The 57,671-nt window shown below is 63.9% G+C and carries 44 protein-coding genes (1 of these 44 running past the window's edge); 37 read left to right on the plus strand and 7 right to left on the minus strand.

The features are described from left to right. The first annotated feature begins 367 nt into the window (after positions 1-367). On the plus strand, positions 368-1,165 hold the full coding sequence (locus tag Q0044_RS14730) for an enoyl-CoA hydratase/isomerase family protein (protein WP_298163218.1): 798 nt from the start codon (positions 368-370) through the stop codon (positions 1,163-1,165). A gap of 7 nt (positions 1,166-1,172) precedes the next feature. Here Q0044_RS14730 and pcaF read toward each other — a convergent pair whose 3' ends face one another. Next, entirely contained in the window at positions 1,173-2,375 is a 1,203-nt protein-coding gene (pcaF, locus tag Q0044_RS14735) for a 3-oxoadipyl-CoA thiolase (RefSeq protein ID WP_298163219.1), read from the minus strand. A gap of 86 nt (positions 2,376-2,461) precedes the next feature. Between pcaF and Q0044_RS14740 the strand changes: the two genes are divergently transcribed. Genes Q0044_RS14740 through Q0044_RS14755 form a run of 4 tightly spaced genes read left to right on the plus strand, consistent with a single transcriptional unit; the run spans position 2,462 to position 6,129 of the window. After that, complete coding sequence (locus Q0044_RS14740) at positions 2,462-3,070, plus strand: glutathione S-transferase family protein (RefSeq protein WP_298163220.1); 609 nt, start codon at positions 2,462-2,464, stop codon at positions 3,068-3,070. Next, positions 3,067-3,972 carry an amidohydrolase family protein gene (locus Q0044_RS14745; protein WP_298163221.1) on the plus strand — a complete coding sequence of 302 codons (906 nt, stop codon included), beginning with the start codon at positions 3,067-3,069 and terminating at the stop codon, positions 3,970-3,972. Before Q0044_RS14740 ends, Q0044_RS14745 begins: the two co-directional genes overlap by 4 nt. Before the next feature lie 49 nt (positions 3,973-4,021). Then, a complete protein-coding gene (locus Q0044_RS14750) occupies positions 4,022-5,335 on the plus strand; it encodes an MFS transporter (RefSeq protein ID WP_298163222.1) in 1,314 nt (437 codons plus the stop codon). After that, positions 5,332-6,129 (plus strand): enoyl-CoA hydratase-related protein, encoded by a 798-nt coding sequence (locus tag Q0044_RS14755; protein ID WP_298163223.1) that lies wholly within the window; start codon positions 5,332-5,334, stop codon positions 6,127-6,129. The genes Q0044_RS14750 and Q0044_RS14755 overlap by 4 nt, the downstream gene beginning before the upstream one ends. 1 nt (position 6,130) lies before the next feature. On the opposite strand, the gene Q0044_RS14760 is transcribed toward Q0044_RS14755, so the two are convergent. Beyond that, a complete protein-coding gene (locus tag Q0044_RS14760) occupies positions 6,131-6,871 on the minus strand; it encodes a GntR family transcriptional regulator (RefSeq protein ID WP_298163224.1) in 741 nt (246 codons plus the stop codon). Positions 6,872-6,937: 66 nt separating this feature from the next. Here Q0044_RS14760 and Q0044_RS14765 point away from each other — a divergent pair, with 66 nt between their 5' ends. The 5 genes from Q0044_RS14765 to Q0044_RS14785 are packed head-to-tail and all read left to right on the plus strand — an operon-like array spanning position 6,938 to position 11,985. Continuing rightward, entirely contained in the window at positions 6,938-7,453 is a 516-nt protein-coding gene (locus Q0044_RS14765) for a Zn-ribbon domain-containing OB-fold protein (protein ID WP_298163225.1), read from the plus strand. A 9-nt stretch (positions 7,454-7,462) separates the two neighbouring features. Continuing rightward, positions 7,463-8,605, plus strand: a complete 1,143-nt coding sequence (locus Q0044_RS14770) for a thiolase family protein (RefSeq protein WP_298163226.1) — start codon at positions 7,463-7,465, stop codon at positions 8,603-8,605. Between the two features lie 2 nt (positions 8,606-8,607). After that, entirely contained in the window at positions 8,608-9,816 is a 1,209-nt protein-coding gene (locus Q0044_RS14775) for a CaiB/BaiF CoA transferase family protein (protein ID WP_298163227.1), read from the plus strand. Next, the gene (locus tag Q0044_RS14780) at positions 9,813-10,493 is read left to right on the plus strand and encodes a carboxymuconolactone decarboxylase family protein (protein ID WP_298163228.1); all 681 of its coding nucleotides are present in this window, start codon (positions 9,813-9,815) and stop codon (positions 10,491-10,493) included. Before Q0044_RS14775 ends, Q0044_RS14780 begins: the two co-directional genes overlap by 4 nt. Before the next feature lie 19 nt (positions 10,494-10,512). Further along, entirely contained in the window at positions 10,513-11,985 is a 1,473-nt protein-coding gene (locus tag Q0044_RS14785; protein ID WP_298163285.1) for a 3-hydroxyacyl-CoA dehydrogenase, read from the plus strand. A 4-nt stretch (positions 11,986-11,989) separates the two neighbouring features. Here Q0044_RS14785 and Q0044_RS14790 read toward each other — a convergent pair whose 3' ends face one another. Continuing rightward, on the minus strand, positions 11,990-12,748 hold the full coding sequence (locus Q0044_RS14790; protein ID WP_298163229.1) for an alpha/beta fold hydrolase: 759 nt from the start codon (positions 12,746-12,748) through the stop codon (positions 11,990-11,992). Between the two features lie 500 nt (positions 12,749-13,248). On the opposite strand from Q0044_RS14790, the gene Q0044_RS14795 reads away from it, so the two are divergent. The 13 genes from Q0044_RS14795 (at position 13,249) to Q0044_RS14855 (ending at position 35,321) form a co-directional block, all read left to right on the plus strand. Then, positions 13,249-16,056: a TonB-dependent receptor domain-containing protein gene (locus Q0044_RS14795; RefSeq protein WP_298163230.1), complete on the plus strand. Its 2,808-nt coding sequence runs from the start codon at positions 13,249-13,251 to the stop codon at positions 16,054-16,056. Positions 16,057-16,119: 63 nt separating this feature from the next. Continuing rightward, complete coding sequence (locus tag Q0044_RS14800; RefSeq protein WP_298163231.1) at positions 16,120-18,297, plus strand: nuclear transport factor 2 family protein; 2,178 nt, start codon at positions 16,120-16,122, stop codon at positions 18,295-18,297. A 113-nt stretch (positions 18,298-18,410) separates the two neighbouring features. Continuing rightward, positions 18,411-20,492: a nuclear transport factor 2 family protein gene (locus Q0044_RS14805; protein ID WP_298163286.1), complete on the plus strand. Its 2,082-nt coding sequence runs from the start codon at positions 18,411-18,413 to the stop codon at positions 20,490-20,492. A 476-nt stretch (positions 20,493-20,968) separates the two neighbouring features. Continuing rightward, positions 20,969-23,077, plus strand: a complete 2,109-nt coding sequence (locus tag Q0044_RS14810) for a nuclear transport factor 2 family protein (protein ID WP_298163232.1) — start codon at positions 20,969-20,971, stop codon at positions 23,075-23,077. A gap of 298 nt (positions 23,078-23,375) precedes the next feature. Next, a complete protein-coding gene (locus tag Q0044_RS14815) occupies positions 23,376-25,415 on the plus strand; it encodes a TonB-dependent receptor plug domain-containing protein (protein WP_298163233.1) in 2,040 nt (679 codons plus the stop codon). Positions 25,416-25,459: 44 nt separating this feature from the next. Then, the gene (locus Q0044_RS14820) at positions 25,460-25,963 is read left to right on the plus strand and encodes a c-type cytochrome (RefSeq protein ID WP_298163234.1); all 504 of its coding nucleotides are present in this window, start codon (positions 25,460-25,462) and stop codon (positions 25,961-25,963) included. A 2-nt stretch (positions 25,964-25,965) separates the two neighbouring features. Then, a complete protein-coding gene (locus Q0044_RS14825) occupies positions 25,966-26,682 on the plus strand; it encodes a cytochrome b/b6 domain-containing protein (RefSeq protein ID WP_298163235.1) in 717 nt (238 codons plus the stop codon). Positions 26,683-26,890: 208 nt separating this feature from the next. Further along, positions 26,891-27,424, plus strand: a complete 534-nt coding sequence (locus tag Q0044_RS14830) for an RNA polymerase sigma factor (protein ID WP_298163236.1) — start codon at positions 26,891-26,893, stop codon at positions 27,422-27,424. 2 nt (positions 27,425-27,426) lie between these two features. After that, the gene (locus Q0044_RS14835; protein WP_298163237.1) at positions 27,427-28,443 is read left to right on the plus strand and encodes a FecR family protein; all 1,017 of its coding nucleotides are present in this window, start codon (positions 27,427-27,429) and stop codon (positions 28,441-28,443) included. Positions 28,444-28,574: 131 nt separating this feature from the next. Beyond that, entirely contained in the window at positions 28,575-31,628 is a 3,054-nt protein-coding gene (locus Q0044_RS14840) for a TonB-dependent receptor (RefSeq protein ID WP_298163238.1), read from the plus strand. An 80-nt stretch (positions 31,629-31,708) separates the two neighbouring features. Then, positions 31,709-33,181, plus strand: a complete 1,473-nt coding sequence (gene yfcC, locus Q0044_RS14845; RefSeq protein ID WP_298163239.1) for a putative basic amino acid antiporter YfcC — start codon at positions 31,709-31,711, stop codon at positions 33,179-33,181. After that, the gene (locus Q0044_RS14850) at positions 33,181-34,449 is read left to right on the plus strand and encodes a cyanophycinase (protein ID WP_298163240.1); all 1,269 of its coding nucleotides are present in this window, start codon (positions 33,181-33,183) and stop codon (positions 34,447-34,449) included. The genes yfcC and Q0044_RS14850 overlap by 1 nt, the downstream gene beginning before the upstream one ends. After that, positions 34,446-35,321, plus strand: coding sequence for an isoaspartyl peptidase/L-asparaginase family protein (locus tag Q0044_RS14855; protein ID WP_298163241.1), 876 nt, complete (start codon positions 34,446-34,448; stop codon positions 35,319-35,321). The genes Q0044_RS14850 and Q0044_RS14855 overlap by 4 nt, the downstream gene beginning before the upstream one ends. A 255-nt stretch (positions 35,322-35,576) precedes the next feature. Here Q0044_RS14855 and Q0044_RS14860 read toward each other — a convergent pair whose 3' ends face one another. After that, the gene (locus tag Q0044_RS14860; protein WP_298163242.1) at positions 35,577-36,476 is read right to left on the minus strand and encodes a LysR family transcriptional regulator; all 900 of its coding nucleotides are present in this window, start codon (positions 36,474-36,476) and stop codon (positions 35,577-35,579) included. Between the two features lie 97 nt (positions 36,477-36,573). Here Q0044_RS14860 and Q0044_RS14865 point away from each other — a divergent pair, with 97 nt between their 5' ends. The 7 genes from Q0044_RS14865 (at position 36,574) to Q0044_RS14895 (ending at position 46,201) form a co-directional block, all read left to right on the plus strand. Next, positions 36,574-38,127, plus strand: a complete 1,554-nt coding sequence (locus Q0044_RS14865; RefSeq protein WP_298163243.1) for a bifunctional 3-(3-hydroxy-phenyl)propionate/3-hydroxycinnamic acid hydroxylase MhpA — start codon at positions 36,574-36,576, stop codon at positions 38,125-38,127. After that, positions 38,115-38,567: a GlcG/HbpS family heme-binding protein gene (locus tag Q0044_RS14870; protein WP_298163244.1), complete on the plus strand. Its 453-nt coding sequence runs from the start codon at positions 38,115-38,117 to the stop codon at positions 38,565-38,567. Before Q0044_RS14865 ends, Q0044_RS14870 begins: the two co-directional genes overlap by 13 nt. Next, on the plus strand, positions 38,564-39,457 hold the full coding sequence (locus tag Q0044_RS14875; RefSeq protein WP_298163245.1) for a VOC family protein: 894 nt from the start codon (positions 38,564-38,566) through the stop codon (positions 39,455-39,457). Before Q0044_RS14870 ends, Q0044_RS14875 begins: the two co-directional genes overlap by 4 nt. Positions 39,458-39,470: 13 nt before the next feature. Then, on the plus strand, positions 39,471-40,307 hold the full coding sequence (locus tag Q0044_RS14880; RefSeq protein ID WP_298163246.1) for a fumarylacetoacetate hydrolase family protein: 837 nt from the start codon (positions 39,471-39,473) through the stop codon (positions 40,305-40,307). A gap of 53 nt (positions 40,308-40,360) precedes the next feature. Then, on the plus strand, positions 40,361-41,707 hold the full coding sequence (locus Q0044_RS14885; protein ID WP_298163247.1) for an MFS transporter: 1,347 nt from the start codon (positions 40,361-40,363) through the stop codon (positions 41,705-41,707). A gap of 10 nt (positions 41,708-41,717) precedes the next feature. Beyond that, positions 41,718-43,685, plus strand: a complete 1,968-nt coding sequence (locus Q0044_RS14890; protein ID WP_298163248.1) for a glycoside hydrolase family 3 protein — start codon at positions 41,718-41,720, stop codon at positions 43,683-43,685. Positions 43,686-43,840: 155 nt separating this feature from the next. Beyond that, the gene (locus Q0044_RS14895) at positions 43,841-46,201 is read left to right on the plus strand and encodes a TonB-dependent receptor (protein ID WP_298163249.1); all 2,361 of its coding nucleotides are present in this window, start codon (positions 43,841-43,843) and stop codon (positions 46,199-46,201) included. Positions 46,202-46,486: 285 nt separating this feature from the next. On the opposite strand, the gene Q0044_RS14900 is transcribed toward Q0044_RS14895, so the two are convergent. Next, the gene (locus Q0044_RS14900) at positions 46,487-47,098 is read right to left on the minus strand and encodes a hypothetical protein (RefSeq protein ID WP_298163250.1); all 612 of its coding nucleotides are present in this window, start codon (positions 47,096-47,098) and stop codon (positions 46,487-46,489) included. A 621-nt stretch (positions 47,099-47,719) separates the two neighbouring features. On the opposite strand from Q0044_RS14900, the gene Q0044_RS14905 reads away from it, so the two are divergent. Both Q0044_RS14905 and Q0044_RS14910 read left to right on the plus strand, forming a co-directional pair. Beyond that, positions 47,720-48,412, plus strand: a complete 693-nt coding sequence (locus Q0044_RS14905) for an IS6 family transposase (protein ID WP_298163251.1) — start codon at positions 47,720-47,722, stop codon at positions 48,410-48,412. A 184-nt stretch (positions 48,413-48,596) separates the two neighbouring features. Continuing rightward, entirely contained in the window at positions 48,597-49,574 is a 978-nt protein-coding gene (locus tag Q0044_RS14910; RefSeq protein WP_298163287.1) for an alpha/beta fold hydrolase, read from the plus strand. On the opposite strand, the gene Q0044_RS14915 is transcribed toward Q0044_RS14910, so the two are convergent. Then, positions 49,575-50,648 (minus strand): 4-oxalomesaconate tautomerase, encoded by a 1,074-nt coding sequence (locus Q0044_RS14915; RefSeq protein WP_298163252.1) that lies wholly within the window; start codon positions 50,646-50,648, stop codon positions 49,575-49,577. Beyond that, complete coding sequence (gene ligK / locus Q0044_RS14920) at positions 50,641-51,315, minus strand: 4-carboxy-4-hydroxy-2-oxoadipate aldolase/oxaloacetate decarboxylase (protein ID WP_298163253.1); 675 nt, start codon at positions 51,313-51,315, stop codon at positions 50,641-50,643. The genes Q0044_RS14915 and ligK overlap by 8 nt, the downstream gene beginning before the upstream one ends. 96 nt (positions 51,316-51,411) lie before the next feature. On the opposite strand from ligK, the gene Q0044_RS14925 reads away from it, so the two are divergent. The 5 genes from Q0044_RS14925 to Q0044_RS14945 form a co-directional block, all read left to right on the plus strand. After that, positions 51,412-52,563 carry a LysR family transcriptional regulator gene (locus Q0044_RS14925; RefSeq protein WP_298163254.1) on the plus strand — a complete coding sequence of 384 codons (1,152 nt, stop codon included), beginning with the start codon at positions 51,412-51,414 and terminating at the stop codon, positions 52,561-52,563. A 25-nt stretch (positions 52,564-52,588) separates the two neighbouring features. Next, entirely contained in the window at positions 52,589-53,515 is a 927-nt protein-coding gene (locus Q0044_RS14930; RefSeq protein WP_298163255.1) for an NAD(P)-dependent oxidoreductase, read from the plus strand. Further along, complete coding sequence (locus Q0044_RS14935) at positions 53,512-54,534, plus strand: amidohydrolase family protein (RefSeq protein ID WP_298163256.1); 1,023 nt, start codon at positions 53,512-53,514, stop codon at positions 54,532-54,534. The genes Q0044_RS14930 and Q0044_RS14935 overlap by 4 nt, the downstream gene beginning before the upstream one ends. Next, on the plus strand, positions 54,531-56,195 hold the full coding sequence (locus Q0044_RS14940) for a GMC family oxidoreductase (protein WP_298163257.1): 1,665 nt from the start codon (positions 54,531-54,533) through the stop codon (positions 56,193-56,195). The genes Q0044_RS14935 and Q0044_RS14940 overlap by 4 nt, the downstream gene beginning before the upstream one ends. A gap of 189 nt (positions 56,196-56,384) precedes the next feature. Beyond that, positions 56,385-57,671, plus strand: partial view of an aldehyde dehydrogenase family protein gene (locus Q0044_RS14945; RefSeq protein WP_298163258.1) — the 5' portion only. 180 nt of this gene lie beyond the right edge of the window; the window shows 1,287 of its 1,467 coding nt (coding positions 1-1,287); its start codon is at positions 56,385-56,387; its stop codon lies beyond the right edge, outside the window.

The following is a 57,671-nucleotide window of genomic DNA, read 5'->3' on the forward strand; positions in this document are numbered from 1 at the left end:
GTGGTCGGCATGGACCTCGGCCCAGTAGTCGGTAGCCCGGGGCAGGACCTTGTCGTCGAGGAACCGGTTGACCCGATCCTGCCAGTGCAGGGCCTTGTCGCTGTGCTTGAAATCCATGGAAAGCCTCAAGAGCAATAACTACGATCTATTACCCTATATGCCTTCGCAGGGCCCTGTCAGCCCAAACTTCGCTTGGTGCCAAGGACCTCGACCTGGCGTCGTGGTCATGCCGGCGACGCCAGGTGCCTCGGCGAAAACCAGCAATCAGTTTAGGCTGACAGAGCCGCCTGACAGGGCCATCGGTTGACATGCTGTCTTTGGTCAGCGACGCGTCAGCGACTGTCCCCGCAGCGTCGAGACCCGTGCAATGACGACTTTGAAGACCGAGTTCGCCCTGTTCGAGCGCCTCGCTGTGGATGTGTCCGATCATGTCGCGACGATCGAGCTGGCAGCTTCTCCGGTGAATGCCCAGGATCGTCGAATGAGAGAGGAACTCGTTCGGGCGTTTGACGTGCTCGGCGCTTCAGATGCGGTCAGTGCGATCGTCCTGACCGGGCGCGGAAAGACCTTCTCGGCCGGGGCGGAACTGGGCGAGCGCCCAAAACTGGCCGATGAACCGGGCGGCTATGCAAGGCATAATCGGCTTGTTCGTGCGGCCTTCGATGCCCCGATCGAGTGTCCCAAGCCAGTCATCGCCGCGGTCAACGGCGCAGCGATCGGGGCCGGAGCCGTCCTGGCCCTGTGTTGCGATATCATGGTCGTGTCCGAGGACGCCTTTCTGGCGATGACCGAGGTCGACGTCGGCATGGCCGGCGGAGCGCGACATGTGTTGCGCAGCTTTTCCCCCTCAGATGCCCGATTGGTAGTTCTGACTGCCAGGCGTATTTCCGGTGCCGATCTTTATCGGATGAATGTCGCTTCGATACTGGCGACGCCAGATCAGTTGATGGAGACCGCGCTGGGGTTGGCGCGTGAGATTGCGTCCAAAGCCCCGCTCGCGGTGATCGCCGCAAAACGATCCTTTGACTTTACCGAAGCCATGTCCATGCGCGACGGCTATCGATACGAGCAGTCACAGACAGCAGCCCTGGCTCTGACTGAAGACACCCGAGAGGCCTTCAAGGCCTTCGCGGAGAAGCGGAAGCCGGTGTTTCAGGGACGCTGAGCGCTGGTCACACGCGTTCCAGCGCAAGGGCGACGCCCTGGCCCACGCCCACGCACAAGGTGCAGAGCGCGCGCCGGCCACCGTTCATTTCGAGGGCATGGGTTGCGGTCAGGGCGAGGCGGGCGCCGCTGGCCCCGAGGGGATGTCCAAGCGCGATCGCGCCGCCATGCGGATTCACATGGGGCGCGTCATCGTCCAGGCCGAGTTGACGAAGAACGGCGAGCGCCTGGCTTGCAAAGGCCTCGTTCAGTTCGAGGATATCGAAGTCGCGAATCTCCAGGCCGAGCCGGTCGAGAAGTTTCCGGGTGGCGGGAACCGGTCCGATACCCATGACGGCGGGTTCAACGCCTGCGGTCGCCATACCCAGGATACGGGCCCGAGGGACAATGCCGTGCCGGACAGCTTCAGCCTCCGAAGCGATGATCAGGGCCGCGGCCCCGTCATTGACGCCTGACGAGTTCCCGGCGGTGACCGATCCGCCGTCACGAAAAGGTGCCCGGAGCTTCGCAAGGCCCTCCAGGGTCGTGTCCGCGCGCGGATGTTCGTCTTCGCCGAACAGACGGGTTCGGCCTTTCGCATCAGGAGCCTCGATGCCAATGATCTCCGAAGCGAAGAAGGCCCTCGAGTTTGCTGCCCGCTGCTGGCTTCTCAATGCAAAGGCGTCCTGGTCCTCGCGGCTGATCTCGTAGCGAGCGGCGACATTCTCGGCCGTCTCCGGCATGGAATCGACGCCATGGGCGGCGCGCATGGCCGGGTTGATGAATCGCCATCCGATCGTGGTGTCGTGGATTTCGGCGGTGCGTTGAAAGGCGCTCTCTGCCTTGCCCATGACGAGGGGCGCCCGCGTCATGGACTCGACCCCCCCGGCGATCGCGAAACCGATCTCTCCGGAGCGGATGGCCCGCGCCGCTGACCCGACGGCGTCGAGTCCAGAGGCACAGAGACGGTTGATGGTGGTGCCGGGAACCGATGTCGGGAGTCCCGCCAGCAAGGCGGCCATCCGGGCGACATCGCGGTTGTCCTCACCGGCCTGGTTGGCGCATCCGAGGAAGACCTCATCGAGCCGTGACCAGTCTGCAGACGGGTTTCGCTCTACCAATGCCTTGACCGGCGCGGCTGCGAGATCATCCGCTCGTGTGAATGCCAGGGCTCCGCCGAAGCGGCCAATCGGTGTACGGACGGCGTCGCAGATGTAGGCGTGGGTGCTCATGGTCCACTCTTTGTCCTTGTCCCGGCGATCATCTAGCAGCAAAAGGACAAAAGACTAGGCTTTGTTCATCGGAGGGGTTTGGCGTCATGATTCTGCATTGGTCTCCAAAGTCACCCTTCGTCCGCAAGGTCATGATTGCCGCCCACGAAAAAGGGCTCGTGGACCGGATCGAACTGGTCCGGAATCCCGTTGCGATGACCAAGCCGAATGCCGAACTGATGCGGGTCAACCCGCTCAGCAAATTGCCAACGCTGGAATTGCCGGACGGGATCGTCCTTCAGGACTCGGGGCTCATCTGCGCCTACCTTGATACGCTGGAAGGCCCGGCGACCCTGTTCCCCGCCGGAGGCCGGGCGCTCTGGCAAGCGTCGGCAAGGCATGCGCTGGTGAGCGGGTTGCTTGACGTTCTCATCCTGTTGCGAAACGAGCGAGAGCGGCCAGACGGCGCCCGGTCACAACCTCACATCGATGCTTTCGAGGTCAAGAAGGCCGCCTCGCTGCGGGAGATCGCCTCCTGGCCGCCGGAGGCCTGCGGCGAGCAGATCGACATCGTTCAGATCACGACCGGATGCCTGCTCGGCTATCTGGACTTTCGCTTCGCAGATGAGGACTGGCGCGCTGCCTATCCGACGCTGGCGGAGTGGTATGAAACCTTTGCTGCGCGACCGTCGGCGATCGCGACCGTGCCGTCATGATCCTCGACCCGATACCCGGCCGGCCGGTGAGGGCCCCGCAGGAGCCCCTGCCTCAAGGGGCCTGCGATTCCCATACGCATGTATTCGGCCCGTTCGAACGGTTCCCGCTCGTCCATCCGCCGGCGTTCCCGGCACCGCTGGCGCCGATCTCTGCACACCAGACATACTGGGCGCAGTCCGGGCTGGACCGCGCCCTTCTGGTTCAGCCTGCCCATTACGGGTTCGACCACTCTGCATTGGTGGACGCTCTTGCGACCTGCCCGAATACGCGCGGCGTCGCCCTTGCGGACGGGAGTGTCAGCCCGGCCGTGCTTGAGGCTCTGGCCAAGGCAGGGGTTGTGGCGCTCCGGTTTTCGGACTTCCCGGCTCCGGGCGGTGGGGTTCGACCCGGAAGCGTCGGAATCTCGCATCTGGAAGCGCTTGCGCCGATCATGCGTGAGCTCGGGCTCCATGCCCAGGTCTGGGCGCCGGCTGAAACGATCGTGGAACGCCTTCCCTGGCTGCGCGCGCTTGGCATGCCTATTGTTCTCGATCACATGGGCATGCCTGACCTGAGCAGGGGCCCGGACGATCCGCTCTTCCGGCAGATCGTGGAAGCCGCGGCCGACGGCGCTGTCTGGGTGAAACTCTCGGTCTGCCGTGTGTCGCAGCAGGGACCGGCATTTGACGATGCCGGGCCGTTCCATCGGGTCCTGGTGTCCGCGGCTCCGGATCGTGTCCTCTGGGCGTCGGACTGGCCCTTCATCCGCATGGACAATGGTGGCCCCGATGTGGGGCTGCTTCTGGACCGGTTCACGGCCTGGCTTGATGGAGACATGGAGCTTCGGCGACGAATTCTGGTCGCTAACGCCGAAGCGCTATTCGGCTTTGACCGGGCCATAAAAACTAATAAGCTAGCCTAAAGATTACGACGGCTGTCACAGCCGCACGTCAGCTTGGCGAGGGAATCGAATGTCTGCAGCACACGCGCCGGGGTCGGTGGCAGCCGAACTCGACGAAACATATCGCGTGGTTTCACGCCGACTGATCCCGTTCCTGATCGTCTGCTATATCTTCGCGTACATCGACCGGTCGAACATCGGCATTGCCAAGCTCGGGTTCATGGGACAGCTCGGCTTCTCCGAAGCTGTCTATGGGCTCGCGGGCGGTCTCTTCTATCTGGGCTACAGCCTGTTCGAGGTGCCCAGCAATCTTTGGATGAAGCGTATCGGCGCGCGGCTGACGATCGCCCGGATCATGTTCCTCTGGAGCCTGTTTTCCGCGGCAACGGCCTTCATGCTGTTCCCCTGGCATTTCTATACGCTGCGGTTTTTGCTCGGTGTCGCTGAAGCTGGATTCTTCCCGGGCGTACTGCTCTATCTCAGCTATTGGGCTCCGGCGGCGCGCCGGGCCCGCATGACCGCCCAGTTCATGTCGGCCATGGCCCTCGCGGGGGTCATCGCCAACCCGATCGGTGGGGTCATCATGTCCAGCATGGACGGCCTCGGTGGATTGGCCGGTTGGCAGTGGCTGTTCATCGTCGAAGGCCTCCCGGGTTGCGCCCTGGCCATTATGGCCTTCTTCTATCTGACGGACAGGCCCGCCGAGGCGAAGTGGCTGACCGTCAGGCAGAAGGCATTGCTGGAGGAGGATCTCAGCCGGGAGGCGGCCGCCAACGGGGTTCAGAAGCATACTCGCATCATCGACGCGGTCCGGGATCCCCGGCTCTATAGCCTCGCGGTCATGGCCATGGCGATGATTTCGGGGCTGGCCGGCCTCAGCCTGTGGGTTCCGACGATCATCCGTCGTGCCGGGATCGAGGATGTTCTGACCGTGGGCCTTCTTTCGGCGCTGCCCTATGTCTTCGGGGTTGTGGCCCAGCAGCTGATCGCCCGGAGCTCCGATCGTCTTCAGGAGCGCCGCTGGCATGCGGCCGGAGCGGGCCTGTTCGGCGCGGCCGCATGGCTTTGCCTGCCTCTGGTCCAGGGTAATCTTGTGCTCTCGGTGGTCGCCGCCTGTTGCATCGGTATCGGGATGTTCGGAGCCACCGGACCATTCTGGAGCCTTCCGGCGACCTATCTGAAGGGCACGGCTGCAGCCGGAGGGATCGCTATTGTCACGACCTGCGGCGCCGTGGCGGGCTTCTTCAGTCCGATCATTGTCGGCTGGGTGTCCGAAAGGACCGGAACCCTGGCTTTCGGTCAGGTCTATTTCGGCACGCTGCTGGCGATCGGCGCGATCCTGCTCGTTCTGCTGTCGCGTTCCGCGCCCAAGGCGGCCTCATGACCGGTCAACTGGAAACGGCAAACGAAGCCGTCGTTCTGTTCAGTGTTCTGGACGGCGGGGTAGCGTTGATCACCATCAACCGGCCCGAGCGTCTGAACGCCCTGAATATGGCTGTGAAGACCGAACTCCAGGCCGCGATCGAGCGGGCTGACACGGACCCCACCGTCGCCGCCCTGGTGCTCACGGGCGGGCCCAAGGCCTTTGTGGCAGGGACTGACATCGCTGAAATGCGGGACATGAGCCCGGAGCGGCATGCCGAACTGGGCACAAACCAGGTCTTCATCACGCTGCGTGCCTGTACCAAGCCGGTGATCGCCGCGGTGGAGGGCTATGCCCTGGGGGGTGGCTGTGAGCTGGCGCTGAACTCGGACATCATCATCGCAGGGCAGGGTGCGCGCTTCGGCCAGCCGGAGATCCGGGTCGGCATCATGCCCGGTGCAGGAGGATCCCAACTCTTGTTGCGCGCGATTGGACGATACAGGGCGATGAAGCTGTGTCTGACCGGCGAGCAGATTTCGGCCGAGGAGGCCGAGCAATTCGGTCTGGTGTCGGAGAGGGTGCCTGCGGGCGAGGCGACGGACCGCGCGATCGCGCTGGGCAGACAGATCGCCACGATGCCGCCGTTGGCGGTCAAGGCCATCAAGTCGGCCATACGGTTTGGCTCGGACAACGGCCTGGACGCCAGCCTCGCCGAGGAGCGAAGTCTTTTCACGAGCCTGTTTGCCTCGGCGGACCAGAAGGAAGGCATGACAGCCTTCATGGAGAAACGGCCACCCGCCTATCGCGGCTGCTGACCTATTTCAGCCGGATGTCGACCCGCACGACATCACCCCGGTAGATGCCGTTCGAGACCAGAACGAGACGGCCGCGCTGGTCGACGGCCGAACGCGTCACGTGACAGATCGGCGCGTTCAGCGGCAGCCCAATCAACTGCGCGGTCTCGATGTCCGCTGTTCCGATCGTGAGCGTCTGCTGTGCTTCGGCGATCTTCACACCCGAGACGCCGGACACAAGCCGGAGTGCGGTCTTTGTCCTGAGGTCTTCATCGCTGAGCTTCGAAGCGATCCGTTCGTCAACATAGATATCGGCCAGAAGGAAGGCCTGGCCATTCATCGAATGGCGGCGCCGCAAACGGCGGTAGGTCTGGCCGGCCTGACCGATGGCGTGATGCACAAGCGGCGCGCCGCCCTTTTCGTCGACAAGGACCTCAATCTCGGCCCCTTCGCGGGAGCTCAAGAGGCCTTGCCAATCGGTTTCCACGCCGCACCAGAGCAGGTCCTGGGGCCGGCGCTTGACGAAAGTTCCCTTGGCCCGAAAACGCTCGATGAGCCCCTCTGCCTCGACGAGCCCTAGCGCCTGGCGAATGGTCGCCCGCGCCACGCCGCATTCCAGAGCCAACTCGTCGACGGTCGGCGTTTGCTGACCAACCGGCCATTGTCCGGACTCGATCCGGCGGCGGAAAAGGGTAGCAAGCTGGATGTATCGGGAGACCGCACTGCGGCCGAGCCCGGCGTCGCCCTCAATCATATCAATCATCAGCCCCCTATACCGCCGCCCGTTGATTTGCTCAACGCGTGCGTCGGCCAACTGATGAGAGGCGACTTGACCCCGGATGATCTGCGCGCCAGAAAGGACAGAAGATTAGTCTTTATGACTATCCAACTGGTTGGATCGGCGGGAAGAGCGGAAATGACGGATTCGATGCCGCGACGGTCGTTGCGAGAGGGGCTCCTTTGGGGCGACCTTGAGGATATGGAGCGCGCAACGCTGTGCGGCACGCTTTGCCGGTCTTGCGGGGAAACAACGCTTGGCTCCAACACTGTCTGCCCGGCTTGCGGCGGCGACCAGGTGGAGCAGAAGCCTTTGAGCCGTGAAGGCGTCCTGTGGACCTATACGATGGTTCGCCACCGTCCGCCCGGCAACTACCAGATGCCTGAACCCTTCAAGCCGTTTGCCATGGGTCTGGTGGATCTTCCGGACGGCCTCAAGGTCCTGTCCCGCGTTGAGGTCGAGCAGGACGCCATCAAGATCGGCATGCCGCTGAAGTTTCATCCCTTCGTGCTCCGTCGTGACGAAGCGGGCGCCGAAGTGGTCGCCTTCGATTTTCAAGTCGCCTGAGATCTGACCATGACTGAAGTGTACATTCTGGGCGCCGGCATTCACCCCTTCGGCCGCTTCGACAAGCCCTATGAGGCCATCGGTGCGGAGGCGGCGGCGGCGGCCCTTCAGGACGCCGGCGTTGAATGGCGCGACATCCAGGCGGCCTATCTCTCGCGCATGTATCTCCCGGCGACGTCGGGCGCTCGTATCCTTCGCCGGCTGGGAGGGACCGACATCCCGATCGTCGACATTGAGGCGGCTTGCGCCAGCGGCGGGGCGGCGCTCCGTCAGGCGGTCCTCGCGGTGAAGTCCGGCGAAGTGGATCTGGTCCTGGTCTGCGGATGCGAGAAGATGCCTCGCGGCTTCATGGACCCGTCCATGATCTACGCGCCCTGGCAGATCGAGTTGGGGATGTCCCTGAATCCGAGCTACTGGTCGATGCGTGCCATGCGGCACATGCATGACTACGGAACAACCGACCTGCAGATCGCCAAGGTCGCCTACAAGAACCACCGCAACAGCGTCCACAACCCCAATGCCATGTACCAGAAGGCCTTCGGTCTGGAGGAAATTCTGGAGTCGCCGCTGGTTTGCGATCCGATCCGTCGGCTTGAGATCTGTGCGCCGAATGACGGCGCCGCAGCTGTGGTCGTGGCGTCCGAGCGCAAGATGCGGGAGTTGGGAGCCAATGGCATTCGCATTGCGGGTGTCGCGCACACGATCGCCCGCTACTCGGCGGATTTCCGTTGCCCTGCCGACAGCATGAGTTCCACGGTCAACAACGAAGGACCGACCGAAGTCACAGCTCGGGAGGCCTATCAGAAGGCGGGTCTTGGTCCCGGTGACGTGAACTGCTTCGAGGTTCAGGACACCGACGCATTCTGCGAGATCGAGATCTACGAGGAACTCGGCCTTTGCCCGGTCGGGGAAGGTGGCCGCCTTGTCGACGAGGGCGTGACCGAGATCACCGGCAAGCATCCCGTGAACATGAGTGGGGGATTGATCAGCAAGGGCGAACCCGTCGGGGCATCGCACCTGGGCCAGATCGTGGAGCTCGTGTCCCAACTGCGCGGACACTGCGGTCCGCGGCAGGTCGAAGGGGCCAAGGTGGGACTCGCCCATGTGTTGGGTGCAGGCGGCAATTGCGCCGTGACCATACTTCAGGCCTGAGCATGGCTGGTCCTCTCTCCCATGTGCGGGTGCTCGACCTCAGTCGCATTATGGCGGGTCCCTGGGCGACCCAGATCCTCGCTGATCTGGGCGCGGACGTGATCAAGGTCGAAAGGCCGGATGTCGGAGACGATACGCGGTCCTGGGGCCCTCCCTTCGTGGAAGGCGAGGACGGTGAGAATCTGGCGAGCGGCTATTTCCTCTCGGTCAATCGCGGAAAACGTTCGATTGCTCTCGACATGTCCCGGGAGGAAGACCAGGCCGTGATCCGCGATCTGGCCCGGTCGTCGGACATCGTAGTCGAGAATTTCAAGGTCGGCGCTCTGGCCAGATACGGTCTGGGCTATGACGACCTTCGCAAGGTCAATCCGGGTCTGATCTATGCCTCTGTCACCGGCTTCGGTCAGACCGGACCGCGCCGTGATCAGTCTGCCTATGACTTCATGGTTCAGGCCATGGGGGGCCTAATGAGCGTTACCGGGGAGCGCGACGACCGACCGGGAGGTGGTCCCCAGAAGGTTGGCGTGCCCATCGTGGATCTGATGACCGGCATGTATACGGCCGTGGCGGTCCTCGCGGCCCTGAATCATCGAGAGAAGACCGGTGAGGGTGAGTATATCGATATCGGCATGCTCGATGTCCAGACAGCCTTCCTTGCCAATCAGGCCCAGAATTTCTTGCTGTCCGGTCGCGAACCGCGGCGGTCGGGGAACAGCCATCCGAACATCCAGCCCCAGGATGTCTTTGCAGTCCGCGACGGCCACATCGTTCTTGCTGTAGGGAACGATGGTCAGTTTCGTGCCTTCAGTCAGGCGATCGGCCACCCGCAGCTGGCAGATGATGTCAGGTTCTCGCGGAACGCGGAACGCGTCCGCAATCTGCCGGAGCTGTCAGCGATTATTCGTGAGGCGCTGATCCAGGAGGACCTCGCCGTCTGGGTCGCGCGACTGGATGCGCTCGGCGTCCCTTGCGGTCCGATCAACACGATCTCCTCCGTTTTCGCTGATCCGCAGGTCCAGGATCGAGGCCTGTTACAAACCCTTGATCATCCGTGCATGGGACCGATCAAACTGGTCACAAGTCCCATGCGTTTTCATCAGGCTCCGCTTGTTTTCGACCGGCCGCCGCCCTTGCTGGGGGAGCATACCGAAGAAATTCTGGATGAGTTCGGTTTGCGGGCGCCCCCATTCGGCGCGGGAGTCCAGCCATGACGAACATCAACGGAGTCAATGACGGGCGCATCCGGTTACTCGACGGAGACGGTCTGACACCGGAGCAGAAGGCGATCTACGACACGGTCGTCAACGGGCCACGTGGTCGGATGGTCGGTCCGTTAAGGGCGGCGCTTCACTCGCCGGAGCTGGCCGACCGCTGGTCCAAATTCGGCGAACATCTACGCTACAAGACTTCGTTGACTCCGGTTCAGAGCGAACTGGCGATCCTCGTTGTCGCTCGGCACTGGAGCAGCGACACCGAGTGGGCGATCCATGCGGACATTGCGCGCGCTGTAGGCCTGAACGCCGGGATCATCGAGGCAATCCGTCGGTGCCTTTCACCGTCCTTCATCGATTCGGATGAAGCCTTGATCTACGATTATGCCCGGCAACTGCTGCAGACCGGGTATGTCGGCGGCGACATCTACAAACTGCTGCATCAGCGTTTCGACGACGTCTGGCTGGTCGAACTGACTGCGCTGATCGGCTATTACTCCATGGTGGCGATGACTCTGAACGCCCACGGCATCCCCAGACCGCAAAACTCCCGGGAGAGTCTGCTCCCGATCGGTAGCGAACTGTCGCGGCTCCCGGAATTGGGGCCTGAAGTTCTTGCCGCGATACTCGCCGGTACAGACCTTTCCGGTATCCCTGCCGCCCGGCCGGCGGAGTAGACCCTTGCTTGTTGGAGTAGTGGGCGCGGGAGCGATGGGCTCCGGGATCGCCTCGGTCGCGGCCCAGGCGGGCTTTGCCGTCAAGCTGTATGACCGCGTGCCCGGCGCGGCGAGAGCCGGCCTGATCGGCCTCGCTTCTGATCTCGCACGTCAGGTCAAAAAGGGGCGTTTGACTGCCGACGAGGCACGGAAGATCCAGGAGGGTCTGCAGGCCGTCGAGTCGCTTGAGGAATTCGCCGACTGCAGTCTTGTGCTGGAAGCCATTGCAGAGAAATTGGAAGCCAAGGTCGATCTGTTCTGTGCGCTTGATGACATCGTGTCCGCCGATGCGATCCTGGCGACGAATACATCGTCGCTCAGTATTGATGCGATTGCAGCGCCCACGCGTTGGCCCGGTCGCGTTGTCGGCATGCACTTCTTCAATCCGCCGGTCGCAATGCGGCTGGTGGAAGTTGTGTCGGGCGCAATGGCCGAACCGATTGTTGCCGACAGGGTGTTCGAGCTCGCCGCCGCCTGGGGAAAATCGCCGGTCCGTTGCTCATCCACGCCCGGCTTCATCGTCAACCGCGTCGCACGACCCTTCTATGGCGAGGCGCTGAAACTTCTGGAGGCGCGTGCCTGTGCCCCGGAGGTCATTGACACGGTCGTGAAGCAGGGCGGCGGCTTCCGGATGGGGCCGGTCGAACTGATGGATTTCATCGGACACGATGTAAACTTCGCGGTGACCCGGTCTGTTTTCGAAGCGTTCTTCCAGGACCCTCGATATCGCCCTTCCCTGGTTCAGAAGGCACTGGTCGATGCAGGCCGGCTGGGCCGCAAGTCCGGCGTGGGCTTCTATACCTATCTGGACGGTCAACCGACGACGGTTGTTCCGGAACAGGCCTGGCCAGCACCAGGTATCGTCCGCCTCGGGCGCGACGCCACATCAGGCCTGGCGACACGATTCCGGAACAGTGAGCTTGAGGTCATCGAAGCGGACGGGTCCGACGGCTTGCGGATTGGCGGTGTGCTCATTCTCGAGACGGATGGCCGAACGGCCTTGCAGCGCGAGATCGAGACCGGTGAGGCGGTCGTCGTTGTTGACCTGGTCATGGACGAGCGGACGGCGGCAGCACGATCGGCCGCAACATCTCCCGGTGTCTCCCGAATGCAACGCGACGCGATCGGAGCCGCCTTCGCTGCCCTTGGCCAGACGATCCACTATATTGACGACGTTCCGGGCCTCGTGCTGGGCCGAACTCTGGCCATGATAGCCAACGAAGCGGCTGATGCGCTTCAGCAAGGTGTGGCCTCGGCCTCCGACATCGACTCGGCAATGGTCAAGGGCGCCAACTATCCGTTCGGACCCCTGGCCTGGTCGGAGTCCCTCGGACCGTCGCGGCTTGTATCGATTCTGGATGCGCTGAGCCTGGATTCGCCCGATGGACGCTACCGGGCGTCTCCCCTGTTACGCCGGGCGGCCTTGACCGGCGCGAGCCTCGCGCCGGTCTGACCTTTCAGCTCTGGAGGAAGCCTAGCACCAGGCTGTTGAACGCTTCGGGCTGTTCCCAGTAAGCCGAATGCCCTGCCTCTGAAATGATGGCGGTCTGAACATTGGGCAGATTGCTGGCATACTGAAGCATCAGGGCCGGCGGAAGGTACAGGTCTGCAGCACCCGTGAAGACCAGGGCGCGGGTCTGGATCTTGCTGAGGGCTTCCCAGGTCAAGGTATTGCGGGTCGGCTGGCGGATGCGCTCACCGTGCTTGGAAGCGTGCTCCAGCGCCTCCCAGATCGCCATGCCCTCCGGGTTGGCCGCTCGATAGGACGGCCCCAACTCCCGGAAGCTCGAAGGCATTTCCGAGAAGCCGGGTGCCGAGATCCTGCGGATGGCTTCCCGATAGGCGGGATCCGCTCCTCCGCCTTGTGAACAGGCGATGGTCATGCTCAGCAGTCGGTCCGGATAGGAGAGGGCGAAGTCCGGAACGACGAAGCCGCCCGCTGCCGAACCGAGAAGATGGAACCGGTCGAGATCAAGATGGTCAGCAAGGGCCTTGAGGTCATCGGCAGCGCTCACCGTCGACTCGTCGGGCCCGCGATCGGAGCCGGCGTGGCCGCGCCGCGAATAGCCGATGACGCGGAAACCGGCGGAAGCGAATACGCCCCGCTGATAAGCCCAGATATCCTTGGAGCCGGTCGCTGGATGAAGCAGCACAACAGCTTGTCCCGTGCCGCCCGTATCCCAGTACGCAAGACGGGCCTCGCCGACATCGGCCATGCCCTCCTGCGCCGCTGAAACAGGCGGCGCTTCCCAGCTTGTCTGTGCGGGGATCAGCCGGGTTTCCAATCGGGCCGGTGCCCCTCCGGCAGGGGCCGTTTGGGCGGGTGCGGCTCTGGCAGGGGCCGCCACAAGCGCCGCCGCCGCCACTGCCATTGGACCGAAGCCCCGACGCGTAATCTCCTGGGTCACCGCGATTCTCCTTACCGAAAAGCTAGACTAACGACCTTTAGGGTCGTTTCGCAACAGGCGACGGACTCCCGTGGGCTGGCAGTGCCCTGGGCGCCGCCCGGAGCAATGACCAGTAACGCGTTATAAAACAGCATCATAAGCCGCCCTTCATTCTGCCCGTGCGCCATTGGTCGCACGGTCGGTTGACATTGGTCTAAAAGGACATGCTTAGTGCCTTTTGAAGGCGGAGAATGAACCCCGCCGGGACTTCAGCAGGATAGCCGGAAAGCGGCGACTGTTGAGCAGGGCGAAGATCCTCGGGAGGGATTATGAAAGTGGAATTGAACACACGTAAGGGGGCTTTGCGCCTCGCGCTTCAGGGCTCTGCGAGCCTGGGTGCAATGGCCATGGCCTTCGCGCTGGGATCCAGTCCCAGCCTGGCGCAGACCGCGCCGGCGGCGTCAGGTCCCCAGGGGACCGGAGCTGAAGCGCGCAGCGATCAGACAGCGACGAACATCGAGGACATCGTCGTCACTGCCACCCGCATCGCCCGCCCGGGTTTTGTGGCTCCGACGCCCCTGACGACTGTGGGTGAGGAAGAGATGGCAGCGCGCGGCGCGACCCACGTCCGTGACGTGCTCTATGAACTTCCGCAGGTCGTCCGCGCTGCACCGGGGGGCACGGGAAGCGCCAACCCGGGTGGCCAGTATGTCAACCTGCGCAATCTGGGCAACGCAAGAACCCTGGTCCTGATCGACGGGCGCCGGGTCGTGCCGACGAACATTGCAGGCAATGTCGACCTGAACATCGTTCCTTCTTCCCTGGTCGAGCGTCTTGAAGTCGTGACCGGTGGCGCTTCGGCGGCATGGGGATCCGACGCCGTGTCCGGCGTGGTCAACCTGATCCTGAAGCGGAACATCGACGGTATCGAGGGCAGCGTACAATACAATGTGTCCGAACTGGGCGACAACGCCCAGACGACGGTGGAGCTGGCGGCCGGTCGCGAATTCCTGGATGGCCGGTTGCGCGTGATGGTCGCCGGCGAAGTCTCGGACCTCGAGGGTATCGCAGACGGCGCCACGCGGGACTGGGGCAAGGTGCAGCGCGCCTATATTGTGAACCCCACCTACACCACGACGAATGGCCAGTACCGGCTGATCCCGAGCGACAATGCGACCTTCTCCCGCATGACCGCCGGGGGAGTCATCTTCAGCGGTCCGTTGGCCAACACACAGTTTGGAACGGGCGGCGTGCCGCAACCTTTCAGGCTTGGTACGAACGTCGCGGCCCTGTTCATGGAGGGCGGCGACGGTGGTTGGCTGAGCAATCGCATCAATCTGGTGTCGCCGCTTGAGCGGAACAGCGTCTATGCGAAGGCGTCATTCGACGTCACCGAGGACATCACAGTCTACGCCGAGGCGTCAAACGCCTACTCCCGTACGGTTTACGACATCATCACCCCCTACGATCAGGGAACCATCAGAATTCAGCGCGACAACGCGTTCCTGCCGGCTGCGACCAGGGCCGCCATGGTCACCGCGAACGTCACGAGCTTCTTGATGGGAAGGCTGAACTATGAACTTGGCGATGATTACTCGGATGGTACCTATGAAACCAGCCGTTATGTTTTGGGGGCAGACGGAAATATCAATGACAATTGGCGCTGGTCTGCGTACTATCAAAAGGGCACCAGCAACTATGACCTCGATATCGGAAGTCGATACGAGGATAACTGGTTGCTCGGAATCGACAGTGTAATCAATCCGGCGACGGGACGGCCTATTTGCCGCTCGACACTGACCAACCCGACGAACGGGTGCGTTCCCATAAATGTCTTCGGGGCCGGATCCATCAGCGCCGAGGCCGCCGACTATGCCACCGGGGTCGGCACGACCCGGTCGGTCTACGAACAGGAAGTCGTTGCGGGCGAACTGCGGGGCGATCTCGGGGCCACCTGGGCGGGGCCGATCTCCTGGGCCACCGGTTTCGAGTTCCGGACCGAGTCGCTGAATGTTGTGACCGACGCAGACTCCCAGGCCAACCGTTTCCGCCTAGGCAATGCCAAGCCGCAGTCGGGCGAGGAAAGCGTGAAGGAGGCGTTCATCGAGACCGTCATTCCGCTGGCGCGTGACCTGCCTTTCGCCCTGTCGTCTGACATCAACGCTGCTGTGCGCTCGACGGAGTACGATCTGTCCGGTCCCGCAACCACCTGGAAAGTCGGCTGGACGCATGAGTTCGACGAACAGGTCCGGCTGCGCGTCACCCGTTCACGGGACATTCGCGCGCCGCGGCTGAATGAGCTCTTCGCGCCGGGCGGCCGGGGGAGCGCCGTGCTCATCGACCGGTTCACCAACACCCAGCCTCGCGTCGTCACGATCACCACCGGCAACCTCAATCTCACGCCGGAAATCGCGGACACGCTTACCTATGGCGTCGTGTTCCGTCCGGCCGTCATCCCGGGACTGCAACTGGCCTTCGACGCCTATGACATCGACATCGCCGACGCGATCGGAAACGTCGCCGCCCAGCAGACGATTGATCGCTGCTTTGCCGGAACTACGTCACTCTGCGCGAACATTACCCGGGTCGGCGGCGTCATGACGGAAGTCACCAGCTCCCAGCAGAACTTTGCCAAGGAGCGGACCACCGGGTTCGATATCGAAGCAGCTTACTCCTTCGACCTGGATGACGGTGGCCGGGTGAACCTCCGCCTGCTGGCCAGCAAGATGAACGAGATCTCGACCGATGACGGGTTCGCGATCGTCGATATCGCCGGTGAAGCCGGCAGGGACTGGCGTGTCAGCGGCAACGCCTCTTACCGCAACGGCCCGCTCACCCTCGCCGCCAACATGCGCTATATCGGCGGCGGCAATATCGACAATGAGTTCAACAAATCGGCTCTTGATGTTGCAGACAACTATCAAGACTCGAGAGCCTATTTCGGTGCTTCCGTTCAGTACGTCGTTATGGAAACGGACAGCTCCGAGATAACCGCTTTCGGCAGGGTCGATAATCTCCTGAACTCGGATCCGCCTGCTCTCTATGCGACGGGTCAGCAGCCGACCCAAACCAATAATGCGCTGTATGACACCGTAGGCCGAACCTACTCCGTCGGGCTGCGGTTCAAGTTCAAGTAGTCTTCCGGGTGACGCCTGCAGCCCGGCTGCAGGCGTCACCAACGTTTCTGCCTTGAGGGCCTCATGATCAGTTACAGAATCCCGCGCGCCCTCACCGCAGTTGTCATGGTGGGACTGGCCTCGGCCAGCCTGTCGATGCTGCCCGGGTCGGCGAGTGCCAATCCGGCGTTCGCCGTCGAGACAGTCGTCAATCCCGTCCAGGCTTCCGGCGAGGTCGCCGTGGTGGAGGCAGAGATCGAGCGGGCGGGTGCTCTTCGGGCGGCCAAGACGCTCCAGTACGCCTACGCCCAGTTCGGGGAGTATGGCCTCTGGAGCGAGATGGCGGCTCTGTTCAGCCTGGGCGGCGAGCTGGTGATCGGCGACCGGACGATTGCCGGTCCGGCCGCCATCGAGACCTACCTCCGTGACGAGATCGGACAGGGCCGGGATGGTCTGCCGGCAGGGTCCGTCAATACCCAGCTGATGATGGCCCCCGTTGTCACCCTGGCCGCCGATGGCGAAACCGCGAGAGGCCGTTGGCAGGAATTGACGCTTCGCGGCCGCATGGGCGGTTCGGCCGAATGGTCCGGAGGCATGCAGGTCAATGACTATGTGCGCGAGGACGGGGTCTGGAAAATCGCACGCATGAATGTGATCCCGCAGTTCGAGGGACCCTACGAAACAGGCTGGTTCAGCATCGGGGCCGAGATCCCCTTTGTTCCCTATCACTATACTTCGGAAGAGGCGGGCCGGCCGGTCTCGGCCCTGACGGCCGAGCAGCAGGAAGCTCTTCGCAGCGCCGGTGCGCAGACAGCCCTTCCTGATCTGGAGCGGCGGGTCGCGCGGATGAACGATGAGGATCAGGTTCGAAATCTGCAGAACATCTACGGCTACTACCAGGACCGGAAGATGTGGGATGACGCGACCGATCTTTTTGAATCGGACGCCGTGTTCGAGATCGCCGGCCTGGGCATCTACGAGGGCGTTGCCAGTATCCGCCGGGCGTTCGAATTGCAGGGTCCGCAGAATCTGCAACGCGGTCAGGTCAATGACCAGCTTCAACTCCATACCCTGATCACTGTCGCGCCCGGGGGCTCGGAAGCGGTCGCGCGTGGCCTTCAGTTCGGCATGCTGACGCCTGAGCTCGGCCAAGCCTACTGGTCGATCTCCACCTTCGAGAACCGCTTTGCCAAGGGGGCCGACGGCAAGTGGCGCATTCGCGAAATGCGGATCTATCCGCGGATGAAGACGGACTACTACCAGGGATGGCACCGTAGCTCGGTCGTTGAGCCCGTTCCGACGGGCGCCGGAGCGCCGGATCGGCCTTCGCCGGCAGACAGGTCGCCCCAGGTCACGAATGTGATCCCGGCCTTCTTCGATAATCCTGTCACCGGACGTCCTGTGACGATCCCGAACGGGTTCACAGTCGTCGGCGATCTCGCCCTTCGGGACCTGAGCGCCTCGCCTGCTTCCGGTGGGGCCGAGGCCGAACGGCTGGTCGACCTGCGCCAGCGTCTCGATGTGTCCGAGGCCTATGATGCCGTGGAGAACATTTCCTCCACCTTCGGCTACTACCTCGACGACTACCAGTGGCAGCGTTACGTCGAGAACTATTCGGTCGACGGCTGGCGGCGGAAGGCGAGTGGCTCGATCTATATCGGGCGCGATTCCATCTTCAAGGGCGAAGCCCTGTCCTATGGGCCCATGCCGACGACCCGTGACTGGATCCGGCTGCACACCCGGCTTCAGCCCGTGATCGACATCCAGCCGGATGCTCGATCCGCCTATATCCGCACGCGCATGTTCCTCTACTTCGCCAACACCCGTTCGCCCGGATCGTGGAACAGTGGCATGTATCCGAACGATTCCGCCGTCCTGGAGGACGGGATCTGGAAGATGAAGGTGGGTGGCTGGATCGACGAAACCTACTTCAACTCCAGAAGTTATGCGCTGGGATGGGCCAGGCCGGATGCGCCGCTCGACGTGCCTCAACAGGGCAGGGGGACCGGAGGCCGCCAGGCCGGCGGCCCGCCTGCTGATCAGTTGTCCTATCCGCCGGAGCTTCCTCCGGAAGGTCTTGGAGCACGCGGCTACGGGGTCGTTCGGGGCTATCCTGGCTTCGCATCCTGGCCGGATATCAAGCCGATGTGGTTCCATTATCTGAACCCTGTCACCGGTCGACGCCCGGAGTTCTTCTGCCCCGATGTAACGACCTGTATCGGCGAAGTACCTGAACAGCCGGAAGCAGTATCCGCTCCCTGAAATCTGACGGACAACCTCGGCGTCCAGATCATTTTTGTCTATTCGTTGCAAAGGTACGCCTTATGTGTGACTCGCGTTCAACTCCGAAAATCAGGATCGGGCGGTTGAGCCTCATGGCTCTTGTTTCGGGCAGCCTGCTGTTCGGCGGGATCACGTCTCTTCCGGCTCGAGCGGTTGCCCAGGAAGAAGGCGGGTTCGGAACGGGTCCGTTCCTTGCGAGCAGTCCTGTGGAACAGATCGCCCGGGATATCGAACGCGCCCAGTCTCTGCGCAGGGTCAAGGATCTCCAGTACACCTTCGCCCAGTACGGCGAGTACGGGTTGTGGGCTGACATGGCTTCCCTGTTTGCCAGCAACGCCGAGTACATTGATGGCGACACGACGATCCGGGGTCAGGAAGCCATCCGGGGTCACTTCCTGAGACAGTTCGGCGGTGGCCGAAACGGTCTGGTGGTCGGACAACTGCGCAACCAGATGTTCTACGCGCCGGTGGTCACCCTTTCCGTCGATGGTGGAAGTGCGACGGGTCGGTGGACTGAACTGACCATGACCGGGACGATGAACGGGCGTGCCGACTGGTCGGGCGGTATGCAGGTCAACGACTACGTCAAGGAAGACGGCGTCTGGAAGATCTCCCGCATGCGAGTGATCCCCCAATTCGCGGGACCCTATGAAACGGGCTGGTTCACTCCGACTGCAAACACACCCCTCGTCCCCTATCACTATACACCCGGTCTGGCCGGCCGGCCGGTTCCGATCGAATCCGGCGACGCTGACCGGACGCCGAGGAACATCCCGCTGGCAGATCTTGAACAGACTGTCGCGGCGATGAATGCGGAGGACCAGGTCCGAAATCTGCAGAACATCTACGGCTACTACCAGGACCGGAAGATGTGGGACGACGTGACAGATCTGTTCACGTCGGACGGCGTGCTCGAGATCGCGGGCGTGGGCGTTTACGACGGCGTCGCCGGCATCCGTCGCGCCCTCGAACGTGACGGACCTGCGGGCCTCCAGAGAGGCCAGATCAATGATCAGATCCAGCTACACACCGTCATCACGATCGATCCCAATGGTGTGGAGGCCCAGGGCCGAGGTCTCCAGCTCGGTATGCTGACGCCGGAGCTCGGCGTAGGCCAGTGGCAGGTCTCGACCTTCGTGAACCGCTATGTGCTGCAGGATGGCAAGTGGAGGATCCGCGAGATGCGCATCTATCCGAAGATGAAGGCCGACTACTATGAGGGCTGGCACAGAAGCTCGATTGTCGACCCGGTTCCCACAGGGGCGGCAGCCCCTGATCGGGCCTCTCCGGCATCCAACTCGCCGCAGTTGAGCCCGGTGATCCCGGCCTTCTTTACGAATCCGGTCACGCGTCAGGCGCCATCCTACCCGACCGGTTTTCGTATTGTAGGTGACGACAGACTGGTTCCCGGACCGGTTGTTCCGGCTGTCGTCGAGACGGCAAGGACTGAAGACCAGAGAGTGGCCGAGGCCCGACGTCGGCTGGACGTCTCCAAGGCCTATGACGCGGTCGAAAACATCTCATCGACGTTCGGCTACTATCTCGATGACTGGAAATGGGATGAGTTCGTCCAGAACATGGCTGTCGATGGCACCCGTCCCCAGGGCGCGGGCTTCTATGTCGGGCGCGAGCATCTGTACCGCGCCATGCTCGAGTCCCATCTCGCTCCGTGGTCCGAAAGCAATCCGCTGGACGGCATTCGCCTGCATCTGCGAATTCAGCCGGTCATCGACGTGACGCCGGATGCCCGTTCGGCGAAGATCCGGACGCGCATGTTCCTTTACTTCGCCAACTCCACCCGGGCCGGTGCCTGGAACAGCGGCATGTATCCCAACGACACAGCGGTGCTCGAAGAGGGCGTGTGGAAGATGAGGGTCGGGGGCGTGATCGACGAGACCTACTTCAATTCTTCCAGTTACGCGGAAGGCTGGGCCCGTTCCAGGCCTCGTGGAGCCGTTACGCCCGGGGCGCCTCGACAGGCCTCGCGCAACGGCAATCCGATCAGTTTTGCGCCCGATATCCCCTGGAGCCTCTACGCCGACTATCGGCGCAGGAACTTCAGCACGACCAACTACCCTGACATCAAGCCGATGTGGTTCGCATATCGCAATCCGATCAGTGGCCGTACGCCCGAATACTACTGTCCGGACATACTGACTTGCTTCGGCCCATAGTCCGGGTCCCCGTTTCAAACTGACTGGAGGCCGTTTCTGGCCTGATTTTTCAATCGGAGATTTAGAAGTTGTGGCGCGAGGCCTTCGAAAATCATCAAACCACTACGGGGCTCTCCAGAGGATGCGCTGACGGGAACGGGATCATCCGGGTATGGCGCCATGACCGCAAAACGGTTGCTGCCAGGGGTGCAGCAAGTCGGGTCGGGGACGGTGTTTCGCGACGTTGATTTCGATCGAAGGCCACCGCTTCGCCGTCGACCTCAACCGACAACGACGTGGCTGTCCTTCCAGTTCAGCCCGAACGGTCGAGACCCTGAGGATCAGATGAAGGCCGGTGATGTGGACGCCGGCCATGGACAAGATCCAGTGCGGACCAAACAGACTGGCAGCTGTTTTATTTAAATGAGCGAAGCGGACGAAAGACCGGTCGTCCAGTACTGATAGGATTTCTTATGAAGGCGACTATCAAAGATTTCATGCCTCTTGGCATTATGCTCGCCGGAGTCCTCATGCTTGCCGGGCAACTGGCGGTCCCCGCGCCGGCGTTCGCCCAGCGCATGAGTGCGCCGCGACAGGACGATCCTGTGGAGATGCTGGCGCGCGATGTGGAACGCGCCCGGTCGATACGGCAGGTCAAGGACCTGCAGTATTCCCTGACCCAGTATGCCCAATACGGCCTGATCGACGAAATCATGACGCTGTATTCGGACAGCGCGGTCATCGAGCAGGTCTACGAAGGCCGAACGATCCAGGGGCATGACGCTATCCGTCGCTACTGGACCGAAAGGCTCGGCGGGCAGAACGGTCTGGGACCCCAGCAACTGTTCCACCAGATGTTCATGTCACCAACCGTCACGCTCAATTACGACGGCCGGGGCGCCTCCGGTCGTTGGACCGAACTGACGATGCGGGGGCGCTGGAACGGCCGCAATCCGGCGGCGGACTGGTCCGGCGGGATGCAGGTCAACGACTATGTTCGCGAGAACGGCGTCTGGAAGATCTCGCGCGTCCGCGATTATCACCAGCTCGAAGGATCCTATTACGACGGCTTCTTCGCAGCCCATCCGGAACTGCCGTTGGTGCCCTACCACTTCTCGCCCCTGCAGGTCGGACGCCCTGTTCCCACCGAGCCTGGCGACGCTGATCGGACCTTGCGCGGCCTCTCGCTGGAGCAGATCGAGGCACAGATCGACACCATGAATGCGGAAGATGAGATCCGCAGCCTGCAGAACATGTACGGCTATTACGTCGATCAGAAGATGTGGGATGATGTAACGGACCTGTTCGCCGCAGATGGCGCGATGGAGATCGCGGGCGTCGGGATCTATGTCGGGTCGGCAAGCATCCGTCGCGGCCTCGAAAGGGATGGCCTGCAGGGCCTTCAGCGCGGGCAGATCAACGACAACATCCAGCTCCACACGGTCGTTGAGGTCGATCCCAACGGCTACGAGGCCCGTGTCCGGGGCACACAGCTCGGTATGGTGACGCCCGAACTGGGCCGGGCCTTCTGGTCCGTGTCCACCTTCGTGAACCGGTATGTGAAAGGTGCCGACGGCAAATGGCGCATCCGGGAAATGCGACTCTTCCCGGACGTAAAGGCCGACTATTATCAAGGCTGGCATCTCAGCCAGGTCGTGGACACGGCCCCGTCGGGTCCTCTTGCCCCGGACCGGGCTTCCGGCGCTGATCAGTCTCCGCAGGTCAGTGCGGTCATGCCGGTCTTCCTCAGGAACCCCGTCAATGGCAGGGACGTCGGCTATCCGGGAGGCTTCTCGGGGGTCGGTGCCGACCGCCTGTTACCCGCGCCGGCCGCCCTGGCAATCCCGGCCCGGGACGGTGCGCAGGCACCGCGAATTGCCGAAGCACGCCGCAAGCTGAATGTGGCCAAGGCCTATGATGCGATCGAAAACCTGTCCGGGGCCTTCGGCGATTATCTCGACGACTGGCTGTGGGACGAGTTCTCGGCGATCATGGCAGAAGACGGGACACGTCCGCAGGGCAGCGGTTTCCATGTCGGCCGGAACAACGTCTACAATGCCATGACGGAGTCGCATCGCGCCCCGCCCTCGGCGACCAACCCTCGCGACAATGTCCGCCCGCACAAACGCATCCAGCCGGTCATCCAGGTCACGCCCGACGGCCGCCGCGCCACTCTGCGGACGCGACTGTTCCTGTATTTCGCGAACGACGTGCGAGCGGGCGCATTCAACGGCGGCATGTATCCGAACGAGACGCTCGTGCTCGAGGACGGCGTCTGGAAATACGAGGTCGGCGGCGTGATCGACCAGACCTACATCGGATCGACCAGCTATGAAGACGGATGGGCGCGTCGTGGCCTCGATCTGCCGGCAACCCCGCCGCATCGTGACCTGGGACGCGGTAATGATGAGGGCGAGGAGAGCCGGTATTACAACAGCGACATCACCAGACCGGCTGACATCCCCTGGTCGCTGTTCTCCTATCGTCGGGGCGGGAATGCGCGGTTCCCCGATGTGAAGCCCATGTGGTTCGCGTATCGAAATCCGATCAGCGGACGCACTCCGACCTACTACTGCCCGCACATCCTCACCTGTTTCGGGCCCTGATGTCTGACGGAAGCCACCATAGGAGAGCGGCGGACCTCACGATTGATCCGCAGCCAACCCGGGTTCGGCGGGACAGGCCGGGCAAGGCGCGGCCAGCTCCGCACCCTGCAACGCCCTCACCGCCGTCCTGCTGCGGCCGGGCCTGCAGAGGCAAGGGCTCCTCGCGATGAGTCACCGGCGGCCATTGCTCCGTGAGGCGCACCCGGCTCTCCAGAGGCGCGCACAAGACGAAGACGAGATGTTGATGACGTCCACGATCATGCCTTCGACGCGACCGTCTGGACCGGCACGATGGCCCATGCCCGTTCTGGCGGTGATCATGCTTGCCGTGCCCGAGTCTGTCCTTGCCCACAGCGAACAGGCTTCGTCGCCCCCGGCGACGGCAGAAGGCGTATCGGGGGTGATGAGTTACGAGGCCGGCTTCTTTGCGAACGCCAGCCCCACCACCGCCCTGGACATGATCGCCCGTGTGCCCGGCTTCACCATGATCGAGACGGAAGAGGATGTCCGTGGTCTGTCTGGAGCCACAGGGAATGTTCTGATCGATGGCCAGCTTCCTGCGGCCAAATCGGTCAGCCTGAGGAACTTCCTGCAGCGGATCCCGGCGGACACAGTTGAGCGTATTGACCTGATCCGCGGCGGAGCCCCCGGCATCGACATGCAGGGCCAGGCCGTCGTCGTGAATGTGATCCGCATTGGCGGCGCCTACTCCACCGCCGCGATGCAGGCTTCTGCCAAGGTCTATCCAGACGCCAGCGTCGGGACCCAGGTCCGTTTCGAGGCGGGGCGGAACTGGGATGATTTCTCGTTGCAGGGCGCGTTGTCGACACGCGAGGAACGCATCCAGTCCGACGGAGGCGAAGGCCCCTTCAGTCTGCGCCGACCCGGCGGCGAAATCTTCGAGGACGGCGATTTCCTTGCGGACAACTGGAACCACGAGATCGAAGGCAGCCTCTCGGGCGAGTTGACCCGTGGGCCCGGAACGCTTCGCGTCAATGCAGCCCTGTCTCTGGGAAAGACTGAGCGCAATGAGAGCTACGAGACCATCAGCACGACTGCCGGGCCGATCCGGGAGGTCGCGGAAAGCGATTTCGAGAGCGACGGGGGCGAAATCAGCGCAGCCTACCAGCGCCGATTGAGCGACCTCTGGCTGTCTGAAGTTCTTCTGGTCCAGACCTATGAACGGGATGTCGAAGTGTCGGGTGTTTCTGGCCGACGGGCCCCCGAGAACAACAATGAGGTCGCCGTCGCAAGCGAAACTATCGGACGTGCCACGGCGGTCTTTGAGCCCTCGGACACGTTCAGGCTGGAGCTCACCGCAGAGGGAGCCTTCAACAGTCTTGATGTTGAGTCCGCCCGTACCTCAGGCGGCTTGCCCGTCGTCCTGCCGGTCGCCAACGTCCTGATCGAGGAAAGCCGCGCCGAGGGGGCTGCGCTGGCCAGCTGGTCTCCGCGAGATGGCTTTGATCTCGAACTTTCCGGCCGCTTCGAGACCTCAACGATATCGCTGACCGGCGATGCCGAGCAGGAAAAGTCGCTTTCCTTCTTCAAGCCCCGCTTGCTTGCGAGTTGGCAGGTGAGGCCAGACACCCAGCTCAGGTTCAGACTGGAGCGCGAGGTCGGTCAGTTGAACTTCGAGGATTTTGCAGCGTCCTCGGATGTCAGCGAGGGCGTCGTCAGCGCAGGCAACCCTGATCTTGAGCCTGAAGTGGCGGACGTCGTCGAGTTCACGATCGAACAGCGGTTCTGGGATCGGGGCGCTCTGGTCCTGACGCTGCGTCATGATGAAGTCGGCGACGTTGTCGACCTGATCCCGATCAACCGCCTTTTCGATGCGCCGGGCAACATCGGCGACGGTACCCGGGACGCCGTCACGGTCAGCCTGACCGTACCACTGGAGAGGTTGGGCCTTTCGGGTGGCCTGCTCCGGTTCAATGGGACCCGGCGGTGGTCGTCAGTCACCGATCCCGTCACGGGCGAGGATCGCCGCATTTCGCGAGAACGGCCCTTTGAAGGGACGTTCCTGCTGTCGCGGGACGTGCCGGCCTGGAACTCAAGCTTCTTCCTCGAAGGGGATCTGCCCTACAGCGAGACCTCCTATCGGCTTCGGCAGGTGCAACGCCTGGACCAGAGCGGGTGGTGGAAAGTCTACTGGGAGTGGCGCGCGAGGCCGGATCTGGCCTTTCGCTTCCAGATCGACAACTTCACCTCGCGCGAGCGGACCCGTACCCGCACCCTCTTTACCGGGCCTCGCGACAAAGCCGACGTCAGCGCCATCGAGAGCCGCAGCGCCACGTTCGATCCCTTCTTCTTCATGCGCCTTCGCAAGACCTTCTGAGGCTATCCCCTCCGCAATTCAGCGGACCAAAAACGGAGACCACGGTGACTCTCTCAAAGAAACTTCCTGACGTTGTGGCCAGTCTGGCACTGGTGATCGGCCTCGCGGCCTGTTCCCAGCAAGCGCCCGAGAGCGACAAGGCGGCCGCGGGCACTGACGTTGCCGCGCCGTCACCGGTCGCCGCCCGCCAGGCTGAGTTCAAGCGGATTGGCGCGGCGAACAAGGCGATCGGTGACCAGCTCAAGGAGCCCGCCCCATCGGCCGAGATCGTTCGGACCAATGCGGCGATCATCGCCCGCCTCGCGCCCCAGGTCCCGAGCTGGTTCCCGGCCGGATCGGGCGCGGTAGCGGGCGAAGAAACAGAGGCGCTCCCGGCCATCTGGGAACGCAACGAGGAGTTCGCCCTTCGGGCCGCAGATTTCGCGAGGGCCGCCGACGCACTTGAAGCGGCGGCGTCTGCCGGAGACGCCGCCCAGATCAGGGCGGCGTCTCAAGCGCTCGGCCAGACCTGCAAGTCTTGCCATACCGTGTTCCGCGCCAAGAAGTGACAATGGAGGTCGCGGGAAGCGGGCAGGGCGACGGGCGACCGGGGTCACGGCGGATCAAGCTGTGGGATTGGCCGGTCCGGATTGCTCACTGGTCCTTTGTGATCCTGCTGCCGGCGCTCTGGTGGACATCTGAAAACGACCAGATGTCCCTGCACAGGTGGCTTGGCTACGGGATGCTCGGACTCATCGTGTTCCGCCTTTACTGGGGGTTCGCGGGGAGTTCGCCGGCGCGGTTCGCCGGTTTCCTGAAAGGACCCGGGACCGTGGCAGCCTATGTCCGCGCCCTGTTCGCCAGCAAGGCTGTATCGGGCGCGGGTCACAGTCCGTTGGGCGCCCTGAGTGTCGTCGCCCTGCTGGGTTTGCTTCTCGCCCAGATCATACTGGGCCTGTTCGCTCAGGATGTGGACGGTCTGGAGGCGGGTCCGCTGGCGCGGCACGTCTCCTACGGTGTCGCAGAGGCTGCGCGGGACTGGCATGGCGTTGTCTTTGACGCCCTCTTGTGGCTCGTGGGCCTGCATCTTGCTGCGGTCACATTCTATCTTCTCGTGAAGCGGGACAATCTGATCGGACCGATGTTCACGGGCTGGAAGAAGGTGTCGGCGGAGACGCAGGATCCTCAGTTCGCGCCCTTCTGGCGGCTGATTTCGGGAATTCTCCTCGGGTGTGCTACGGCAGGGTGGGTTTCGCTGGGTGCGCCTCTTCCCGGCTGGGTCAGCTAGCCAGAGGGTGCTGGCACGACCGCGCCGCAAGCGCACTCGCGGCGCCAATTCGCGGAAGGGCGCTTGGGCGCGAAGCGGCCTCACGCCCTGGGAGTCCATCGCCCAAATCTGGTCGTCAGAACCACAACGGTTCATCGATCAACCCGATCGACCAGATGCCGGGACTGAACACCTAGGGCGCTGGGACTGATGGTGATACTGAGCACCCATGGACGGGGACCGGACCCACCGTATTGGAAAGAACCACACGCAGCCCCTCGCCGGGCTCGCAGCGCAGCATTTCGCTCCACTTGTGCGGTTCTTCAGGCGTCGCGGATATACCGCCGATGCTGCCGAGGATGGCGCCCAGGAAGTCTTCGCGCGCATGCTTGGCCTTGAAGATCACGCCCGCATCGAAAACCCTGAAGCCTATCTGTTTCGAGTGGCCAGCACGGTTGTTACGGATCGCGCCCGTCGTGACGGTGTTAGACAACTGTCGCGGCACCAAAGCGTAGACGATCTTTCGATCGCCGGTGAGGAACCCTCGCCAGAGCGCGTCTTGTCCGACAGGCAGCAACTGGAACGCCTGCGTGTCGTCCTGGATGAAATGCCGGCGCGTCGCAGGGAGATACTGATGCTCAGTCGAATGGACGGACTGAGCTACAGCCAGTTGGCGGCCCGCTATGGAGTGACCGTGAGCGCGATCGAGAAACAGATGATGAAGGCGATCGCCCACCTGCATCGCCGCATGGGGGAGCGATGACGATGCGCGACCGTCTTCGGCTGATCACGACGCCCGAAATCGCAGAAACGCCGCGCGATGCTGCGGGCTGGTTGGCACGGCTCTTGTCGGACCAGCACACGCCGGATGATGTCGCTGCATTCGAGCGGTGGTCGCTGGAGCACCCTGAAGGGCGCGCCGACTATGAGCGGATGGCGGACCTGACCGCGATGCTGTCGGCGGCGGCCGGAAATCCCAAGTCAAGGGCCGTGCTACGCAGCAGTCGCCCGGCACAGGTTCTCGGGCGGCGCAGCACCATCGCGATCATCGTGGCGTTGGCCGCCAGCGTATTCGCCGCTTTCATCACCCCGACCCTGCTGGACCGCCCGGCTGTCTATGAGACACGCGTGGGAGAGATGCGGCGCGTGGAGTTGAAGGACGGATCGGTGATCACGCTGAACGTCGGCTCACGGCTCCGGGTGCGGATGGAGGAGAGCGAACGGGTGTTGTGGCTCGACCACGGCGAGGCCCGGTTCGAGGTGGCCCACGACGCGTCCAGGCCCTTCCGTGTCTTCTCGGACGATCGTGAAGTTCGGGCACTGGGAACTGTTTTCGACGTTCGTCGCACGGATGGCAACTTCAGGGTTGTCCTGGAAACCGGGTCCGTGGGGCTCTTCCCGGCCGATCGCCGTCGCCTTCGACCCGTGGCCGAGACGGGGCAGCCTGTCACGGTTCTGGCCCCCGGTCAGATGGCCGAGGCTTCTGCCGACGGCACGGGTCTGGACGTTGAGACGGCAGATCTCGAAGTTACAGGAGCCTGGCGGGATCACCGTCTGGTGCTGGATGACCGCCCCCTCGGCGAGGCGGTGGCGGAGATCAATCGCTACAACGCGCGCGTGATCGTGGTGGACGATCCGGTTCTGGCTGCCATGCCGATCAGTGGCGTGTTCCGGACCGATGAGCCCGATGCCTTCGCCCAGGCCGTTGTCATGGTCCTGCCGGCCCGGGTCGCGGCGCGTGATGGAGAAATGGTCAGGCTGGAACGCCGTCCTAAAGGCTGAACCGCTGGTCCGAGATGAATTCGCCATCGGCCCGTCACATTTTCTTCGGGCAGGGGGTGAGCGCCAGGCTTCACCTTGCGTCGAACAGGGTGAGAGCGCCTGGGGCGCGCGATCTTTCCGGGGGATGACCAATGATTCAATCCAATACGCACGGCCTGAAGCTCGCCCTTATGTTGGGCGTCGCTTCGGCCACACTGTTCACGACCGCAGGGCACGCCGAACCTGCCAGGGCTCAGGAAACCGCGCGGCCGATCACGGTGCCGGCGGGCGCCCTCGACGATGCACTCCGTCGCTTTGCACTCGTCACCGGCCGGGATGTCCTGTTCTCCAGCCAGACCACGTCCGGCCTTCGCAGCGGCGGCGTCTCGGGCGCAACGTCCCAGGGTCAGGCCCTGGACGCCATCCTCGAGGGCAGCGGCCTTGGATGGTCGCAAACCACATCGGGAGCCTATGCGATTTCGGTGAGCGGGGCCTCAGACCAACCCGACACGTCTCAACTGGATACCGTCACCGTGACGGGCTCCCGCATCCGCGGCCTTCCAACTGACGGACCGGTCCAGGCCCGCACCATCACGGCCCAGGACATCCGCGAATCCGGCGCGACCCAGATCATCGACGTCCTGCGTGATCTGCCCGCCACCTCGGGCGGGTCAGGGACCTTCTCGACCTCGACCTCGGGTCCGCTCTCGTCCAACACGCCGGTCGGGGCAGCCGGTGTCTCGCTGCGTGGGTTGGGGACCAGCGCGACCTTGACGCTGATCAACAGTCGCCGGGCCTCCATCGCTTCGTTCGCGCGAGGCCAGGAATCCTTCATCGACGCCAACTCCATACCGCTGGCGGCCATCGAGCGGGTGGATGTGCTGCCGAACGGCGCCTCCGCGCTTTACGGCGCCGACGCCGTCGCGGGTGTGGTCAACTACATTCTCAAGGACGATTATCAGGGTGCCGAGGTATCGGTGTCCTATGGCGACTCGACCGCCGGCACCGACGAAGGACGGCTGGATGTCAGCGCCGTAGCCGGGACGACGGTTGGCAACCATTCCTTTATGGTTGTGGCGAACTGGTATCGTCGGAACGCACTCTACGATCGCGACCGCGCCTATACGGCCGACAGTTTCCGGCCCAGCCAGCAGGGCTTCTATCCCAGCTTCAACGACCTGTTCGCGATGTTCAACGACCAGACCGAGTCGCCTGCGAATGGCGGTTGTCCGGCATCCGATTTCCGGACCGGCAATCTCGGCGAGTACTGTCAAGTCGACACCAACGACTTCACAGCCACCGACGAGCAATTCGAAAGCCGGGGTGCCCTGTTTACCCACAAGGCCCGGCTTGGGAACAACACCGAATGGTTCAACGAGCTTCTTTACCAGGAAACCGATTCCAGCGGAACGAGCTCGCCGTCCAACTTTTCGCGGGCGCCGATCGACCCTGAGAACCCGAACTTCCCGGCCAGTTTCCGCGAGGATCTGCGCAGGGAGGCGGGCTTCTCGAACTTCTCCGGCTTCAACCGCTTTCCAATCTTCGCCTGGGGCAAGCTGCTGGATCCTCGCGCCGTCGAGGTCGAGAGCCAGAGCCTGCGCTTCGTTTCGGGTCTGAACCATCAGTTCGAGAACGGCTGGACGGTCGAGGGGGCGCTGACGCTCGGCGGCAACGACCGGACACAGACCGGCACGTCCGGCCTGGTCCGATCCGCCGCCTTCTATGACGCCAATCTCGGTAACATCTGTACTGACGGCAGCCGTGTTCGGCGCTGGACCGTGGATCTGACGCGCCCCTCGGCCCGCTATGTCGGCAACACCTGCGAGGCCGCGGGCAAGACGACGCTCTGGTACAACCCCTTTGGCGGTCAGCGGAACCAGGCGGCGGGTCTCGCAAGCATTCTGGAGACGACGGCGAAACGCGAGGGCGAGTCGCGTCTGTGGGCCCTCGACGTGTCAGGCGACGGCGATCTGTTCACCTTGAACGGTCGCACCATCAAGGCCGCCTTCGGAGCCGAGTACCGGCATGAAGAACTCTCCGATACGCCCTCGGGCGAAGCGGTCGCCACGTCCACCAATCCCGAGCCGATCCTGGGCTTCAGCTCCACTTCGGCCTTTGGCGAGCGCGATCAATGGGCGGTGTTCGGCGAGCTCTATGTGCCACTGACCAACACCCTGGAGGTCCAACTGGCAGGGCGGTTCGACGAGTACGATGACTTCGGATCGGACTTCAATCCGAAGGTGGCGGTGCGCTGGCAACCGGTCGGACCGCTGATCCTGCGTGGCAACTGGTCGACGTCGTTCCGGGCGCCTTCTCTGGCGCAAAGCGGTGCAGGCGTGCTTTTGTCCAGCTACCGCGTCAACTGTCGCATCACGCCCGGAGCCTGCAATGGCTCGGCGACCGCCACGGGTCAGGCGCTGCTGTCGGAAGACGTCGGCAATCCCGATCTGGAGGCCGAAAATGCCGAGACCTATGGTTTCGGCGGGTTGGTCAAGCCGACCGAAGACATCGCGATCGGCCTGGACTACTGGGACATCCGTCACGAAAGCCTGGTCGGTCTGGACCGCGACGACTTCATTCGGCGAGCCCTCGCCGGCGAGTTCCCGGTGGTCGGTCAGGGCCTTCTGCCGACCGGTACGCCGGGCCTGGAGCGCTCGGCGACCGGATTTGTCACGGATGCTCATTTCCAGCTGTCGAACCTGGGCTTCCAGCATACGCGCGGCCTGGACTTCACCTACACTCAGCATATCGACGATACGGCCTGGGGCGACTTTACCGCCCTGGTCGACGCCAGCTATCTGATCGCCTTCGACCGTCAGGCCTCGGTCGGTTCTTCCGTCATCGACGAGGCGGGCGAGTATCAGTACCCACAACTGGTCGCGACGGCCAAACTGCGCTGGCGGAACGGCGACTGGCGCGCCACCGGACAGGTCAACTACACTTCCGACTACCGCGACGATCCCGACCCCCGCACCTTGACCGCGGTCGGCCTTCCGACCACGGCCATCGTGAATGTCGACGCATGGACCACGGTCGACATCAGCCTGAGCCGCGATTTTGGTGAAAGCACCTATGTCCAGCTGAACATCCGGAACCTCTTCGACGAGGACGCGCCGCGTGTCCTGGGCAGCGGGGCGAATGTGGATCACATCAACCACGACACCCTCGGTCGCTTCGTCACCGTCAGGGCGACCCGGCGGTTCTAAGGCGTGGGCGGGGCGGCTGATCGCCGTCCCGCCGGCCCTGACCCTGTACCACTATGACAGTTCCCCATTCCGACACGGCCGTGCAGGCCAAGGCGCAGGGCCCCGACACCCTCCTGATCCTTCTTGCCGTCGCAATCCTGGCATTCGCGGCCAGTTGGCTGGCGCCCAAGGGCGTATTCGAGCTTGCGGGCGTCGTCGGCGCGGGCGGGCGTCCTGCGATCGATCCAACCTCGTTCCACATCGTTCCGGCATCGGAGGGGGGCGGGGCGCCGTTCTTCGGGTCGGGAGGAGAGGTCGGGTTTCTGAACTTCCTTTTCGAAGGTCTGGTGAGCGGCGACCGCAACGCCGCGACCGTTGGGCTGATGGCCTTCTTGCTGATCGTCGGCGGCTCCTTCGGTGTGGTCATGCGGACGGGGGCGGTCGAACGTGGCCTGCGAATCCTGATGACCTGGGGAGGAGCGGGGGGCGGTTGGTTGATCCCGGTGTTGTTCGCAATCTTTGCACTGGGTGGCGCCGTCTTCGGGATGGGCGAGGAGGCGATCGTCTTTGTGCTGATCCTGTCGCCGGCCTTGATCCGGGCTGGCTACGACAGCCTTACGGCCGTGCTCGTGACCTATGTCGCCACCCAGGTCGGGTTCGCCACCTCCTGGATGAACCCCTTCGGTCTGGTCATCGCGCAAGGGATTGCCGGCGTCCCGATCCTGTCGGGCATGGCGCTCAGGCTTGCCATGTTTGCGGCCTTCACCGGGCTGGCAGCGCTGGCGACCTGGCGCTACGCCCGGCAGATAAAGGCCCGGCCCCAAAGGTCGCTGACCTATCGGATTGACGAGGCGGTCCGGGCGCGTTCCGCCGAAACCGTGATCGAAGTCCGCAGGTTGGGGACCGGTGACATCGCGATCCTCATCCTGCTTGCAGCAACGATCGCCTGGATCGCGTGGGGCGTCGTCGCCGAGGGCTATTACCTGGCCGAGATCGCTGGTCAGTTCCTCGCACTCGGTCTGGCGGCTGGAGTTCTGGCCCTGGCGTTTCGACTTCCCGATGTCGATGCCAATGGCCTGGCCGGCGCGTTCCGCGAGGGGGCCGTGCAGATGGCGCCGGCAGTGATCGTCGTGGCCATCGCCAAGGGTATAGTCCTGCTTCTGGGAGGAGACGACCCGACCCGACCGAGCGTACTGAACACCCTGCTGGACCTGGTCGGAAGCTGGGCATCGCATCTGCCGGACTGGGGCGCCGCGCTCAGCATGCTGGGCCTGCAGAGCGTGCTGAATCTGTTCATCGCGTCTGGTTCGGGACAGGCGGCGCTGACAATGCCCTTGATGGCCCCGCTTGCCGACCTGACCGGTGTCACACGGCAGACGTCAGTCCTGGCGTTTCAACTCGGGGATGGCCTGACCAACATTGTCTGCCCTGCTTCGGCGGCGCTCATGGGATCCTTGGCGGCGGCGCGCATCGACTGGGCGACCTGGCTCAGGTTCATCTGGAAGCCGACTTTGGCGCTGCTGGGTCTGGCTGTGGCCTTCGTCGTTGTCGCAACGCTGACGGGATATCGCTGATGACGCGCCGAGGGCATTTCCTCAATGCCGTCCTCGGAGGGCTTGTCGGGCTGCTTGTCGCGGCCCCCGCGATCGCCGAGCCTGGGCGTCTGGTGATTGTCGGCGGTGCGCTCGACGCGAGGAACGCCGAGATCTGGGGGGCCTTTCTGGACGGGCTGCCTGATCCGGCGACCGACCGTATCGCCATCGTCGCGGCGGCATCGGGTGAGCCTGTCGCGTCTTTTGAGTCGGCCCGCGCGGCGCTGGCGCTCCACGGCGTTTCCCCTGACCGCGTCGTCCTCGTTCGGGCCGCCGTTATTGATGATCCGGCCACGTCCGAGGACGAGAGTCTCTGGGCCGATGGAGGCGCTGATCCAGCGGCGGTCGCGATCGCTGAGGGGGCGGGCGGGATCTGGTTCACGGGTGGCGATCAGGCAAGGACCGCACGGGTGCTGTTTGATACGGCGGGATTGCCGACGCCGCTTCTGGTCGCTCTGCGTCGCCGCCTGGCGGAGGGCGCCGTCATCGGTGGCTCCAGCGCCGGAGCCGCAATCCAGAGCGCCACCATGATCCTGCGCGGCGACGGCCTGATCGCTCTGACCCGGCCGATGAAATCCCCCGGCGCCGACGCGGACATGGAAGACGGCCGGCTGATCCTGGGCCAGGGTGCGGGCTTCTTCACCGACGGGATCGTCGATCAGCATTTCGACCGACAGGCGCGGCTCGGTCGATTGTCCCGGGCCGTGATCGAAAGTCCGGTGGACCGGTTCGGCTACGGTATCGATGAGAACACGGCGCTGGTCGTCGAGACGGCCACCCGTACCGCAACCGTCAGGGGTGCCGGCACCGTGACGATGATCGACGACGTCGAGGCGTCTCAACCTGCAGACCCCGACTTTGCGGTCACAGGCCTGCGCCTGTCCGTCGCGTCATCCGGCGACCGGATCGACCTGGCCAGCGGTGACGTCATCTCTGCCGCCGGTCGTCAGGGCGATCCCATGGACGACCCGGTTCCTACTCCCGGCGACGGCGCCGGGGTCGGCCCCGCCTATCCGGCCCGGCCGCTGATCGATCTGCTGGATATGGGCCTGATTGAGACCAATCTAACCGTCCTTGACAGGGTCAGCCTCGGTGACGCGGGTGCGGCTGTCCGTTTTCGCTTTGAGACAACGGACCGCACCTCGGCGATGCGTAGGCTTGGCTCCGGGCCCGGTCCGGGCCTGACACTGCGTGACCTGCGGCTGTCGATCATGCCGGTGATCGTCACAGTGGAGGATGTCCGGCCGTGAGCGCACCCTGGTCGCTGGTTATCCATGGCGGTGCGGGAGTTCAGGCCGGCCGCTCCTATCTCCGGGCGGAAGCCTGTATGTCCGGGATTGTCGAGCGGGGGGCCGGTGATCTCGCCGCTGGTGCTCCGGCGCTCGACGTGGTCCAGGCGATGGTCGAGGCGCTGGAGGCCTCCGGCCTGTTCGTCGCCGGCCGGGGGTCCGCTCCCAATGCGCTCGGCGATGTCGAACTGGATGCCTCGATCATGGATGGGTCGGACGGACGCGCCGGCGCGGTATCGGCGATCCGTGGTTTTGCCAGCCCGGTCGTTGTGGCGCGACGGATTATGGATGCGTCTCCCCATGTGATGCTGACCGGAGCCGGGGCCGAGCGGTTCGCAAGGGAACAGGGCTGCGAACCGGTCAGCGATCTCGCGACATGGCTGACGCGACCGGACGGTTTCGATCCTGCGGACCTTGACGAGGGTCACGGCACTGTCGGTGCGGTCGCGCTGGATCAGAAGGGCCGATTGGCCGCCGCGACCTCGACCGGCGGAATCTATGGCAAGCGGCCCGGCCGGGTGGGCGATACACCCCTGATCGGCGCGGGCACATGGGCCGATGATCGCGTGGCGGTATCCTGCACCGGCCTGGGCGAAGCGTTCATTCGTGCCGCCGCTGCCCACGACCTGTCTGCCCGCATGCGTTACGGCGGTGCGCAACTGGCCGACGCGGGCGCTCAGGTGTTGGAGTCTGTCGCGCGGCTGGGGGGCGACGGCGGCCTGATCGCCGTCGATCGCGAGGGCGCCATCGCCAAGCCCTTCGATACGGATGGAATGAAATGCGCCTGGCGGACGAGCACGGGTATGCAGGGCGTGCAATCCTGGCGGGGTTGAAGGAATCGGTGGGCAATCGAGCGGGTCGAGCCGTTTCGCGGAATTTCGCTTGGGCGCAAAGCGGTCAGGTGAGGGAAGGTCCGTTACTGAACTCATGGCGGTTGTTCATGAAGTCCGAACCAAGGCGCGGATATCCATAGGCGGCGGCACGTCGCTCATGATCATTTACTGACCTTAAGGGCCGTCGCCGCCAGGAGCGGTATCTCGGCGCACATATGGCGGCTCGGGGCAGGGGCGAGTTCCGCCGAAAAAGGGTCATAACTCAGAGGCTGACGCTCTCAGCGCCTCAATGAACTGTTGCGTCAGCGGGCCCGGACGGCCGCCTCGGCGCAGCTTGTATCCGATGCGGCGTCCGCCGGCCCCCTGCAAGGTGATCACGCGGAAAGGTTGAGGTGGTTGGGTCAACTGGGCGCGAGACACCAGGGTGATGCGCGACGTGTGAGTGACGAGACTTTCGAGCAAGGGCAGGGCGTTCACGAGAATGCAGTCCCTCGGCCAGGCGACTCCCGCCGTCATGAACAGAGCTTCGACGTGGCGCCGATAGGTGCTCCCTTCCCGCGGCAAGGCCCAGGGCGCGTCCGCCAGTTGACCGAGCGACAGGGATTTCGCGTCGTAAAACGGGCTGGCCGGGCCGGCGGCCAACCAGAAAGGGTCGTCGAACAGAACGGCCTCGACGACATCATCCGTCCCGCCGAGCATCTCGTCGACGGGGCCGACGATGATGTCGATCTTCCCGGACCTCAGCATCGGCACCAGCCGGCCGTCCAGACCATCGACAATCTCGAGATCCAGCGGCGTCCGGCCGTTGTCCAGAAGTCGGAGCGCATTGGGCAGAAGGCTTGCCAGCACGCTGGGCGTGGCGCCGATTCTCAGGGGGCCCGATATGCCCATGGCGTGACTGCGGACCTCGGCCTCTGCGTCTGAAAGCAGCGATTGCACGCCCTCGGCGCGACGGACTAGGATCTCGCCGAAGGCCGTCAGGGTTGATCCGCGACGACTTCTTTCCAGCACCTGCACGCCCAGCCTTTGCTCAAGCAGGGCGATGCTGTTCGACAGGGCGGGCTGGGACATGCCCTTTTCCGCCGCTGCGCGGGTGAAGGAGCCATGGCGGGCGATCGCGAGCAGGTTGGCGATCTGGGACGCTTCGACAGCCATAAGGAAAACGACCCACTACCCCAATTTCGATCATTTGACGGAGGGTGTCGGCGACTGTCAACACGATGCCAACGAGAAAACCGAGGGACGGAACCGCGTGCTGGACTACGATGTCGTCATCATCGGCTGCGGACCGGTCGGTGGGTTGGCGGCCAATCTTCTCGGCAGGGCCGGGGTGAGGACGCTGGTCGTCGAGCGCGTCGCTGAACCCCATCCCTTGCCGCGCGCCGTGCACATCGACCATGAGGTCATGCGCCTCTTCCAGAGCGCCGACCTGGTCGACCGCGTTTCGTCGCTCGTGCGTGACACCCAGGGGCATATGCATATCGGCGCCGACGGCGGCGTCATCCGCTACATGGGCACCGCAGGGCGACCCCGGCCTTTCGGCTGGTCCGGCGACTACTTCTTCTACCAGCCAGAGCTCGAGGCTGTGCTTCGCGAGGGGCTGGACCGGTTCGCGGAGGTCGATCTGCGCCTCGGCGTCGCATGCCTCGGGATCGACCAGGACGATCGGGGCGTCCGCTTGCGATTGGCCGCGCCGGAGGGCGAGACCATCGTTTCAGCCCGCTGGGTGATCGCCTGCGACGGGGCCAGTAGCCCGACGCGCAAGGCTCTGGGCGTGGTCCTGGATGATCTGGGTTTCGAGGAGCCCTGGCTGGTGGTGGACGCCGAAGTCGACGGGCCCCTGGTGTTCCCGGGCTTCCACCATGTGCCCGAGGGCGCGGATCTGCAGCAACTGTCCATCATGCTGTGCGATCCACGACGGCCGGCGACTATCGTTCCCGGCAGGGGCAACCACCGCCGCTGGGAGTTCATGCTGCTCCCCGGAGAAGACGAGACGACGCTGGACGCTGACGCCATCGAGGCCTTGGTGGCGCCCTGGGTCGGATCGGCGACGAGCCGGATCGTGCGTGCGACCACCTATCGCTTTCATGGGCTGATCGCCGAGACCTGGAAGGTCGGCCGGGTGTTTCTGGCCGGCGATGCGGCGCACCAGACGCCGCCGTTTTTCGGCCAGGGCATGTGCCATGGCATGCGGGATGTCGCCAATCTGGCGTGGAAGCTGGAGAAGGTTCTGTCCGGCAGCGCTCCCGACGGTCTGCTGGATGGTTATCAGCAGGAGCGCGAACCCCAGGTCCGCTCGGTCATCGCCAGTGCGGTCGAGGCCGGGCGCTATATCTGCATGCTCGATCCGATCCGTGCTGCCGCACGCGACGCCGAGATGCGTGCAAGGCAGGGCGACCCCGTGCGGACCGCCGCCGACCTGATCACGCCGATCCGGGGCCTGACGCTCGACAGCCCGGGCGCCGGCAAGCGCTTCATTCAGCCCACCGTCCGTTCGGCGGAACAGGAGGGGCTGCTGGATGACGCCACCGGCGGCGGGCTGGTGATCCTGTCGCGGGGCGAGCAGGCAGGTGTGGAGCCGACGCTCCTGCAGCGCCTCCGCATCCGGCATTTTCGCATCGGGAAAGACCTGGAAGACGCGGCCGGCGATCTTGGTCGCTGGCTGGATGAGCACGAGGCCGACGCGGTCCTGTTGCGCCCCGACTTCTATGTTTTCGGGACGGCGAGCGGAGCGGGCGCGGTGTCGGGTCTCGCCCGCGACTTCACACATGCTGTCGCCGCCGAGGAGACCCTATGTCCGGCCTGACGCTCGATCTCGCCCTGACCATTACGCAAGCCGCCTTCGTGAAGGCGCGGGAGGACGGAGCGAGGCCGCTCAGCGTGGTCGTCCTTGACGGCGGCGGACATGTCCTGACGATCCATCGTCAGGAGACGGCCAGCCTGTTCCGCTCGACCATCGCGACGGCGAAGGCCGCCGGAGCCCTGGGCATGGGAATGGGCAGCCGCGCTATCGCCGCGCGCGCCCGGCAGTCGCCGGCCTTCTTCGCCTCCCTCTCGGCCGTGACGGAGGGCCAGATCGCACTCGCGCCTGGCGGGGTGCTGATCCGCGACGCGGCCGGCGCGATCCTTGGGGCGGTCGGGATCAGCGGCGACACCTCCGATCTCGACGAACGCTGCGCGGTGGCGGGCATCGCGGCCGCAGGCCTGGTCGCCGATCCGGGCGCCGATCCGGAGGCCCGTCCATGACCAGACTCCGCAGCATCGAGCTTGCGCTGCCAGGCGCCGGGGCGGCTGCCGACTTTCTGACCGAGCACTGGGGCATGGCTCCGGCGACGCGTGAGGCCGACACCTGGCACCTCCGCGGCGCAGGAGACGACGCCTATCTGCTGGCCCTGACCGAGGCGGATGCCCCGACGGTTCAGTCGGTCACCTTCATCGCGTCCGAGGCCGAGATCGATCGGATCGAAGCTTCGGCCATGGCGAAAGGGGCACCGGTCGAGCGGGTCGACGCGACGGCTGAAGCCGGATCCGGCCGCGGCATCCTGGTGACCGCCCCCGATGGCGAGCGGTTCCGCTTCCTGTCCGGCGTCCAGAGCCATGAACGGCTGGAGGGATGTCCCGACATGCCGAACCGCCTCACCCATGTCGTTTTCAATGCCCGGGACGCCGAGGCGTCCGGCGATTTTGTCGAGCGGGTCTTGGGCTTCCGCGTCTCGGACAGGACGAAGGGCATGGTGTTCGTGCGGTGTGATGACTCGCACCATTCGATCGCCTTCGCCCGCGCCGGCGTCGCCACGCTCAATCACATCGCGTTCGAGATGGTCGATATCGACGCGGTCATGCGGGGCATCGGGCGGATGCGGGACTATGGCTTGACGGCCGCGTGGGGCCCCGGCCGCCATGGTCCCGGCGACAATGTCTTCGCCTACTACATCGCCCCCTTCGGTCCCGTGATCGAGTATTCGACTGCGGTCGAGAAGGTCGGAGACGACTATCGGACCGGCACGCCGGAGGACTGGACCTGGCCGCAGAACCGCATCGATCAATGGGGGGTCACCGACAAGGATGTCGCCGCCCTGGCCGTCGCCGAACGCAAATTCCGTTTCCCCGGCGCGCCTGCGCTGCCGGCCGCCTGAAAGGAGCCGACCCGTGAAGATCGTCAGTTTTGAACACCAGGGACGCGCCGGCTACGGCGTGCTTGAAGGCGACCGCATCGCGGTGGCGCCGGCCTCCGGACCCGTCGACCTGAAGGCGGCCCTGGCCTCGGGCGGCGTCGCCGCCGTCATGTCGAGCGGCGGGTCGATCCCACTGTCGGATGTCACCTTGCTGCCGGTCCTGCCCAATCCCGGCAAGATCCTGTGCGTCGGTCACAACTACGAAGATCACCGCAAGGAGACCGGCCGGGCGAAGGTCGATCATCCTTCGATCTTCACGCGCTGGGCCGACACCCTCATCGCCGGCGGCCGGCCGATCGTGCGACCGCGGGAATCGACCGATCTCGACTACGAGGGCGAATTGGCCGTGGTCATCGGAAAGGGCGGGCGACGCATCCCGCGGGAAGCGGCCCTGGATCATGTCGCGGGCTATGCCGTCGCCAACGACGCCTCGGTGCGCGATTGGCAGTGGCACACCCACCAGTTCACGCCCGGAAAGAACTTTCCGGACACCTGTGCGCTCGGCCCCTGGCTGATGACGCCGGACGAGCTCGGTCCGCTGGACCGACAGCGGATCACTACCCGCGTCAACGGCGAGGTGGTGCAGGATGCCGGTTTCGACCAGATGATCTTTTCGATCGCTGACATCATCGCCTACTGCTCGGGCTTCACGACCCTGAGCCCGGGCGACGTCATCCTGACAGGGACGCCGGGCGGGGTCGGGGCCAAGCGGACGCCGCCGCTCTGGCTCAAGCCCGGGGATGTGGTCGAAGTGACCGTTACCGGCCTCGGCGTCCTGAGCAATCCGGTTGCGGAAGACGCCTCCGCCTGATCATTCATCCGCGATCCGGCGCAAGATCGGACGCTTCCAGAGGGAACGAACCCATGAGCGAACCGGTGATCGACGTCGCCGCCGAAATGCGGGATGCACCGCTGTCCGGATTCCACATCCGGTTCGCCGTGCTGATCGGAGCCATACTGTTCCTCGACGGCTATGACCTGTTCAACGCCGCCTATGTCGCGCCCTATGTGCGCCAGGAATGGGGGCTGCGGGCTCCGCAGATCGGCATGATGCTGTCGATCGGGCTGGTCGGGCTGGCGACCGGAGCTCTGCTGCAGGGGCCGCTGGCGGACCGGTTCGGGCGCCGCGCGATCACCCTGGGGGCGGTCTGGCTTCTAGGTCTGGCCAGCCTGGCCCTCGCGATCTTCGCTCATTCGTTTGAAGTGTTCTGCGCCATCCGCCTGGCGCTCGGCGTCGCGCTGGGCATGCTGTCGCCTCTCGCCTTCGTCTATATCAACGAGTGGGCGCCGAGCCGGTGCGCCAATCGGTTCGCGACCCTGGCGTTCGTCCTGCCCTTCTCGCTCGGCGGCATCGCCGCGGGCCTGGCAGGCCTGCTGATCGCCCCGGAATGGGGGTGGCGCGCCCTCTATCTGATCGGCGGTCTCGGTCTACCGGTCGCGTTTCTCGCTCATGCCATGCTGCCGGAATCGGTCCGTTTCCTGGCGTCCCGCGAACGGTGGAGCAAGGTGGCGCAGATCCTGTCCCGCGCCCGCCCCGACCGCGCCGCCGCCTATGTCGGCGCCGCCTTCCAGTCCGGTGAGACGTCGAGCGGGAAGGGCGCTTTCGCCAGCCTGCTGGCGCCGCGTTACCTGCGCACGACCGTTTCGATCTGGGTGGCGGGTGCGCTGAGCCTGCTCTGCATCCACGGCCTGACGGGCTGGCTGCCTTCGATCGTCCTCGCGGAAGGGGCAGGGGTACGCACGGCCTTCGGCTATGGCTCGCTTCTGATGACGATGCAGATCTTCGGCGGTCTTGCGGGCGGCTGGTTGGCCGATCGGTTCGAGCGGGTCCCGGTGATTTGCTGGGGGTTCGTCGGCGGCGCCCTGTCGCTGATCAGCCTGGCGGCGACGCTGAACACGCCCTTCGCCATGATCGCTGTCGCCGCCACCGGCTTCTTCATCTTCGGCGCCCAGGCTGTGATGAACAATCATATCGCCATGAGCTACGAGACCGGCCTTCGCAGCACCGCAGTCGGCGTGGCCGTGGCGGTGAACCGGATCGGCGGCGTGGCCGGACCGATGCTGATCGGCTTCACCCAGGGCCTGCCCGCTGCGCTCTGGGCGACGCTGGGCATGCTGGCGGTCGCCCAATTGCTGGCGGCTTTGACGCTGGGAGCTCGCAGGCCGTCGCCGCCCTCGTTGCGACCCGCGACCGAACCGTCCGTGGTGTGAGCGTGAGCAAATGAGACGTCTGACCGTCCTGGCCCTCCTCGGCGCGGCCATGTCAGGCTGTGCTTCCGTTTCGCCCGACAGCTTCGGCAGGAGCGTCAACCAGCCTTATCTGGGTGTTCGAAGCGCCTCCGTGCTGACGATCGACGGTCTGCGGTTCAAGGATCTTGATCGCGACGGCCGGCTCACCCCCTACGAGGACTGGCGGCTCCCCGCCGCGGCCCGGGCGGAGGATCTCACGGCCCGCATGACCCTGCACGAAAAAGCCGGTCTGATGGTGCATGCCTCGCCCCCGACTGTCGGGGGCGTTCTCAGGGCGGAATGGGACCTCGCCGGCATCGAACCGATGATCCGCGATCAGGACATCCGGTTCATCATCCATCGGGTGAGCAGCAACGACGCGGGCGCGCTCGCGGAAACCAGCAATACGGTCCAGGCCATGGCCGAGACCAGCCGGCTGGGCATCCCTCTTACACTGAGCTCGGATCCCCGAAACCATTTCCAGACCACCTTCGGCCTGAGCGTGGCCGCCGGCGCCTTCTCGCAATGGCCCGAGACCACGGGCTTCGCCGCAATCGGGGACGTCGAGCTGGTCCGCCGCTTCGGTCAGGTCGCATCGGAAGAGTACCGCGCCATCGGGGTCCGGATGGCCCTGTCGCCGATGGCCGATCTGGCCAGCGAGCCGCGCTGGCCACGGATCAGCGGCACCTTCGGCGACGATCCGCGCAGGGTGTCGGACATGGTCGGCGCCTATATCGAAGGCTTCCAGGGCGGGACATCCGGCCTGGGGCCGCAGAGCGTCGCCGCCGTGGTCAAACACTGGGTCGGCTACGGAGCCCAGCCGGAGGGTTACGACGCTCACAATCCCTATGGCCGGGACATCGTGTTTCCCGGGGGTCGGTTCCAGGACCACCTGAGCGCCTTCGACGGCGCGTTCAGGGCGCGGGTCGCCGCGGTCATGCCCACCTATGCCCGCCCGCCGGAGGGCCTGGAAATCAACGGCCGCCCGGCCGAGCGGGTCGCGGCTGCCTTCAGCCGGCAGATGATTACCGAACTGCTGCGTGAGGATCGAGACTTCGACGGCGTCGTCCTGACCGACTGGAAGGTCACGGACGACTGTCTCGCAGACTGCGAGGCGGGGACGCTCGACTATCGCCGTGTCGGCATGCCGTGGGGTGTCGAAGACCTGACCAAGTCGGAGCGGTTCGCCAAGGCGATCGAGGCGGGCGTCGACCAGTTCGGCGGGGTGGCGGACACCACCGTCATTATCGATGTCGTCGCCTCCGGACGGATCCCGGAAGCGCGGATTGACCAGTCGGTTATGCGGCTACTGATCCAGACCTTCGAATTGGGACTGTTCGAAAACCCCTATGTCGATCCGGACGCGGCGCGACGCATCGTCGGCTCGCCCGAACATCGCCAGGAGTCGCTCGAAGCGCAGCGGCGTTCGCTCGTGCTCCTGGAGAACCGCGACAGCGTTCTGCCGCTTCGACCGGAAGCGAAAAAGGTCTGGCTGTGGAAGGTGTCGCCGGACGAGGCCCGGGCGCGCGGATTCACCGTCGTTGATGATCCGGCGGAGGCCGACCTGTCACTTGTCCGGATCGCGACGCCGTTCACCAGCCATCCGGCCTACTTCTTCGGCCAACGTCACCACGAAGGCGCGCTGGATTTTCCGGTCGACAACGCCGACCTGCTCGCCGTTCAGAGGGCCAGCGCCGTCACCCCGACCGTCGTCAGCATCTATCTCGATCGTCCTGCCGTCCTGACGCAGATCAGGCCCCTGGCGACCGCGCTGATCGGAGAGTTTGGCGCGTCGGACGCAGCATTCTTCGACTTCGTCACCGGTCGGGTGACCCCCGGAGCGCGGCTGCCGTTCGAGCTCCCCTCGTCAATGGCCGAGGTGGCGGCGCAGGCTCCTGACGTCGGGTCGGACACGCGCCGGCCTCTGTATCCCCGAGGGGCCGGGCTTCAGGCCTGGTAAAGGGCGCAGCACCTGCAGTCATAAGTGAAATGGTGCACGTAGCCATTTTCAATCATTTGACGATGGGACCTCGCCCAGTTCAACGATGACGCAACAACAACCGCTGCGCTTCGGATGTGTCCGGGCGATGGCGGGAACGCAAATGGGGAGACACCATGCAGTTTCACGTCAGCCGCCGCCTCATGGCCAGCGCCGCAATCCTCGTTCTCGCTGCGGCCGCCGCGCCCGCGTTCGCCCAGGACGTGGCCTCGCAATCCGAAGACACTGCGCAGGTCGAGGACATCATCGTCACGGCGCAGAAGCGCAGCCAGCGCCTGCAGGACGTGCCCCTCGCCGTCACGGCCCTGAGCGCCGAGACGCTCAGCAACTCCCAGATCACGGGGACCAGCGGTCTCGCCAACCTGGTGCCGTCCCTGACCTACACCCAGTCGACCAGCGACCTGAACAACAACGTCCGGATCCGCGGCGTCGGCACGGCCTTGTTCAACACCGGTCTGGAATCGGCCGTCTCCTTCGTTGTCGATGGCGTGGTCATGTCGCGTCAGGGTCAGGGTTTCCAGGAACTGATCGACATCGAGCGGGTCGAGGTTCTGCGCGGGCCGCAGGGCACCCTGTTCGGCAAGAACGCCACGGCGGGCGTGGTGAATGTCGTCACCCAGCGCCCCACCGACTACCTTTCCGGAGCGGCCGAGATCACTGCGGCCGAGCACGGAGAGTATCGTTTCAAGGGCACGATCGCCAGCCCGCTCACCGACACCCTCGGTGGGCGCCTCACCGGCTTTTACACCGATGATGAAGGCTATGTGCAGGACACCGGGACGGGCCAGACGGTGTACGGCAGCGAAGTCTTCGGTCTGCGCGGCAAGCTGGAATGGCAGCCCAGTGAAGACCTGAACCTGCTGGTCTCGGCGGACTATCGCGAAAGCGACAGCACCTGCTGCCAACTCGTGCCCTATCAGACGACCAACACGGTGCTCGCGGGTATCCGCGCGCCGATCGTGGCGTCGCCAACGAACCGTTCGGTGGAAACCGACGGGACGACCTTCGCCGACAGCAAGTCGTCGGGTGTGTCGCTTGAAGCCAACCTGTCCGTCGGTGACTACACCCTGACCTCGGTGACCGGTTATCGGACCTGGACGCTCGAGAACAATGTCGAGGTCGACGGCTTCCAGTCGGCGACGCCGCTCTATGTGCCGTTCGGCAACGGCTATTTCGGCATCAACGGCGGGGGGCTGGACATCGGCCAATTCACCCAGGAACTGCGTCTGACCTCGCCGTCCAATCAGCCGGTCGAGTACACGGTCGGCGTCTTCTACTTCAACCTCGACCTGGATCGCGACTTCCGTCGCCGGGTCGGCGGCTGCGTAACCAATCCGGCCGCCTTCGGTCAGCCCTGCCCGACCTTCTTCTTCTCCTCCGCCGCACACACCGCCAATACACGGACGGAAAACGTGGCGGCGTTCGGCCAGGCGGAATGGCATCTGACCGATCAGCTTTCGGCCCTTTTCGGTGCCCGTTTGCAGCGTGAGACGGTGAGCTACGAGGGGCTGCGCTTGAACACGCCCCCGTTCGCTGGCGATCGTCTGCTCTTCGGGGCGTCCTCCGGTGGGGGAGAAGTCGCCGACACTGATCTGTCCGGCAAGTTGGGGCTTCAGTACCAGTTCAGTTCGCAGGCCCAGACCTATCTGACCTGGTCTCGCGGATATAAGGGCCGGGGCTACGATGTTGAGTTGACTGCAAATTTCTCGACCCAGGTGGCGGTCTTGCCGGAGACTGTAGAGGCCTGGGAGCTGGGCTACAAAGCCCAGGGGCTCGACGGACGGCTGAGCGTCAACACGGCACTGTTTTACGCCGACTATCAAAACCTTCAGGTTCAATCGACGGTCGCTCCGAACGTATCGATCCCGACGAATGCCGGTTCCTCGGTCTCCAAGGGTGCTGAAGTGGAGTTCCAGTTCGCCCTCACGGATCGCATCAGCCTGAGCGGCGGCCTCACCTATGCGGACGCCACCTTCGATGCGACCGGTCTGTCATGCCCGTTGACCGCCCAGGCCGCCGCGATCACCCTCGCCGCCGGCCAGGCCCAGCCCGTGAACACCTGTTTCCGGATCGGCAACGGCACCGCACAGAACGTGGTCGACGGCCGGCTTCCCAACGCGCCGAAATGGCGGGGTAATCTGTCGATCCGGTACGACGACACCATCCCCGGCACAGATCTGAACGGCTTTATCCAACTGGCCGCCACCCGGCAGAGCGAGGTGACATTCTCGCTCGAGCAAGACCCGGGCCTGGTTCAGGATGGGTACGGCCTCGTCAATCTGACCGTCGGCGCCAGCACTGCGGATGATCGCTATACGCTCAGCCTCTTCGTTCGCAACCTGTTCGATCAGGACTTCGTAAACGGCATGCAGCGCGAGTCGATCGTCACCAATGCGGCCAACCCCGGCAACATCGCCTACTTCCCGGCCAAGGACGCCGAGCGCTATGCCGGCGTCACCTTGCGAGCAAGTTTCTAGCTTCAATCCCTCCTGAACGCTTTGCCCCGAAGCCTCCAGCTTCGGGGCTTTTTTCTGCGGGAACCAGGAGGACCAAGGCTACGGGGAGGAGCTTTTCCAACCTTTTCTGTCGTTTCAAAGAATGGCGCTTGGGCGCAAATGGGTGGGGCAGGGGACGTCCACTCCTGAGTCAAGCGCGACCCCGGCAATGCCCGCTAAATGACAACTGAACAATGACGGCGGTCCGCCTTCCCTGAGCTCTCAGGAAAGGCGGTAAGCCGACGGACTGGTGGTCATTCCCGGCATTCAGCGCCGGAAGGTTTGGCGGGTCGCCGTCCCGCGCATGAAGTCCAGGATCGCTGAGTTCTCGATCCGCAGGGTGTTGTTGGCATAGGCGCGATCGTCATTGCAGGTGTTGCCATCGATTGCGATGTCTGGATCGTAGCTGATGGCGACATCGACGTGACCGCCGAATTCGAAATCGTCGAAGGCGTTCGAGATCATGGGCGAGTCATAGCGGATCATGCTGGCGCCCGCCCCGGCCGTGCCGGTCATGGACTGGTGGTTGCGGAAGTCACGACCGGTATTTCCGTTGTGGGCCAGCAGATTGACGCCCTGTTGACGGGGCCCCGATGTCCAGGCGGAGCGCCCGGCGTTGACGACCTCATAGCTGACGCTGACCTGCCCGCGACGGGCGCCTTTGGTCAGGGTGACGCTGGCGATCATGGGATCGACGTCGCAGGCGACGGGGCGAGGCGTGACGCCGCGGAGATCAGGCAGCCGGGCGCTTCCGGGCAGGGTATGCGCAGGCAAACGGGCATTGTCCGGCAGGCGGTAGGTTTGGGCCTGGGTGCCGGTGCCGACGCCTGTCAGGCCGACAACAGTACAGATGGCGCCGATGGTAAGGGTGCTCTTCATGGCTTGGTCCTCAAGGCCGTGATTGGCCTGAGGTGATGGTTAACCAACGGTCTCTGAACGCCGTCCGGCGGTCGCAGTTGTGGCTTGTTCATGTTCGCGGTGTGGCGAGGTCGCGGAGAGAGCCGCCCCTGACTTAAGCAAGACGCGGCGAGTGAAATCGTCAGAACGCGTCTTCGGACTGGACTGGCGCTGCTGAGCAAGCGGCCGTGATGACGCTCACGCCCGGCCGTCCGGGCCTGGCTCAGTCGGGCGCGACACCGCGCTCGCTGACCCAAGGAACGATCCCCATGCCTCGCAAACCTCAGGCTGATGCCCCCTTCGCAACCCCGCGCGCCCGGAGCGAATAAGGCTCGAATAGACGGCACTCTTCTCGCTGCAAGCCACGGAAATGTCCGTGCTGAGTTAACGCGAAAAAGACCGGGATGTTTTCTTGCGGTAACACGCAGAATGTTACTATTTTTTGGGCGGCGCGGGACTTCACTTTCTGATGCTGGTCAACATCAATAACTTTACAGTAACTAATCGGACCGTGAAGTTATTGATGGTGGACTGGCGGTGCTGTCAGTCCAATGCTAACTCGTCTCCACTGAAGAGCCGAAAGGCGATGTGGAACAGTGAGTTATGCGGCGGCTTTCGTTCAAGCGTTATCGGCATAAGGCGGAGGTCATCCGTCAGGCAGTTTGGCTCTACTTCCGCTTCTCGCTCAGCCTTCGTGACGTCGAGGAGATCCTCGCGGAGAGGGGTGTGGACGTCTCCTACGAAGCCATCCGGATGTGGGTTCGCAAGTTCGGACCGCAGATCGCCAGGAACCTGAAGCGGCTCCGGCCGGCACCTTCGTCGCGTTGGCATCTGGACGAGATGGTCAGCCGGATCGGTGGCCGGCACATGTATCTCTGGCGAGCGGTAGATGACGAAGGCGAGGTGTTGGCGACCACTGTTGCTAAACGACGTGACGCTGCCACGGCCACATCGTTCATTCAGAAGCTACTTAGGGATCAGCCCGTTAGTCCGACGGCCATCGTAACGGACGGGCTCAGGTCGTACGTCTCAGCCGTTGATGCCCTGGGCCTTGCAGACCTCCATCACCCAGGGCAGCTGAGGGAAAACAATCGAGTCGAAAACTCCCATTTGCCGATCCGTCAGCGCGAGCGGCGGATGCAAGGGTTCAAGTCTCAGCCCTCAGCGCAGCGGTTCCTGACCACGCACGCGGCCGTCTACAACACCTTTTACACGCAGCGGCATCTGGCCTCTCGACCGACCATGAAACTCCTCCGCGCGGCCGCTCATCAGGTCTGGCGAGTCGCCGTCGCATGATTGTGGGCGGGGCAACTACTCGCGTTTTCGCCGAACTTAAGTTGACAACACTAATCAACGTATTGAGTGATTTACCGCCCAGTTTGCTCTGGGTTGCGACGTAGACGCGGTCGACTTGATACGCGCGAGGTCTTCGGGGGTTCGGGCGATGAAGGTATCACGCCGCCAAGCAGCTGGCACACTGATGGCCTTGGCCGTTCCGGTCAAAGCATCCTCCCTTGCAGTGCCTCAAGGATCGACGCCCCTGCGCCAATTCAGCCGCTTCACCACCGGACGGGCCAACCCGCGAGTAGCCTCGGTTTTCTACGACGTCCTAGAGCCCGCGAGCGGTCCGACTCGATCGGCGATCGTAATGGTTCATGGCGGAGCCCACACGGGCGGCTGCTACCTTTCTACGCCAGACGGCCGACCTGGCTGGGCCCGGTATTTTGCATCACAGGGACACCGTGTTTTCGTGCCGGACTGGCCCGGGATGGGGCGAAGCGGCGGGGTGGCATTGGACGAGCTTGGAGGGCAAGCCGTTTGCACGGGCCTGTCCAACGTCATCGAGGCGGCCGGGGAGCCTGTAATCCTGATGACCCACTCGATGGCCGGAGCGTTCGGCTGGCAGCTAGTCGAGAGCTGCGGCAGTCGCATCCTTAAGGTCGTCGCAATCGCACCGGCCCCTCCAGGAAACATTCAACCCGCCGCGAGGGTGCTTGAGCGAGGGGAGGGTTTCATCGTCGTTGAACAACCGACGGGCCCCTACCGTGTGAACCTGCAGTCCATGGCGATGCCGGACCTGGGATGGGCGCGGCGCAAGCTCATTGGCAGCGGTGGTCGATTCCCAATCGAAACGGCGGATCGATATCTCGCGTCACTGGCCGCAACGCCGCCACTGCTCGTACTTGAGCGCGTTAACGCGGATTCGAGACAGCTGAAGGTGAATGATTTCGCGAACTTTAGGGGCAAACGAATGCTGATCGTGATCGGCACTTCCGATCCGGACCATACCGAAACCACTGACGAGCCTACCGTTCGCTGGCTCAACCAGAATGGGGCCCGTGCCGAGATGCTCAGGCTGGCGTCCTTGGGCATAGAGGGCAATGGCCATATGATGATGCTCGAGAACAACAGCGACGAGGTCGCTGCGCATCTCGCAGCCTGGATGTCGGACGAATGATCAGTTGTGTCGGTAGATCCTACCGTCCATGAGTTTTCGCGCGGTTCGAAGCAAGGCGGCGCTGACGACCGCTCCAGCCGCGTCCAATCCCATCACACAGGTCATTTCGCCTGTCGGGTGTTCCACGGACAGGGTCTTGCGGCGGCCTTGGGGGACGACGGCGACCTCGGCGGCGGGCGAACCCTCCATCAGGCAGGCCGTGGCGACGCTGACGGCGCCCAGAACGCCAATGGAGGCGTGGGCGCGCTTCGGAATGAAGCTGCGAACCGTCACGGCGCCACCGTTCCGGGGCGGGGCGACCAGCATCATCTTGGGCACGGACTTATCTGCCACGTCGCCCAGATTCATCATTGGTCCGACGATCAGCCGGATCGCTTCGATTCTGGCCTTCAGCCTTTCATCGGCGTCAAGTTCCTCGCGCGTTTCGTAGCCGCTCGCGCCGACGTCTTCGGCCTTGAAGACGACGCAGGGCATGCCGTTGTCGATGAGGGTGACGCGCACGCCGTTGATCTCGTCGACGGCGTTTCCAGTCGGCAGCAGAGCGCCGCAGCTGGATCCCGCGGTGTCGCGAAACTCGAGAGGTATGGGCGCGGCCGTTCCAGGCACTCCGTCGATTCGGGCGTCACCGGCGTAGGTCACGACGCCCGACGGCGTGTTCACCGACGCGACCGCGATCTGGCCGGTGTTGACCATGAAGATGGTGACGGCTGTCTCGTCGCCTGTCGTGGCGACCAAGCCGCGTTCGATGGCGAAAGGGCCGATGCCGGCAAGGATGTTGCCGCAGTTCTGAGCGTCCGTAACGATGGCCTTGTCCACGAACACCTGCAGGAACAGGTAGTCTACGTCCACGCCGTCACGATCCGATTTCGAGACCACGGCGACCTTTGAGGTCAGCGGGTCGGCGCCGCCCATACCGTCGATCTGGCACGGATCGGGCGAGCCCATGATCCGCAGCAGAAACGCGTCACGCTCCTCAGTATCTGTGGGCAGATCGTCCTTGAGGAAATAGCCTCCTTTGGACGTGCCGCCCCGCATCCACATCACCGGCGCGGATGTGCGCAGATGGTCAGACATACTTCAGGCCCATCTGCTCCAGCTTGCCGCGCATGTCATAGATGTCGAGGCCGAGTTCGCCAGCGGCGAGGCGGGCGCGCTTGGATTCCTCCAGAGATTCCCGGGCCTGGGCCTTTTTCAGCACCTCCGCCGCGTCGGCGCGGGGGACGATGCAGACACCGTCATCATCGGCGATGACGACATCTCCGGGATTCACTACGGTGCCTGCGCAGACGATCGGCACGTTGACGGAACCGAGCGTGGCTTTGATTGTGCCCTGGGCGTGGACGGCCTTCGACCAGACCGGAAAGTTCATTTGTGTCAGGTCGCGCACGTCGCGGACGCCGGCGTCGATGATGAGGCCTCGGCATTTGCGCGCCTGGGCGGAAGTTGCGAGGAGATCCCCAAAATAGCCGTCGGTGCAGGGGCTGGTCGGGGCGAGCACGAGCACGTCGCCCTCCTGAAGTTGCTCGATGGCTACGTGTATCATCCAGTTGTCGCCGGGCGGCGCGGAGATCGTCACTGCGGATCCGGCGATCCTGGCGCCGACGTATATCGGGCGCATGTGATGGGCCATCAGACCGGTCCGACCCTGGGCCTCGTGGACCGTGGCGACGCCGCACGCCGCGAGGCCATCGACCGTCTCGAGTGCGCAGCGGACGATTTTGGTAGCGACGATTCCGGCCATAGTGCCTCCTCCAACTAAATGCTTGTTGACGGCGGCCCAGAGTAAAAACCAACGCGAAGGCTGCACGATCTATTAGTTTTTGTTAATGGCAATGTTGTGGACCCGTCTCGTATCAGCCTTCGCCATCTCAGAGCCTTCCTCGCGGTAGCAGAGGCTGGAAGCGCCACGGGTGCTGCCACGGCGATTAACCTGACCCAATCTGCGGTCACTCAGGCCATCGCGCGCCTGGAGCGTGATCTCGCGTTGCCGCTGTTTCAAAGACTTCCCAGAGGAATGGCCCTGACCGAAGCGGGCCGGATGCTTGCGATACGGGCTGCCGCCGTGTTCCGACTTATCGAGGGGCCGCCGCCATCGACCGTCCAGATGAACGCGTTCCTGGCTGTCGCGGACGCCGGCACGTACTCAGCGGCGGCTGCTGCGACCGGGCTAAGCGAATCTGCGCTTCATCGCGCCGTCTCTGATCTGTCCAGCGGAACCCGTGATGGTGTGTTGGAGCGTCGCGGAAGGGGCTTGGCGTTGACAGCCAAGGGGCGTGGGCTTGCCCGTCGTCTGCGCTTGGGAAGAGCCGAGCTTCGTTCGGCCATCGCTGAGCTCGCCGAACTGGAAGGGCGGGACGTGGGCCGTATCGTTGTCGGCGCGATGCCACTGTCGCGCGCCCGACCACTTCCGGCAGCTCTGGCGGCGTTTGCATCGGTGCGACCCCTCGTAGACGTAGCCATTGTCGAAGGCTCTTACGTGGATCTGGTCGGTCCGCTGAGAGACGGCCAGATCGACATAATGATTGGCGCCCTGCGGCCCGCGTCGGTGGCTGCCGACCTGCTGCAAACGCCATTGTTTGACGATCATCCGGTTATCACCGGACGGCCCGGTCACCCGTTGTCCACTCGCCCAAGCCCTCCAACAGCCGAGGATTTGATGGCCTTTCCCTGGATCGTGCCTGCTGAGGGCACCCCTTTACGAGCGCAGTGGAACGCAATGTTTGCGGCCGTTGGCGCAACTCCACCAAGGGTGCCCATCGAGTGCGGATCTATGGTGTTGATCCGGGATCTCCTGGTGCGCGGGGATTACCTGACGCTCTTGTCGCCCTCTCAGATCGCTGTCGAGCTAAGATCTGGGTGGCTGCAATCAGTGGCGACACCTCCGGGCGATCTGCGACGCACGATCGGGGTGACCGTCCGAAGCGATTGGAGGCCGACCAAGGCACAGCGCCAGTTCCTGCAGATTCTGGTGGCGGAGGCCGATATTTGATTCACATCCCCTAATAGGAACGCCGGTGTTTGCGTTGGTCGGCGCCCGGTGGCGGTCCTATCCGACCCAGATGACCACTGCGTCGTTGTCGATGATCGGGTTCGGTGAGGCGGGGCGTACCTTTGCCTTGGCCGGGCAGTGGGCGGATCAGGCGCAGGTCTACGACCGCCTAACCGACGACATTAATATGCAGGCGTCGATGCGTGCAGAGTACGGCGCCGCTCGCGTGCGCGGCCAACTGACCTGCGCGGCCGCCGTCACCGGTTGCCGAATTGTCCTGTCTCAGGTGACTGCGGACCAAGCGCTCGCATCGGCCTTGGAGGTCAGTCAGTCTATCGAGGCGAACGCTTTGTATTGCGATCTCAACAGCGTAGCCCCGGAGACAAAGCGCGCCTCCGCCGAGATTATCGAGGCGGCGGGCGGACGTTATGTCGACGTTGCGGTGATGTCTCCCGTGCAGCCGGCGGCACTCGCAGTTCCGTTGCTGTTGTCCGGACACCGCGCAGATGAGGCCGCGAAGATCCTAATCTCCCTTGGCTTCTCAAACGTTCGCGTGGTCGGGCCACAGGTCGGTCGCGCGTCATCCATCAAGATGATCCGCTCGGTCATGATCAAGGGCATGGAAGCCCTGATCGCCGAATGCATCCTGGCGGCCAGCCAAGCCGGTGTTCTCGACGAAGTCGTCAACTCTCTGGACGCAAGCTGGCCCGGCGCGCACTGGGCGGCGCGCGCCGACTACAACCTCGACCGGATGATGGTTCACGGTTCGCGGCGCTCTGCGGAGATGGAGGAAGTTGTCCGCACGCTCGATGATATGGGCGTCGATTCGGACATGAGCCGGGCTACGGCGGTCCGGCAGGCGGCCCTCGGCGCGATGGGATTGAAGACGCCGCCGGAAGGTCTCCTCGCCAAGATCGCTTCCATCCATAACCGAAGGACGGAGGCCGCATGACTCTGATCATCGACTGTCACGGCCACTATACCACCGCGCCGGAGGCCCATAATCGGTGGCGCGAGGCCCAAGTGGCCGCTTTCAAAGCCGGGACGCAGGCGCCGCATTATCCCGACATCTCCGATGACGACATTCGCGAGACGATCGAGAACAACCAGTTGAAGCTGCTACGCGAACGCGGGGCCGATCTGACGATCTTTTCGCCCCGCGCCTCGACCATGCAGCCTCATGTCGGTGACGAGGCGGTAAGCCTTGAGTGGGCACGGCGCTGTAACGACCTGATCGCGCGCGTTGTCGGCCTCTACCCGCAGACCTTCGTCGGGGTTTGCATGCTGCCCCAGTCTCCCAAGGCGGACCTGGCTGGATCGATCGCTGAACTGGAGCGGTGCGTCACCGAGCTGGACTTCATCGGCTGTAACCTGAACCCCGACCCGGGCGGCGGCCATTTCGATCACCCGCCGCTGACCGATCGATACTGGTATCCATTCTACGAGAAGATGGTCGAGCTGGATGTGCCGGCCATGATCCATGTCTCCGGCAGTTGCAATCACGCGCTGCACGCGACGGGCGCCTACTACATAGCCGCCGACACCGTCGCCTTCATGCAGCTCATTGAAGGCGACCTGTTCAAAGACTTCCCCACGCTGCGCTTCATCATCCCGCATGGGGGAGGAGCCGTTCCCTATCATTGGGGGCGTTACCGCGGCTTGGCTGACATGCTGAAGAAGCCCGCCCTGGCGTCGCACCTGATGAACAACGTCTTTTTCGACACATGTGTTTACCACCAGCCCGGTGTCGATCTGCTCGCCAAGGTCATCGACACCAAGAACATTCTATTCGGTTCTGAAATGGTCGGGGCCGTGCGCGGTATCGATCCTGAAACAGGCCAGTTCTTCGACGACACCAAGCGCTATGTCGATGCGCTCGACATCACGGCCGAACAGCGCCACGCCATCTTTGAGGGCAATGCGCGGCGTGTGTTTCCACGTCTCGACGAAAAGTTGCGTAGCGCAACATGACCTCGTGCGACGCAGGCCAGCTCAGCGAGGAGTTTGACTTCATCGTCGTGGGTGGCGGAAGTGCCGGCTGCGCGGCGGCCAACAGACTGGTGACACGTCATGGCGCGACCGTATTGCTCCTCGAAGCGGGCCCAGACAAGCAGAGCCCCTTGGCGGTGATCCCGGCCGGAACGGTGAAGATGTGGCGTGGCCAGACGGGCTATGTCGGGCGTTTCCATTCCGAACCCCAAACGGGTCTCGACGGCCGAATTGTTCCCCTTGAACACGGCAGTGTTCTCGGCGGTGGAAGCTCCATCAACATGATGGCTTACATGCGTGGCTCAAGGGACGACTACGCCGGCTGGAGCGAGGCCGCCGGAGCCGGCTGGGGGTGGGAGGATCTTCTTCCATACTTTCGGGAGCAGGAAGGCAATCAGCGGTTCGATAATGAATCGCATGGCGGCGACGGACCGTTGAAGGTCTCAAGTCCCGTCTATCGATCCGAGCTCAGCCACCGGTTCGCTCGGGCCATGCAGAGGATGGGCGTGCCTTTCCGGGCCGATCTCACCGACGGGTATCTGGGCGGCGTCGGATATTCGCAGTGCACGATTGATGGCGTCAAACGCAGCAGCGCCGTTGAGGCCTTCATTGATCCTATCCGGCGGGACAATCGGCTCAGGCTCGTGACACGAGCCTTCGTTACAAGGATCAACTTCCAGGGCCGGGCGGCCATAGGCGTTGATTACCTCGTTGATGGAGCCCTGCGCCGTGCCACAGCGCGGCAGGAGGTGGTTCTGACGGCGGGCGCATACGTGACCCCGAAACTCCTGATGTTATCCGGCATCGGAGAGGCTTCCGCCCTTGAGACGCTTGGCATTCCTGTCTTGGCCGACAGACCAGGGGTCGGCCGGAATCTGCAGGACCATCACTACTCGGTCGTCAGCGCCCCAGCACCCGCCGGGAGCGGCTTTTATGCCCAAGATCGCGGGTTTGCCATGATCGTGAACGGCCTTCGCTACCTCCTGTTCAAGGATGGTCCGGCGGCGGTGAGCGGGTCCGAGAGCATGGCGTTCCTGCCATTCGAGCCTTCAAGCGGGGAGGTCGAATTCCAGCTCTACTGTATGGCGCTCATGCATCCCACGGTTCCCGCCGAGCTACAGACCCATGGCCTCACACTGTTGGTGAATCTTCTCGCTCCACGCGCGAGAGGGACCATCAGCCTCCAGTCCGCAGACCCCGCCGATACGCCTATGATCGACCTCGGGTGGCTTGTCGATGAGGAGGATCGCCAAGCGATGCTGCGCGCGTTCCGCTATGCCCGGCGGGTCCTCGCCCAACCGCCCTTGTCCGACGTACTGGGTGAAGAGGTCTGGCCCGGCGTGAAGGTCCAGAGCGATGATGATCTTCTCGCGCATATCCGCAAAACGCTCGTGAGCAATCATCACCCAGGCGGCACCTGCCGGATGGGCCGTCCAGAAGCACCAGATTCGGTCGTCGATGCGCGCCTTCGGGTCTTGGGCGTGGATCGCCTCCGCGTGATGGACGCATCCATGATGCCGGTGCTGATCCGTGCCGGGACGAATGCGACGGCCATGGCAGTGGCTGCGAGAGGCGTAGATCTGATGATGGCGGAGGTCGCCAATCGGTCGCCAACAGAAACGTTTACAATCCATGCAAACTAATCAACATATTGACGAGATCGTCAGTCCTGCTTACGCAGGCAGGGCCGAACCGGGCGCGCTGGTCAAAGATCCGGACATGGCCTGGGAGATAAAGATGCAGGATGCCCGAACGACCGAAGTCGCCGATTGCAGCGGGCTGCCGGCTTCCTTTCTCAGTGTGGGGCCCGCTGAAAGGCAGAAGACCTGCTCATGACGTCGCTGCAGCCTGACATCCGTTTCCCAAGTCGTGCTGGACTTCCCTTCGGCGGGAGTTGGGTGAACCCTGTCGCGGGTTCAATAGTCACCAGCGTAAACCCGGCCAACGGGAGGCCTCTCGCGACGTTTGCTGAGGCAGGGGCAGGGGATGTGGATGCGGTCGTCGCTGCCGCCAAAGCAGGGTTCAGCGCTTGGCGACGCAGTAGCCCGCCTGAGCGGGCGGCAGCACTGCGCCAAATGGCAGGTGTCTTGCGCGACAATGCCGAAGAGCTGGCGATCCTTGAAGCTGCCGATTGTGGCAATCCTGTTCGCAACGCCCGGATTGACGTCCTCATCGCCGCAGCTTCGCTTGAGTTCTTCGCCGGCTTGGTGACGGAGGCCAAGGGCGACACGATTCCGGTTGGACCAGATGCCCTGAACTTTACACGGCGGGAACCGCGTGGAGTCGTCGCGCGCATCGTAGCCTTCAACCACCCTCTCATGTTTGTCGCGTTGAAGGCCGCAGCACCGCTCGCCGTCGGCAACTCTGTCATCATCAAGCCGGCTGAACAGGCGCCTCTGTCAGCCCTCCGGTTTGCTGAACTGATTGACGGGATTCTGCCTCCTGGCGTCTTCAACATCGTGCCAGGCGATCGCGCCTTCGGCGCGGGTCTGGTCAGCCATCCCGGTGTCGCGATGGTCGGGCTGGTCGGGAGCATCGCGACCGGAAAAGCTGTGCTGAGAGGCGCGGCCGAGACCATAAAACCTGTGGTGCTGGAACTGGGTGGAAAAAACGCCCTGATCGCCTGCGCGGACGCCGATCCCGAAGTAGTTGCTCGCGCCATGATCACGGGAATGAACTTCAACTGGTGCGGCCAGTCCTGTGGATCGACCAGCAGGGCATTCCTGCATGCTTCCATTCATGATGACGTAGTCGAGCGTTTGGTTGGCGAGGTCGCGTCTTTCGTGCCGGGCAACCCGCTTGATCCGGCGACTACGATGGGGTCTTTGATTTCGCGGGCTCATTACGACCGCGTCCTCGACTATATCGGCTCAGGCGAAGCCGAAGGCGCTCGCATGCTGGTTGGCGGGCCGGTGGAGGGCGATGCGAGCCTTGCCGAGGGCGCATTCGTCAGCCCCACGATTTTTGTCGATGTGACATCCGCAATGCGCATCGCTCGCGAGGAAATCTTTGGCCCCGTTCTCTCGGTGCTCAAGTGGTCAGACGAGGACGCGATGCTTGAGGAGGTCAATGCCCTTGAGTACGGCCTGACCTGTTCGATCTGGACCCGCGATATTTCT

The sequence above is a fragment of the Brevundimonas sp. genome (genome assembly GCF_027484365.1).
Taxonomy (GTDB): Bacteria; Pseudomonadota; Alphaproteobacteria; order Caulobacterales; family Caulobacteraceae; genus Brevundimonas.

Excerpts from the sequence above, each read along its gene's own strand:
- Q0044_RS14730 (WP_298163218.1), top strand. The coding sequence starts at position 368 with ATGACGACTTTGAAGACCGAGTTCGCCCTGTTCGAGCGCCTCGCTGTG.
- pcaF (WP_298163219.1), bottom strand. The coding sequence starts at position 2,375 with ATGAGCACCCACGCCTACATCTGCGACGCCGTCCGTACACCGATTGGC.
- Q0044_RS14740 (WP_298163220.1), top strand. The coding sequence starts at position 2,462 with ATGATTCTGCATTGGTCTCCAAAGTCACCCTTCGTCCGCAAGGTCATG.
- Q0044_RS14745 (WP_298163221.1), top strand. The coding sequence starts at position 3,067 with ATGATCCTCGACCCGATACCCGGCCGGCCGGTGAGGGCCCCGCAGGAG.
- Q0044_RS14750 (WP_298163222.1), top strand. The coding sequence starts at position 4,022 with ATGTCTGCAGCACACGCGCCGGGGTCGGTGGCAGCCGAACTCGACGAA.
- Q0044_RS14755 (WP_298163223.1), top strand. The coding sequence starts at position 5,332 with ATGACCGGTCAACTGGAAACGGCAAACGAAGCCGTCGTTCTGTTCAGT.
- Q0044_RS14760 (WP_298163224.1), bottom strand. The coding sequence starts at position 6,871 with ATGATTGATATGATTGAGGGCGACGCCGGGCTCGGCCGCAGTGCGGTC.
- Q0044_RS14770 (WP_298163226.1), top strand. The coding sequence starts at position 7,463 with ATGACTGAAGTGTACATTCTGGGCGCCGGCATTCACCCCTTCGGCCGC.
- Q0044_RS14775 (WP_298163227.1), top strand. The coding sequence starts at position 8,608 with ATGGCTGGTCCTCTCTCCCATGTGCGGGTGCTCGACCTCAGTCGCATT.
- Q0044_RS14780 (WP_298163228.1), top strand. The coding sequence starts at position 9,813 with ATGACGAACATCAACGGAGTCAATGACGGGCGCATCCGGTTACTCGAC.
- Q0044_RS14790 (WP_298163229.1), bottom strand. The coding sequence starts at position 12,748 with ATGGCCGATGTCGGCGAGGCCCGTCTTGCGTACTGGGATACGGGCGGC.
- Q0044_RS14795 (WP_298163230.1), top strand. The coding sequence starts at position 13,249 with ATGAAAGTGGAATTGAACACACGTAAGGGGGCTTTGCGCCTCGCGCTT.
- Q0044_RS14800 (WP_298163231.1), top strand. The coding sequence starts at position 16,120 with ATGATCAGTTACAGAATCCCGCGCGCCCTCACCGCAGTTGTCATGGTG.
- Q0044_RS14805 (WP_298163286.1), top strand. The coding sequence starts at position 18,411 with ATGGCTCTTGTTTCGGGCAGCCTGCTGTTCGGCGGGATCACGTCTCTT.
- Q0044_RS14810 (WP_298163232.1), top strand. The coding sequence starts at position 20,969 with ATGCCTCTTGGCATTATGCTCGCCGGAGTCCTCATGCTTGCCGGGCAA.
- Q0044_RS14815 (WP_298163233.1), top strand. The coding sequence starts at position 23,376 with ATGCCCGTTCTGGCGGTGATCATGCTTGCCGTGCCCGAGTCTGTCCTT.
- Q0044_RS14825 (WP_298163235.1), top strand. The coding sequence starts at position 25,966 with ATGGAGGTCGCGGGAAGCGGGCAGGGCGACGGGCGACCGGGGTCACGG.
- Q0044_RS14830 (WP_298163236.1), top strand. The coding sequence starts at position 26,891 with ATGGACGGGGACCGGACCCACCGTATTGGAAAGAACCACACGCAGCCC.
- Q0044_RS14835 (WP_298163237.1), top strand. The coding sequence starts at position 27,427 with ATGCGCGACCGTCTTCGGCTGATCACGACGCCCGAAATCGCAGAAACG.
- Q0044_RS14840 (WP_298163238.1), top strand. The coding sequence starts at position 28,575 with ATGATTCAATCCAATACGCACGGCCTGAAGCTCGCCCTTATGTTGGGC.
- Q0044_RS14850 (WP_298163240.1), top strand. The coding sequence starts at position 33,181 with ATGACGCGCCGAGGGCATTTCCTCAATGCCGTCCTCGGAGGGCTTGTC.
- Q0044_RS14860 (WP_298163242.1), bottom strand. The coding sequence starts at position 36,476 with ATGGCTGTCGAAGCGTCCCAGATCGCCAACCTGCTCGCGATCGCCCGC.
- Q0044_RS14870 (WP_298163244.1), top strand. The coding sequence starts at position 38,115 with ATGTCCGGCCTGACGCTCGATCTCGCCCTGACCATTACGCAAGCCGCC.
- Q0044_RS14875 (WP_298163245.1), top strand. The coding sequence starts at position 38,564 with ATGACCAGACTCCGCAGCATCGAGCTTGCGCTGCCAGGCGCCGGGGCG.
- Q0044_RS14885 (WP_298163247.1), top strand. The coding sequence starts at position 40,361 with ATGAGCGAACCGGTGATCGACGTCGCCGCCGAAATGCGGGATGCACCG.
- Q0044_RS14890 (WP_298163248.1), top strand. The coding sequence starts at position 41,718 with ATGAGACGTCTGACCGTCCTGGCCCTCCTCGGCGCGGCCATGTCAGGC.
- Q0044_RS14895 (WP_298163249.1), top strand. The coding sequence starts at position 43,841 with ATGCAGTTTCACGTCAGCCGCCGCCTCATGGCCAGCGCCGCAATCCTC.
- Q0044_RS14900 (WP_298163250.1), bottom strand. The coding sequence starts at position 47,098 with ATGAAGAGCACCCTTACCATCGGCGCCATCTGTACTGTTGTCGGCCTG.
- Q0044_RS14905 (WP_298163251.1), top strand. The coding sequence starts at position 47,720 with ATGCGGCGGCTTTCGTTCAAGCGTTATCGGCATAAGGCGGAGGTCATC.
- Q0044_RS14910 (WP_298163287.1), top strand. The coding sequence starts at position 48,597 with ATGGCCTTGGCCGTTCCGGTCAAAGCATCCTCCCTTGCAGTGCCTCAA.
- Q0044_RS14915 (WP_298163252.1), bottom strand. The coding sequence starts at position 50,648 with ATGTCTGACCATCTGCGCACATCCGCGCCGGTGATGTGGATGCGGGGC.
- ligK (WP_298163253.1), bottom strand. The coding sequence starts at position 51,315 with ATGGCCGGAATCGTCGCTACCAAAATCGTCCGCTGCGCACTCGAGACG.
- Q0044_RS14935 (WP_298163256.1), top strand. The coding sequence starts at position 53,512 with ATGACTCTGATCATCGACTGTCACGGCCACTATACCACCGCGCCGGAG.
- Q0044_RS14940 (WP_298163257.1), top strand. The coding sequence starts at position 54,531 with ATGACCTCGTGCGACGCAGGCCAGCTCAGCGAGGAGTTTGACTTCATC.